Below are 57,671 nucleotides of genomic sequence, written 5' to 3'. Positions count from 1 at the left end.
TGGGTGCGACATATCCGGAGCCCGCCGCCTTCGACGAGGCGGGGACGCCGATGCCGACCTGTGACGGGTCGAGACCGTTTTCCAGCTGGACGCAGGCGAGGCCGGTGAGGAAGTCGACCGAGCCCTGTGAATAGACCTTGCCGTCGCAGCCCACCATGGAGCCGCTGTTGTAGTATTGCGTGTTGACGACGGCCAGGAAGTCCTTGATCGCGAGCGCCGTCTTGAAGTACTCGTTCTGTGGCGACTGCATATCGACCGTTTGCGGTGCCATGGTCACCACGACATCGCTGTGCTTGGCGTGGATGGTCTTCAACGCCTTCGTCATGTACGTGGAGTTGAGCCCGTTCTCCAGGTCGATGTCGACCCCGTCGAAGCCGTACTCGTCCATGAGGCCGGATATCGAGGCGGCGAAGGCGTTGGCGGACGCGTCGTCACTGACGGACACCGCGCCCTTCTCGCCGCCGACCGAGATGATGACGGATTTGCCGGCGGCCTGCTTGGCCTTGATGTCGGCCTTGAAATCCGCCCCGCTGTAGTTCAGGGCGGGGTCGAGCGTGAAGTCGACGGAGCCGGGGGTTCCGGTGGCGTCGGCGAAGGCGACCGCGATGATGTCGTATTCCTCTTGGACATCGCCGAGCTTTTGCACCGTCGCGCCGTTGTCGAAGTTCTGCCAGTAGCCGGTGACGGCGTGCTGGGGTACGGCGGCGGTCCCGGCCGTGGACCGCTGGGTCGCGGACCGCTCCGCCGCCGGCTCCTCGGTGGCGCTCGCGTGACCCGCCGCGGCGAACCCGGCCGTGGCCAGGACGGCGGCGGCCAACCCGCTGAGCAGCTTCCTTCTGGACGTGCCTGATCGTGCTCGTACCACGACTGCCTCCGTGGGGGAGAGAGATGGGGGGAGTGGTGCCGTTGCGCGTTCAGGGGCCCTGAGCTTGCGGTAAAAGGTGGTCCAGACCATTGGGGTTGTCAACCCCGCGTACAGCCTCTTGTGCGATCGGGTCCCGGACGGGTCTCATGATCCGCAACACATCAGGGGGCGAGTGCGGAGGCGACGCATGACGCACACCAGTGAGAACAGCGGTGAGGAAGTCACCGGCACACCGAGAAAGTCGAGTTGGCGCTATATCGGCCCCGGGATCGTGGTCGCCGCGACGGGGGTGGGCGCCGGGGACCTGGTCGCGACGCTGATCGCGGGCAGCAAGTTCGGTTACACGCTCATGTGGGCGGCGGTCATCGGATGCCTCGTGAAGATCTCCCTGGCGGAGGCGGTCGGCCGCTGGCATCTGGCCACGGGCCGCACGTTGTTCGAGGGCTGGCGCACACTCGGTCCGTGGACCACCTTCTACTTCGTCGGCTACGTGGTGATCTGGGGCTTCGTCTACGGGGCGACCGCCATGTCATCGAGCGCGCTGCCGCTGGTGGCCCTCTTCCCGGACTTCCTCAGTCTGCGGACCTGGGGAGTGATCACCGGACTGGTCGGGTTGGCGTTCGTCTGGTTCAACCAGTACGCGGTCTTCGAGAAGGCGATGACGGTGCTGGTCGGCGTGATGTTCGTGGTGGTGGTCTACGTGGCTGTCCGCGTCGGCCCGGACGTCGGCGCGTCGTTCGCCGGGCTCGCCCCCGCCCTGCCGGACGGCTCGCTGCTGTACACCCTCGGGCTGATCGGCGGCGTGGGTGGCACGATCACGATGGCCGCGTACGGCTACTGGGTCAACGCCAAGGGCTGGACCAGCACCCGCTGGATGAAGGTGATGCGGCTCGACAACCGCGTCGCCTACGTCACCACCGGCATCTTCGTCGTGGCGATGCTGATCGTCGGAGCCGAGCTGCTGCACTCGGCCGACGTCGCCCTCACCAAGGGCGACAAGGGGCTGCTCGACCTCGGCGACGTACTGGAGGACCGCTACGGCACCGCTACGGCGAAGCTGTTCCTGATCGGCTTCTTCGCCACGTCCTTCTCGTCCCTCATCGGGGTGTGGCACGGGGTGAGCCTGATGGTCGCCGACTTCGTCGCGAACTACCGCAAGGCCCACGCGGTGGCCGCGCGGCAGCCAGATGGCACCGCACCGGCGGACGCTGTTCCACCGGGAGGCCAGTCCTCCTCCTTGGCGGAGACAGGCTCACCGCCGGACGGGAATCCTTCAGGCGGTGACTCACCGGCGTACGCGGGCTCGCGAGCGGTCGCACGCCATGAACGCTCGCTTCCCTTCCGCCTCTATCTCCTGTGGCTGACGTTTCCCCCGATCAGCCTGCTCTTCTTGGACCAGCCCTTCGGGCTCGTCATCGTCTACGGCGTACTCGGCGCGTTCTTCATGCCGTTCCTCGCTCTCACCCTGGTCTGGCTCCTCAACACCGACCGCACCCCCGCGGAATGGCGCAACGGCCTGCTGAGCAACGTGATGCTGGTGTCGTCGGGGCTGCTGTTCATCGTGCTGTGCGTGCAGCAGGTGCGCGAGCTGCCCTGGTAGCCGGGAAGAGGGGGCGCCGGGAGGAGAAAGTGCGGCCAGGCCCGCCAGGCTCTTCCCGGCCATACGCTGCGGCCGTGCCGCCCGCCGAGTGATCGGCGGGCGGCACGGCCTGTGGGGGCGGGGCCGTCGCACAAGGGGGCGAGATGTGCGGCGGCACCGGGAGCCGCGCCGGTACGGCGCGGGGTTACGGGAGGTTGTGTACGTGCGGGCCGACGCCGTTGGACCAGACGTTGCCGTTGCTGGCGTCCCAGTTCGTCGACCAGGTCATCGCGCCTCGCAGGTCGGGATAGGTCTTGGCGGGCTTGAAGGAGCCGCAGTTCGTGCCTCTGGCGAGACAGTCCAGGGCGTTGTTGACGATGGTCGGCGACACGTAGCCGCTGCCCGCGCCGCGCGTGGACGCGGGAAGGCCGAGCCCGACCTGTGACGGGGACAGGCCGCCCTGCAACTGGATGCAGGCGAGGGCGGTGAGGAAGTCCACCGAGCCCTGCGAGTAGACCTTGCCGTCGCAGCCCAGCATGGAGCCGCTGTTGTAGTACTGCATGTTGACGACGGTCAGGATGTCCTTGATGTTGAGGGCTGTCTGGAAGTACGTGTTCGACGTGGACTGCATGTCGATGGTCTGCGGGGCCATCGTGATGACCAGCTTCGGACCGGCCTTCGCGGAGAGGGAGCGCAGCGCCTGCGTCATGTAGGTGGCGTTGAGCCCGTTCTCCAGATCGATGTCGACGCCGTCGAAGCCGTACTCCTGCATCTGCGCGTAGACCGTGTTGGCGAAGTTCGTCGCCGAGGCCGCGCTGTTGACCGAGACGGTGCCCTTCTCGCCGCCGACCGACAGGATGACGGACTTGCCCGCCGCCTGCTTGGCCTTGATGTCGGCCTTGAACTGGGCTTCGCTGTAGTTCAGCGCCGGGTCCACGCTGAAGTCCACGGCGCCGGGTGTGCCGGTGGCGTCGGCGAAGGCGACCGCGATGATGTCGTACTGGCTCTGCACATCGCTGATCTTCTGGACGGTCGCGCCGTTGTTGAAGTTCTGCCAGTAGCCGGTGACCGCGTGCTTGGGCACGGTGCCGTTGCCGCCTCCCCCGGCCGTTGTCGTGCCGGTGACCGCCGCCGACCTGGGCGACTCACCCGCCGCGTTGGTCGCCGAGACCTGGAACTGGTACGCCGTGGAGGGCGCGAGGCCGGTCACGGTCGCGGACGTGCCGCTGGCCGCCTGCACCTTGGTGCCGTCCTGGTAGACGTGGTAACCGGTCGCGCCGCTGACCGGATTCCAGCTCAGGCTGACGGAAGAGGAGGTGGCCGCCGAGGCGGCCAGGCCGCCGGGGGCGCCGGGGACGGGGTCGCCGGGGTCTCCGCCACCCGGTCCGACGAGGCTGATGTCATCGGCGTAATAGGCGGGCTGCCCGTACCAGCCGTGCGTGTAGACGGTGACCGAGGTGGTGTTCGCGCCGGTCTTGAAGCTGGTGGTCAGCTGCTGCCAGGAGGAGGCCGACGGTGTCCACGTCGAGACGTCCGTCGTTCCCGTGCCGCTCGCGCCGAGGTAGGTGTAACTGCCCTGCACCCAGGAGCTGAGGGTGTACGAGGAGTTCGGCTGGACGCTCACCGTCTGCGAACATTTGGCGTTGTCCGACCCGGCCGGGGTCGCCTTGAGCGCCGCTGTCCCGCCGTGCACGGGGCTGGACGCGGCGGTTCCGCTGCCGCCCGAGCAGGTCCAGCCGCTCAGGCCGGTCTCGAAGCCGGGGTTCTTCACGAGGTTGGGCTCGGCCGCCGCCGCTTGCGAGGCGGTGTCCGGTCTGGCTGCCTGGGCCGGGGCGCCCGCGCCGCCGGCCGCCACGAGTGCCGTGGCGGCGAGGGCTGACGCGGCTGCCATCGCCAGCCCCCGGGTTGCCCGCCGCCGACCGGTGAGCCACCGTCTGCTTCTGGTGTACCTGCTACGTAGTGCGCGGTCCACGACTGCCTCCGTGGGGAAGAGTGGGAGGAGGAGCTTGAAGACGGTGGCCACCGCATGGGCGTAAAGCTGGTCCAGACCAATGGGCTTGTCAAGGGTTGGAGCAATTTCGGCGGCCGTACGCGCCCGATCGCGGCCGGGCCGATCGGGCCGGCCGGGGGGACAGGGGAACGTGCGCCCGCGCGCACCACGGCCGTTGGGTTCCGGCGTACGGACTCGGCGTACGGCTCGGGCGTACGCACTCGGCGTGCGGGCATCGCGTACGGCCTCGGCGTACGCGCTCTGACATACGGACCAGGCGTACGGCTGCGGCGCGGGGAGGCCGCCGCGCGCTCCGCACAGCTTCGGTGAACTCCCGGTGCCCGCACACCCGATAACTACGATGAACTGTTCTCAGCCGCACCATTCGTGGATAAAGTGCTGAGGCACCCGTACGGGGCAGTAGTACTACGCGGCGGAACTGCCGTGCTCGGATGGGGATGACCCGGAGTGAATGGGCCCGGAGTGGACGGGGACCAGACGTGACCACCGCGATAGCCGTCACCAGCCCCGAGTTGGTGCTTCCTCCTGACGGGCAGACGCCCTCAGCGGTGGTGTTCCGGCAGCCCGGCAGCCAGCCGCTCGAAGCCGCCGTCAGCGACACCGCCGCCCTCCTCGACCAGCAGGGCTACCTGGTCACGCTCTACCCGGCCGTGACCCCACTCCCGATGATCCGCAGGCTGCACACCGTGCGTACCCTCCTGGAAAGTGAGCGGATCGCCCTCCTGCCCCTGGACCTGCCACCGCTGGCCGTCGCCGTCCTGGCGCGCCAGCTGCGCCAGTTATCCGTATCCGACTTCAGCCCCGGCGTCCTCGGCTGTGCGGCCCGGCTGCTCGCGCACTACATCCACGCGGGCGCCCAGCTCGGCAGCGTCACCAAGCTCGAACGGGTTCCCGTCAGCCTGGCCGCGCATCTCAAGTCATGGGTGCCGGGCTCGCAGTTCGGCGTCCTGACCCACCCCGCGCCACACCTGTACGCCGTGGGCGGCATCGAGGACGAGCCGCCGGGGCCCGGGTTCACCACCCACCTCACCGTCGCCCGCGGCCAGCCGCACGCCGAGTGGATCACCGACACCATCGCCAGCACGTGGGGGGTGTGCGGCGTCCAGGAGGTGCCGCTCCCCGCCGAGTCGGCCGACTGGTGGGGAACGGCCAGAGTGACCGAGTTCGCGGCGGCCATCCCCGACCCCACGGTGCTCTACCAGCTCGTCGCGTCTGTACGGAGAGAGGAATGCCACTGGTGCGGGCTCGAACTCATCGGTGACCGCTGCGCCTTCTGCGCCGCGCCGGTGCTGCGCACGGACGACGTCCGCGCCGCCCTGGCGGCCCCCGCACGCCCCGCGTTGGCCCCCCGTTGAGGCCCGTTGAGGCCCGTGGAGCCCCGGAGCCGCCGGGTCGTCTCCCGTCGTACGGCCCTTCAAGCGCCCCGCGTACGGCGCCCTGTCCCCGCGGCTCCCGGCGCGCACTTTCCGGCCCCTCCACCCGGTGTCGCCTGCCCGTCCGTCCCCGTCTTCGTCTCCGGCCCCGCACCCAGCCCCCGTCTCCGTCCCTGAACGAGGTACCAGGTCTTCATGAATGCACGCCAGCGCCGCGGAGTGATCCTCCTGGTCCTGTCGGTCTTGTGCGCCGTCGGAGCGTTCGTCGGAGTGCTGTCCGTCATCAACGACGTGGAGTCCAAAGTCGGCCCTGAGACCACGGCGTACCGCCTGAAGTCGGATGTCTCCGCGTACAAGGCGCTGGACGCGAGCTCGTTCGAGAAGGTGTCGATGCCGGAGCGCTGGCTTCCGTCCACCGCCGTCACCGACCTGGGCGACGTGCGCGGGAAGATAGCCGTCACCCCGCTGCGCAAGGGGTCGCTGCTGCAGTCCGACATGATCGTGAAGCGCCCCGCACTGAAGCCGGGGCAGCAGGAGATCGCCATCATGATCGACGCTTCCACCGGCGTCGCCGGAAAGATCAATCCGGGGGCGAAGGTCAACATCTACGCCACCTTCGACGGCGAGGGGGAGGGCGAGAAGCCCGTATCCAAGGTGATCGTCTCCGGCGCCCAGGTCATCGATGTCGGCAAACTCACCGCGCTGGAGCCTGACGACGACGACAATGACCGGCGTCGGCGTAACAGCGAGGCCGTGCCGATCACCTTCGCTCTCGGGACGGAGAACGCCCAGCGCGTCGCTTACGCGGAGTCGTTCGCCTCTCACGTGCGGCTCGCCCTCATCGCGCCAGGCAGTGAACCGGACATCGCGCCGGACGACCGCACCTACACCCTCGACGGCGACAAGTAGGAGTTGGAGGCGGTGTCAGGATGACGATCAGAATCCTCCCGGCTGTCGGCGACCCGGACCTGGCCCGGTCCCTGGGCGGGCTGCTCAGCCAGCTCCCCGGCGTCGAGCCGCAGACCGCGCTCGGCGACTCGACGTCCCTGCTCGACACCCTCACCGCCCTCGCGGGCACCTCCCTTGAGGAGCTGCCCGAGGTCGTTCTCGTCCACGAGCGCATCGGCCCCGTGCCCGCGCTGGAGACGATCAGGGAAGTCGCGCTGCGCTTCCCCGCCGTCGGTGTCGTGCTGGTCACGACGGACGCCGGACCCGCGCTGTACTCGGCCGCCATGGACGCGGGCGCCCGTGGCATCTGCGGACTGCCGCCGACGTACGAGGAGTTGGCGGCCCGTACACAGGCGGCGGCCCAGTGGGCGACCGGTGTACGGCGCCACCTCGGCGGGGGCGGCGAGGCGCTGGCGGCGGGGCCCGGCGGCGAGCTCGTGACCGTATGCGGCGCCAAGGGCGGCGTGGGTACGACCGTCACCGCCGTACAGCTCGCCCTCGCGGCACAGGCCGCGGGGCGCGGCGTCGTCCTGGTCGATATGGATCTCCAGTCGGGCGATGTGGCCTCGTACCTGGATGTGCAGTTCCGGCGCTCCATCGCCGACCTGGCGACGATCAGCGACATCTCGCCGCGCGTGCTCCAGGAGGCGGTGTTCAACCACCCGACGGGGCTCGGGCTGCTGCTCGCCCCCGGTGACGGGGAGCGCGGCGAGGAGGTCACCGACCTGGTCGCACGGCAGGCCGTCAGCGCGCTGCGGTCCCGGTTCGACCTGGTCATCGTCGACTGCGGCAGCCATATGACCTCGGCGGGCGCGGCGGCCATCGAAATAGCCGGGACAGCCCTGCTGGTGACCACCCCGGACGTGGTGGCCGTGCGCGCCGCCAAGCGGATGGTGCGGCTGTGGGACCGGCTGCAGATCCGTAAGGCGGAGGAGACGACGACCGTCGTCAACCGGTATACGCGCGGCGGCGAGATCCAGCCGTCGCTGATCGAACGCGCGACGGGCACCCGAGCCGCCCGTACGGCCGTGCCCGCCGGGTTCAAGGAGCTCCAGCCCGCCGTCGACTCCGGGCGCATGCAGGACCTCGACGGGAAGTCGCCGGTGCGGCAGGCGTTATGGGCACTCGCCGCCGAGCTGGGCCTGGTGGACGGCGCGGCCACGGCCGCGGGGCGCCACCAGCGGGGCGGCGGCCTCGGCGGCGGGCGCGGGACGCACGCGGACCGCTCGGTCTCGGGGCTGCGGCGCCGCCGTGCCATAGGCGGCGGCGCGGGCGCGGCCGGTGACGCGGGCGCGAACGGCGACGGCACGCGGCGGCCGCAGGGCGGCGGTGCGGAACCCGGGGCGGGCGCAGGCGGAGCCGGGCGTGGCTCCGGGGCCGGATTCGGTACGGGGCCTGCCGGCGGGAACGGCACCGGACCCGAGTCGCTCACGGAGGTCTCGACCAGCAGGTTCCGCAAGCGCGGCGGTGGCGACCGGGGCCAGGTGACGGTGGAGTTCCTGGGCATGGTGCCGCTGATCCTGATCGTCCTTGTCGTCCTCTGGCAGTGCGTCCTGATCGGCTACACCTACTCCCTCGCCGGCAACTCCGCCGACAAGGGCGCCCGTGCGGCAGCCGCCACCGACAGCGGAGGCGGCGCGGTGTGCCAGGCCGCCGCGCTGGAGGACCTGCCGGACGCCTGGCAGGGCGACGCCTCCTGCGCCCGGGAGGGCGGGGTGTGGAAGGCCAGGGTCGAGGTGAGGGTTCCGGTGCTCTTCCCAGGCGCCGGAAGCTTCCCCTGGACCGTCACCGGCACGGCGGGCGCGGCGGAGGAGGAGTGAGCGATGACCACCGGGAGACGCGACGCCGCACGGGGGCACGGCGAGCGGGAGCACGGCGGACCGGAGCACGACGGGCAGGGGTACGTACGGAAGCACGCGCGCGTACGCGGGCGTGCGGGGGGACATGGGTGGCGTGGACGGGGACACGGGCGGCGACCCGTGCGGGTGCGGGTGCGGGTAGCGGTACGTGCCTCTGTATGCGGGCGGGTACGGGGCGCGGGCCGGAGCTCGGCCCGGGGCCCGTCGGCGCCGCGGGCGCGACGGGACGCCGGTCAGGTCGCGATCGAGTTCCTCGGCTTCCTGCCGATCCTCCTCGCTGTGGCGCTGGCGGTGATTCAGCTGGGCCTCGCCGCGTACACGGTCCAGCAGGCGGGGACGGCGGCGCGCGCGGCGGCACGGACTGCCACCGTGGATGAACCCAGGACCAGCCCGGAGTCGGCGGGCCACGCCGCGATGAGCGGCTGGCTCGCGGATGACGCCGACATCTCCGTATCAGAAGGGGCCGATGAGGCGCGTGCGACGGCGACCGTCAAGATTCCGTCGGTGATTCCCGGCGTGGACTTCGGCGACGCGCGGCGCAGCGCGACGATGCCGCGCTCGGAGACGAGCGATGACTGAGGCCGCCTCCCGCTGCCACACGCGCCCGCGACGCCTGTCCGGGCCGCCCGTGCCGACGCCCCCCAGTCCGAGGAGCACCCCATGAGCCTGCGGGCACGCATCGCTGCCCCCGAAGGCGGCGGACCCGGTGGGAACCGGGAGAACGGCCACCTGGTCGCCGTCTATCGTACGAAGCTGCTGGAAGAGATCGACCTCGCGGAGATGTCGTCGCTGGCGGCGGCCGAACGGCGGTCGCGTCTCGAACGCGTCCTTGGCCACATCATCAGCCGCGAAGGCCCCGTGCTGTCCACCGCCGAGCGCGCGCGGCTGATCCGCCGGGTGGTGGACGAGGCGCTCGGCCTCGGTGTCCTCGAACCGCTCCTGGAGGACGCGTCGATCACCGAGATCATGGTCAACGGGCCCGACCAGGTCTTCGTCGAGCGGGCGGGCCGGGTCGAGCTGGTGCCCGTGCGGTTCGCGTCCAGCGAGCAGCTGATGCAGACCATCGAGCGCATCGTGTCCACCGTCAACCGCCGCGTGGACGAGTCCAATCCGATGGTCGACGCCCGGCTGCCGTCCGGGGAGCGGGTCAACGTCATCATCCCGCCGCTCGCGCTGGACGGCGCCACGCTCACCATCCGCCGCTTCCCGCGCGCGTACACGCTGCACGAGCTGATCGGCATGGGAACGCTGGACGAGCAGATGCTCCTGCTGCTCGCCGCACTCGTCCGGGCCAAGTTCAACGTGGTCGTCTCCGGGCCGACCGGTTCGGGAAAGACCACTCTGCTCAACGCGTTGTCCGGGCTGATCCCCGACGGCGAGCGGATCATCACTGTCGAGGACGCCGCCGAGCTCCAGCTTCAGCAGACCCACGTGATCCGGCTGGAATCGCGACCGCCGAACGTCGAGGGCAACGGCCGGATCACCATTCGCGACCTCGTACGCAACTCGCTGCGCATGCGGCCCGACCGCATCATCGTCGGCGAGGTGCGCGGCGGGGAGACCCTGGACATGCTGCAGGCCATGTCCACAGGTCACGATGGATCGCTCGCCACCGTGCACGCCAACAGCGCGGAGGACGCGCTGATGAGGTTGCAGACGCTGGCGTCGATGTCGGAGGTGGCGATTCCGTACGAGGCGCTGCACGACCAGATCAACAGTGCCGTGGACTGCGTCGTGCAGCTGGTCCGCAACGCGGACGGCTCCCGCCGGGTCAGCGAGATCGCCCTGCTGGACTCGCACGGCCACGAGGACTACCGCATCACCACCGTCTGCCGGTTCGAGGCGCAGCCGCTGGACGCCGACCGGGTGGTGCGCGGGCGGTTCAGCCATCTGCCGGTGCCCGAGCGGGTCGCGGAGCGGCTGCGGCTGGCGAACGAGGCGGTGCCGCCGGCCTTCGGTGTCGCGGCCTTCCCTGCCCAGCTGATCACCCGGGACGCGCGGCGGAGGTGACCGTGACGATGACGGCGGAAGCCATGCCAGGCGTACGGAACGCGGACGGCGGTAACCAGACACCGGTGTCAGGCGTGAGAGATACGAGGGCACGGCAGGCAACGGCGGATGGGAGAGGGGAGGCCGGGTGCCGATGGACAACCTCGCCACGTTGACGATCGGCGCGACGCTGGTCTGCGGGCTGCTGGGCGTCGCGGGAGCCCAGGTGTACGCGACGGGCCGGGCCAGGCACCAGTCGCTCGTCGAGCGGCTCGCCGAAACGGAGGGGCCGCTCCCACCGACCGGGCGGCAGCGCCGCTTCGCGGGGCTCGACCGCCGGCTGCGGGGGACCCGCGTGGGCCGCAAGCTTGAGCTCCGTCTTGTCGCCACCGGCCTCGACATCACCCCGGGCGAATTCCTCGTCTGCACAGCGGGCACGGCCGCCGGACTCTGGCTGATCGCGCAGGCGGCGCTCGCCACCTTCTTCGGGCCGATCGCCGCCGTTGTCGCCGTGTGGTCCGCCTTCGCCTTCCTGAACTGGCAGCGGCAGAAGCGAATCGAGAAATTCATCAACCAGCTTCCCGAGCTCGCGCGCATCCTGGCCAACGCCACCCAGGCCGGGCTCGCCCTGCGCACCGCTCTGGGGCTGGCCGCCGACGAGATGGAGGCCCCGGCGGGCGAGGAGCTGGCGAAGGTGGCCGACAAGCTCGCGGTGGGCCACTCCATCGACGACGCCCTCGGCGAGCTCGCCGACCGGCTGCCATCCCGGGAGCTCGTCGTCCTGGTCACCACGCTGGTGCTGTCCAACCGGGCGGGCGGCGCCGTCGTCAGCTCGCTGCGCAACCTCACGCAGACCTTGGAAGAGCGCAAGGAGACCCGCCGCGAGGTCCGCACACAGCTCTCACAGGTCACCATCACGGCGTACGTCGTACCGCTGATGGGCATAGGCACGCTGCTGCTGATGGACAACGTCGCCGCCGGTTCGATCGAGCGGATGACCTCGTCGTTCTGGGGCCAGGCGGCGGTCGTGGCCGCCTTCGGTCTGTACGGGATCGGGTTCTTCCTGATCCGCCGCATGTCGAAGATCGCCATCTGAGGCCGGCAGGCCGTCAGGGAGCGGAGGGGAGGGACACGGGAATGGGAATCGGCCTGCTGCTGGCACTGGCCATCGGCCTCTCCACGGCCGGGGCCTGCTACGGCATCGCGCTCTACCGCAGGGAGGCCAAGCTCCCCAGCGACCTGGTGCTGGCGCTTGAGGTCGGAGCCACACGTACGACGGTCGTCGGCTCCGCGGTGGACCGGCTCGGCATGCGCTACGCCCCGCTCGTGCTCCGGATGATGGGCGACAAGCGGGTCGCCAAGGTCCGCCGCCGCATCGACCTCGCGGGCAACCCGGGCGGCCTGACGGTCGACCGCTACGCCGCCCGTCGCGCGGTGTACGGCGCGCTGGGCTTCGGCGGCGCGCTGGTGATGCTGCTCAGGGGCGAACTGCTGCTCTCCGTCCTGCTGGTGAGCTTCGGCCTGTTCTGGATCGAGGTCGGCATATGGGCGGCCGTCAGGGAACGCAAGGACGCCATCGAACGCACCTTGCCGGACTTTCTCGACGTGCTGGCCGTCGTCGTCAGCGCGGGCCTCAGCTTCCGGCAGGCACTGGACCGGGTATCCGACAAGTACGAGGGGCCATGGGCGGACGAACTGCGCATCACGCTACGGCAGATGGATATGGGCGTCAGCCGCCGCCAGGCCTTTGAGGAACTACGCAAACGCAACGACTCCGAGCAGGTCGCCCAGTTCGTCACCGCGCTCCAGCAGGGCGAGGAGCTGGGCTCGCCGATCGTGGAAACGCTGATAGCCATCGCGAACGACATGCGCCGTACGGACGCGCAGAACGCCCGACGTCGCGCGGCGAGGGCCGTCCCGAAGGCCACGCTCGTCATCACGACCTTCATGGTGCCGGGCACGATGGTGCTGCTGGTGGCCGGATTCTTCATCGGCTCCGGCACGGACTTCGGCTCCGTCACCGGTGACTGACCACGACAACTGCCACGTACGCCACGGGAACGAGCGACCACGAGGCGGTCGCCGCGGGAGGGGCAGGCGAAAGGGAGGGGCAAGAGGAGAAGAGCCAGCTCAGCGAAACGTCAGTACGGGGGACGTACCAGTTCAGGAGGGACCCACGATGCCGGACCGCACATGCAGCGAGCGGGCGACTGTCGAGCTGTCCACGGAAGCACCGCTTAAGTGCGTCTCCCCGTACGACACGCAGCGGGCCTCGCACCACGCCACCCCGCATCCGTTCTCGCACGCTTCGCAGCACACGTCCGCCCACCACGACCCGCAGTGCTCGCCGGGGCCATCGGGCAGCGGTAGTCGCGGACTTGGCGCTGTCTCAAATCCGTTTCCTTTACCAGGAAACCCTTTGCGGATGCAATCCGCTGTGGGACAGTCGTCTACCGAGGGCCCCGCGCCCGCAGGCGCGGGGGACCGGGCGGCCAAGCCGGAGCGGGGGTGAGACAGATGGGCCGCGTGGGACGTACAAAACGAGAGCGACCCATGAGGTTTCAACTCCCGTGGCGCGGAAGAGAATGCTGCGGGACGCCCTGTTCCGGAGCCGGTGATTCGGCGTACTTTTCTCGTGTCGCGAGCGGCACCACGGGGACCGACACGCCGGACCAGAGGGGGACGGCTGCCCACGGAGGGGAACACAATGGGAAAGCGCTTAGCGGGAAACGACCGCGGGCAGACCGCGGTCGAGTACCTGGGCATCATCGCCGTGGTGGTGGCGATCGTGATCGCGATCTCGGGAACGGACATCGGCAACGAGATCTTCAGTGCGATCACCGAGAAGATCGGCGAGGTAACCGGCGCCTGAGCAGCCCGACGGCCCGCCGGTACGGCGATGCGGGCCAGGCGTTCCCGATCTACATCACCGCTGTGGCGGGTCTCCTCTTTCTCGGGCTCGCCTTCTTCGCGGTGGGGCAAGCCGGTGCCACCCGTAACGGAGCGCAGACCGCCGCCGACGCGGCCGCTCTCGCCGCCGCCCAGGACTACCGCGACTCCCTGCGCGAGGGACTGCTGGCGTCCCTGGGCGATGACGAGGCATGGGAGGACTTGCTCGCGGGGCGCGGCGTCGGCATGGGCGACGTGTGCGACGAGGCGAGCTGGTTCGCGGGTGAGAACGACGCGAACGTCACCGAGTGCGAGCCGGTCGGAGGTCTCCCGCCGTCGTTCTACGTCAAGGTCATCACCCGCGGCACCGTGGGGGAGTCGATCGTCCCGGGCACGGAGTCCAAGCACGCCGAGGCCGAGGCCACGGCCGAGGTCGAGCCACGGTGCGTGCGCAAGCCGACCGAGCCGGAAGAGAGCCCGCGGCCGCCCGATCCTGACCCGGGTGAGGACGAGGGCGAGGACGGGGATGACGAGGGCGGGGAAGAGAAGCCCGACAAGCCGCCCGCGGAGTTCACCTGCGACGGCAAGGACTGGTCCATCGACCCCGAGGACCCGGATGTTCTCCCCGACGCGGCAGACCTGTTCGCCGTGCATCTCGCCGACTGACCAGTGAAGGGCCGACTCATGAGCATGCGGTACTACGCCATAGCGCGCAGAGTGCTGGCCGCCGGAGCGGCCGCGGTAAGCCTCACGCTGTTCGCCGCCGGATGCGGGGGAGGCGGCGACGACGAGCCGGACGCGAAGCCCTCCACAGGGCAGTCCTCCGAAGCCGGGGATGTGGCGAAGAACGGCGACGGCAACGAGGGCCCGGACGGCGGCACGGACGAGCGGACGAGCTCCGGGGAGCCGATCGCCGAACTCAGGGGCGAGGAGGGTGTCGTGCTGTCGCTCTACTCGGCGAAGCGGGACTCCGGCGGCTTCGTCACGGTCAACGGCCAGGTGGAGAACACTGGAGACAAGCTCTACGCCGGGGCGGCCAAGTGGCGGGGTGACGAGAGCGACGTACTCAAGCACGGGGCGTCCATCGCGGGGGCGGCCCTCATCGACGCCGAGGGCAAGAAGCGGTATTACGTGTTGCGGGACACCGAGGGACGTTGTCTGTGCACGATGTCGCTCGGCACGATCAGGGCAGGGGATACGGTGCCGGTTTTCATGCAGTTCCCCGCGCCGCCGGACGAGGTGGACGAGGTGCAGTTCCAGCTTCCGACGTTCCCCGCCGCCACCATCGAGATCTCCGGGTGACCGGCCCATGACCGCCGCCCGCACCACTCACCCGGTTACGCGAAGCCCTGGCCTCCGCCCGGCTGCCGCCGCCGCCCCTCGTGCGCGCCCGGTCGTCACCGCGCGCCGGGAGGCCGCCGTGCGTGGTGCCCGGATGGCGACCGCCGCGCTCGTCGTGCTCGCCGCGGCCACCTTCGGCCTGCCGTCCGCGCACGCCGCCGGGCCGTCCGACGATCCGCCCGGCGGATCGCGGTCCGCCGCCCCGCCCGTCGAGGTGGACGCCGGTGACCCGGATCTGAAGCTCGCGGACGGCGCCAAGCTCGGCGAGGTCAAGGTCCTCGACATCAAGTCGATCGTCGAGACCGACAACGGCGAGGAGCGGCGCGAGGACACCAACGTGGATGTCACGTTCGCCCTCCAGGCCGAGGTGCTGTTCGGCAAGGACAGCGCCAAGCTCGGCAGCGAGGCCAGCGCCCGCATCTCGGCCATCGCCAAGGAGGTAGAGGCACAGAACGCCCGCGACGTCCGGGTCTTCGGCTTCACCGATGACCTCGGGTCCTCCGCGCATGGCGACACGCTGTCCAAGAAGCGCGCCGACGCCGTGCAGCGGCAGCTGTCACAGGAGCTCGACTCCAGCGTCAACTACCAGATCCGGGGTTACGGCGAGGACTACCCCATCGCCGACAACTCCACCGAGGCGGGCCGCAAGAAGAACCGCCGGGTCGAGGTCAGCTTCCCGCGCACCAGTTCGTAGCCCGACGAGGCCCGAGATGACGGATTAGTGGCGATTTGAAAGCGTAACAAAGGAATGGCCGCGAAAGGCAGTTCATGCGGGCAGAGGTGCCCTACAGTCGCTTACGCACTGCTCACACGCGGCCAGCTGGAAGTGCATCGCGCGAGCCTGCCTGCGTTCTCCTGCCCTGGGAGAGGGAGGCGCGCGTCAGGGAGACGAGCCACCAGCTGACGCACGTGTGCCGCGGGGCGGTGCGTCGACGGTGACGCGTACCCCCCGGCGCAGACCCCACTGCTCCATCGCGCCCGCACTGGCCTCCAGGACGTGGCGCGAGCGCGGTCTCGGCAGGCCGAGTCGGCCGGGGCGCATGGTGCGTACGGCCAGGACAGTCAGTCGGCGGTCGAGATAGGCGACGTCGATGGCGAAGCGCATCCGGAAGGTGTGCACACCGCTCGCGGGGGACAGCAGCAGCGCGCCCTCCACGCCGTGCCGGCCCAGCAGCCCGCGTGAGCGCGCCCGGTAGGACGCCGCGATCTCCAGCGGAATGACCAGCTCCGCCCCCGTGGTCCCGGCTGGCTCCGGTGTGACCGGCACGCACAGCGCGCCCTGTCCGTCCCGCCAACGCCCCATCTGTTCGCCGCCCCTCCCGTCGCCCGGCCCGAGTGGCCCCGTTCAGCGTTGTATCAGCCGGGGCACGTGGCGCGCGGGCGTTCCGTAGGCTCGGCGGTGTGCATCCGCTGCTGATACTTCTCGCCACCGCGTACGGCGCCCTCGCCGGGCTCCTGGTGGTCCGTCCGCTGTTCCGGCTGACCGTCCAGCCCGAGGAGCCGTGGCGCGCCGCGTGCCCGGGCGGGCATCCGCTCACCGGACCGGCGCGCGGCTGGCTCGGCCTGGCCCGCTGCCGTCCCTGCGCCACGGGCGCCGCCGCAGCTGAAGCCCAGGCGGGGGCAGGGGCTGGGGCAGAGGCCGACGCGGACACCGTCCTGACCGCTGACGGCGGCCTCACCGGCGGAGCGGGAGACGCCGGTGACGCCAGGGAAGCCCGAGGCGCGAATAGCGCTGCGGGCGCGGAGGGGATCGGTGGCGCGGGCGCCACGGACTTGGCGGGGGGCGATGACGCGACCGGGACGTACGGAGCACGCGGGACATATGGGGCGAGTGTGCCCCTCATCACCCTTACCTGCGCCCTCGCCTGCGGGGGGCTCGCCGCCGCCGTCGGCGCCAGGCCGGAGCTGGCCGTGTGGCTCCTGCTCGTACCGCTCAGTGTGCTGCTCGCCGGGGTGGACCTGACCGTGCACAGGCTGCCGGATGTGCTGACGCTGCCGATGGCGGTGGGGTCGGCCGCGCTGCTCGGCGCGGCGGCGCTGCTGCCTGGCGCGGCGGGTTCATGGTCACGCGCCGTGTTCGGCGGGCTCGCGCTGGGCGCCGCCTATTTCGTGCTGTTCCTGATCAACCCGAGCGGTATGGGTTTCGGTGACGTCAAGCTCGCGCTGACGTTGGGTGTCGCTCTCGGGTGGTACGGCTGGGATGCGTTGTTCGCGGGCGCGTTCACCGGTCTCCTGCTGGGCGCCTTCTACGGTGTAGCGCTTGTGCTGACGCGCCGGGCGGGGCGGAAGTCGGCGATGGCCTTCGGCCCCTTCATGATCGTCGGAGCCGGTGCGGGGGTGCTGCTCGGAGGTCTGGTCGCCGCCTAAGCCCGCCTGATCGACGACGCGCCGAACGCTGTGTGAGGCGTTGATGCACGGAGCACCCCTCACGAAGGGTTATGGTGGAAACCCCCCCTCGGGCCGGTCCGTATCCCCCCCACGGACCGGCCCGCTTTATGTCCGGGCCCAGCTTCGCCCGGCCCCTGTGGCGGCGGGCCTCACCCGTTGCGGCGGGCCCAGATGTTGACGCCCTCGGTGCTGCGCGCGTACGAGTCGATGTCCGCCAGCTCCTCCTCGGTCAGTGCCGGAGCGCCCAGGGCCGCCACGTTCGCCTCCAGTTGGCGCACGCTTGAGGCGCCGATCAGGGCCGACGTCATGCGGGGGTCCCGCAGCACCCAGCCCAGTGCGAGCTGGGCGAGCGACTGGCCGCGCCGCGTGGCGATCTCGTTGAGACCGCTCAGGCGGCGTACGACCTCGTCGGTCAAGAGTTCCGGGTCCAGCGACTTGCCCTGCGAGGCGCGCGAGCCCTCCGGAACGCCGTGCAGATACTTGTCGGTCAGCAGGCCCTGGGCGAGCGGGGCGAAGGAGACGCATCCCATGCCCTCGTCCTCCAGTGTGTCGAGGAGCGCGTCGTCCTCGGTCCACCGGTTGATCATCGAGTACGACGGCTGGTGGATCAGCGCGGGAATACCCATCTCGCGCAGCAGCCGCGCCGCCTCGGTGGTCTGCTCGGCGTTATAAGAGGACACGCCCGCGTACAGCGCCTTGCCCTGCTGGACGGCGGACGCCAGCGCGCCCATCGTCTCCTCAAGAGGCGTCTCCGGGTCGAAGCGGTGCGAGTAGAAGATGTCGACGTAGTCGACACCCATCCGGCGCAGCGACGCGTCCAGCGAGGACAGCAGGTACTTCCGCGAGCCCCACTCGCCGTACGGGCCCGGGTGCATCCAGTAGCCCGCCTTGGTGGCCAGGATGATTTCGTCCCGGTATGGGCGGAAATCCTGGGCGAAGATCTTGCCGAAGTTCAGCTCGGCGGAGCCGGGCGGCGGGCCGTAGTTGTTGGCGAGGTCGAAGTGGGTCACGCCGAGGTCGAAGGCGCGGCGGAGGATGGCGCGCTGCGAGGAGAGGGACCGGTCGTCACCGAAGTTGTGCCACAGGCCCAGGGAGATGGCGGGGAGCTTCAGGCCACTGCGGCCCGTGCGCCGGTACTCCATCGAGTCATAGCGGTCGTCGGCGGCGCGGTAGGGGGAATTGTCGTTCACGGGACTTCCTGTTCGGCTGCTGGTGTCGCTTCTCGTTCCGGGTGAGCTCTGCGCCGACGCTATACCGCAGCTCACCGGCCCAGCTTCGCTCAACCGACGCCCCGGCAGTAAGGTGGCGCCCTTGAGGCGGCCGCCACGGCACGGAGGCGCCGCGGCATGGAGGGCTGGAGAACGTGAACCTGCGCGACCTGGTGTACAGGCTTTACGCACGCCGGGTGGAAGGGCGCCTCGATCACGACCAGGTGCCGGGGCACATCGGCGTCATCCTCGACGGCAACCGCAGGTGGGCCCGCGCGGCCGGTGGCACCACGGCAGAGGGGCACATCGCCGGGGCCAACAAGATCCGCGAGCTGCTCGGCTGGTGCACCGAGACCGACGTCAAGGTCGTCACGCTGTGGATGCTGTCGACGGACAACCTCGACCGCCCCGAGGACGAGCTCCATCCGCTGCTGCGCATCATCGAGGGCGCCGTCCGTGACCTCGCGGCCGACGGCCGCTGGCAGGTCCACCACGTCGGGACGCTCGACCTGCTTCCGGCACAGACCCAGATGGTGCTGAAGGAGGCCGAGGAGGCCACCCGGTATGTCGACGGAATACTGGTCAACATCGCCGTGGGCTACGGGGGGCGACAGGAGATCGCGGACGCCGTGCGGTCGTTGCTCCTGGACCACGCGTCCCGCGGCACCTCTTTCGAGGAACTGGCCGAGATCATTGACGTCGAGCTGATCTCCGAACACCTGTACACGCGGGGCCAGCCCGACCCCGATCTGGTCATCCGTACGAGCGGTGAACAGCGGCTGTCCGGCTTCATGCTCTGGCAGAGCGCCCACTCGGAGTACTACTTCTGCGAGGTCTTCTGGCCCGCGTTCCGCAAGGTGGACTTCTTGCGTGCGCTCCGTGACTACGCGGCACGCCACCGGCGTTACGGCGGTTAACAGCAGGTATCGCCGGGTAACGGGAGTCGACGAAACGTCGACGGTGTCATATGCCGTGGCATGGGGTGCGGCCTTCGCGGGAATACCCCAGTCACATCGGCGCCCCGACCTTGGGTCGCCGAACTGCCAGCGGGCGGCATGGGGCCGTCCGCCCGGGAGGCCCTTTGCACCAGGACGACCGTGCCGATCGCATGGCGCAGCCCCCACGCTCCCGCCATCGCTTCCCGTACGGCTGTCGTGAGGGGGCGGAATCCGGTCCCCCTGGGGTCGGAGCCCGGTACCTTCCCCCGCGACGCCGTCGCACCCAACCTCTCCCGAGGGGGTTCGTCCACCCGTGGTGACCAGCAAGAAACGCCGCGATCTCGACCGGCGCACGTATGTCCTCGACACCAGCGTCCTGCTGGCCGACCCGAATGCCATGGCCCGCTTCGACGAGCATGAAGTCGTGCTCCCCGTCGTCGTGGTCACGGAGCTGGAGGCCAAGCGGGCCCATCCGGAGCTTGGATATTTCGCCCGGCAGGCGTTGCGCCTGCTTGACGAGTACCGCGTCAGGTTCGGCAGGCTCGATGCCCCCATCCCGATCGGAGAGCTGGGCGGCACGCTGCGCGTCGAGCTCAACCACTCGGACCCGGGCATACTCCCGGCGGGCTTCCGGCTCGGTGACAACGACTCCCGCATCCTGGCGGTCGCCAGAAACCTCCAGGCGGAGGGGCACGACGTCACCGTCGTCTCCAAGGACCTCCCGCTGCGCATCAAGGCGTCGTCGGTGGGCCTGCTCGCCGAGGAGTACCGCGCGGAGCTGGCGATCACGGACTCGGGCTGGACGGGCATGACCGAGCTGGTGGTCCCGCCCGACCAGGTGGACGAGTTGTTCGCCGCCGAGACCGCGTATCTGCCGGAGGCGGCCGAACTGCCCGTGCACACCGGTCTGGTGCTCCAGTCGACACGCGGCAAGGCGCTCGGCCGGGTGATGGCGGACGGCGCTGTGCGGCTGGTCCGCGGGGACAGGGAGGCGTTCGGCATCCACGGCCGCAGTGCGGAGCAGCGCGTCGCGCTGGATCTGCTGCTCGACCCCGAGGTGGGCATCGTCTCGATGGGCGGCCGGGCCGGCACCGGCAAGTCGGCGCTCGCGCTGTGCGCGGGGCTTGAGGCCGTGCTGGAGCGGCAGCAGCACCGGAAGGTGATGATCTTCCGTCCGCTGTACGCGGTGGGTGGCCAGGAGCTCGGCTATCTGCCCGGCAGCGAGGCCGAGAAGATGAGCCCGTGGGCGCAGGCGGTCTTCGACACGCTGTCGGCGGTGACCAGTGCCGACGTCATCGAGGAGATCGTCGGCCGCGGCATGCTGGAGGTGCTGCCGCTGACGCACATCCGGGGCCGCTCGCTGCACGACGCCTTCGTGATCGTCGATGAGGCGCAGTCGCTCGAACGCAACGTGCTGCTGACCGTGTTGTCGCGGATCGGCGCCAACTCCCGGGTGGTTTTGACCCACGATGTCGCCCAGCGGGACAACTTGCGCGTCGGCCGGTACGACGGCGTGGTCGCGGTCGTCGAAAAGCTCAAGGGGCACCCGCTTTTCGCCCACGTGACGCTCACCCGCTCCGAGCGGTCGCCCATCGCGGCCCTCGTGACCGAGATGCTGGAGGAGGGGCGGGTTTAGCCGACTTCGTCACCCGTAGCCGCGCGGCAAAGCTCAGGAGCTTAGCCGTGCGGCTTTGTGCTGCGCTCGCGTTTCCGCGAATCAGATGAGGTAAACGGGGTGTGAGCTTTCACACGCAACGGAGAATTGCTTCCGGGGCTCGGCTTCCGGCAGGGTGTGGGTCCTGTCAGGCCCCGCATACGGCACATCCGCATCAGCGCCCCCTAGGGGTATCCCCGGAGACCATCCGGGGGATGGTGCGGAGCACAACAAGCCAGAACTGAAAAGCGTTCGCCGTATGCCGCCCGAGCACCAAGCGGACCTCCTCCGGGAGGGCCCACCGGGCCAGTCCCTCCCGTGACCAGCCGTTCCCAGTCCCCTGGGGCCGGAACAAGGGGAGGGCCGCGCCAGGGGCACGATTGCGTCCGCGAGGTCACCTAAGCGGGCGATGCTGGAAGGAAACCGTGTGAGCCGGATCTCGGTCCGGGGATTCGCAGTGGCCTCCGCCACCGCGGTCACCACCGTCGGCGCCGTTGTTGGCGTCGCATCGGGCAGCGACAAGGGCTCGACCGAACCGGTCGAGGCCACCGCGGCCGACGCGACCCTCCTTGCGGAAATTCCCGCCGGGCAGCAGGCCCAGGCGCAGACCGCATCCCTGACGCAGCAGGCAGACCTCCAGTCCACCGCGGCTGACGCGGAGGCGAAGAAGTCCGCCGAGGAAGCGGCCCGTAAGCAGGCGGCCCAGGACGCGTCGGCCAAGAAGGAAGCCGCCGCGGCGAAGGCAAAGGCGAAGGAGAAGGAAAAGGCGGCTGAGAAGGCCGCCAAGGCCCGCGAGGAGAAGAAGGAAGAGACCGCGAGCCGTTCCGCGCCGCGCGACTCCGACGCCTTCCCCTCCAAGGGCTCCTACTCGATCGCCGATGTCCAGTCGATGGCACGCCAGATGGTCCCCGGCGACCAGTTCCAGTGCTTCAGCAACATCGTGGACCATGAGAGCGGCTGGAACTACAAGGCGACGAACCCGTCCTCGGGCGCGTACGGCCTCGTGCAGGCGCTTCCCGGCTCCAAGATGTCCTCCGCGGGCGCGGACTGGCAGACGAACCCGGCCACGCAGATCAAGTGGGGCCTGAACTACATGAACGAGCGCTACGACAGCCCTTGTGGCGCTTGGGCGTTCTGGCAGGCCAACAACTGGTACTAGAGGCGACGGGCCCTCATACGAGCCCATCGACTTCGCGAAGCCCCCGACCACATCCGGTCGGGGGCTTTGTGTGTGTAACGTCTTCCCGAACGGCCTTGGGGGAGTGGGGGTAGGGAAAGAGAAATGTCCAGATTGCCACAGTGGGTTGGCGGGCTGGGAGCTAGTCTGACGCGACTCGCTGAACGGCTCGACGCCAAAGGGGACGACGCCGCGACGGCCGGCCCCGAGGTGCCGGGCCACGCGCACGAGTCCGGGGCCGCCCCGTCCGCAGCCACGCAACCCGAGGCGTCCGCCGCCGGTGAGCGGGGAACCGGCGACCCCGGCCCCGAGGCGGCGCGGTCCGCCGCGTCGGCCGCACCCCCGGTCACCTCCGTCGATGAGCCGCTCCCCGATCTCCCCTCCGCCCGGAGCGCCGCCACGGTGTCCGGCTCCGGGGACGACGGCGCCCCTCAAACCGGCGCCGGGGTGGAGGAGCCGTCACAGGTGCCACTACCGCCGCTCTACGCACCGGCCATAGCGCCCCGCCCCGATCCCGTCGCGACCGTCCCCTGGGGGATGCGGGTCGCCGCCGAGGTCGGCTGGCGGTTGCTGGTCCTCGCGGGCACGGTCTGGGTGCTGATGCGTGTCATCAGCGCGGTGCAGCTCGTGGTGCTCGCCTTCGTCGCCGCGCTGCTGATCACCGCGCTGCTTGAGCCGACCGTCGCCCGGCTCCGGCGCCGGGGCGTGCCGCGCGGAGTGGCCACGACCATCGTCTTCATCGGCGGCTTCGTCATCATGGGGCTGGTCGGCTGGTTCGTGGTCTGGCAGGTCATGGAGAACCTGGACTCGCTCTCCGAGCGCGTCCAGGACGGCATCGACGAGCTGCGCCGCTGGCTGCTGAACAGCCCGTTCCATGTGACCGAGGACCAGATCAACGACGTCGCCAAGAACTTGCGGCAGACGGTCGGTGCCAACACCGACGAGATCACCTCGGCCGGACTTGAGGGCGTGACGTTCATCGTCGAGCTGCTCACCGGCCTCATGCTCGCGATGTTCAGCACGCTGTTCCTGCTGTACGACGGCCCCAAGATCTGGAACTGGGTCCTCAAGCTGGTGCCCAGCTCGGCCCGCGAGGGCGTGGCGGGCGCGGGCCCGCGCGCCTGGCAGACCCTCACCGGCTACGTGCGCGGCACGGTCATAGTGGCGCTGATCGACGCGATCTTCATCGGCGTCGGCATCTTCTTCCTCGATGTGCCGATGGCGGTACCGCTCGCGGTCTTCATCTTCCTGTTCGCCTTCATCCCGCTGATCGGCGCGGTCGTCTCAGGCGCGCTCGCCGTCGTCGTCGCGCTGGTCACCCAGGACGTCTTCACGGCGGCGATGGTGCTGCTCGTGGTGCTGGCCGTGCAGCAGATCGAGGGCCATATCCTGCAGCCGTTCATCCTGGGCCGGGCGGTGCGGGTGCACCCGCTCGCCGTGGTGCTCTCGGTCGCCGCCGGTTCGCTGATCGCGGGCATCGGCGGCGCCGTGGTCGCCGTGCCGCTGGTAGCGGTCACCAACACGGTCGTCGGTTACCTGCGCGCGCACGCCAAGGAACACGCACTGCGCGCCGCGGCCACACCGCACGGGGCGACGGTGGCGGAACTGGCTCCCGTACCACCACCGGCTGACACCGAGGAGCGCGAGCGCGAACGGTAGCCCGGGCGGCGGGGCGGGCGCCGGGGCGGCAGACCGGTGCGCCGTCCCGCAGGCTCGTACGGTGCCGGTCGTACGGCCCATACGGGGCCGCTGGTCGTACGACCCGTACGGGCCGCTGGTCGTACGACCCGTACGGGGCCGGGGAGTCGGCCGTACGGGGCATACGCGGCGTACGGGAGACACGGGGTGCGGGACCCCCGGCGAGGCGGCGGAGCACGGAGAGGGCCCCGCGGACGGTGTGTCGTCCGCGGGGCCCTCTCGTGTGGCTTCCGCTCGGTGCGCGCCGCGTTCAGCTGGCGGGCGGCGGCGTTCGTACCGGCGCGCCGCCCGGACGCGTACCGGCTATTCGGCCAGTGCGGCCTCGGCGTCCAGCGTGGCGCCGACCGCCTGCAGGACGGCGGCGATCTTGAACGCTTCCTGGATCGTCTCGCGGTCCACACCGGCCTTGCGCAGCACCTGCTCGTGCGAGTCGAGGCACATGCCGCAGCCGTTGATCGCGGAGACGGCGAGCGACCAGAGCTCGAAGTCGACCTTGTCCACGCCCGGGTTGCCGATGACGTTCATCCGCAGGCCCGCGCGCAGGTTGCCGTACTCGGGGTCCGACAGCAGGTGCCGGGTCCGGTAGTAGACGTTGTTCATCGCCATGATGGCGGCGGCCGACTTGGCCGCGGTGTACGCCTCGGGGGAGAGGTTGGCCTTCGCCTCGGGCTCCAGCTCCTTCAGCACACGCGGCGAGCGGGAGGCGATGGCGCAGGCGAGCACCGTGCCCCACAGCTGCTGCTGCGGAAGGTCGGAGTTGCCGATGACCGACCCGAGGTTGAGCTTCAGGTCCTTGGCGTAGTCCGGGACAGCGGACTTCAGTTCATCGAGTGCCATGGATCAGATCACTCACCCGAGAGCAGCGCGACCGGGTCAAGGGTCTCGTCGCCCTTGCTCCAGTTGCACGGGCAGAGCTCGTCGGTCTGCAGGGCGTCGAGGACCCGCAGGACCTCCTTGGGGTTACGGCCCACGGAACCGGCGGTCACCATGGTGAACTGGATCTCGTTGTTCGGGTCCACGATGAAGACGGCGCGCTGCGCGAAGCCGTCCTCGCCCTCGACGCCACAGGCACGCATGAGGTCGTGCTTGGAGTCGGCGAGCATCGGGAAGGGCAGGTCACGCAGGTCGGCGTGGTCCTTGCGCCAGGCGTGGTGCACGAACTCGGAGTCGCCGGAGGCGCCGAGGATCTGCGCGTCGCGGTCAGCGAACTCGTCGTTCAGCTTGCCGAAGGCGGCGATCTCGGTCGGGCACACGAAGGTGAAGTCCTTGGGCCAGAAGAAGACGACCTTCCACTTGCCCTCGTAAGTCTTGTGGTCGATCTGCGCGAACGCCTTGTCCGCGTCAAGGTCGACGCAGGCGGTCAGGTCGAACTCGGGGAACTTGTCACCGACAGTGAGCACACGCTCTCCTTAAAGCGAAGAAAACCCCTTAAAGGGGTTTCCTGAGGGTTGGACGAGATCCACAGTGCCACAGGAGGCATTGATCGCGGAAATAGCTAAACTGGGAACAGTTGATCGGAGGTGGTTATCAGTGGTGTCGCCCGTCACAGCGGGGAGCAGGCCCAGGCAGCCCAGCCTGGCGCAGCTGCGTGCCTTCGTCGCCGTCGCCGAATATCTGCATTTCCGCGATGCGGCGGCCGCCATCGGGATGAGCCAGCCCGCGCTGTCCGGCGCGGTCGCGGCGCTGGAGGAGTCGCTCGGCGTACAGCTTCTTGAGCGTACGACGCGGAAGGTGCTGCTCTCACCCGCGGGGGAGCGGCTGGCGGTGCGCGCCCGGAAGGTGCTCGACGCGGTCGGGGAGCTGATGGAGGAGGCGGAGGCGGCGCGCGCGCCGTTCACCGGCGTGCTGCGGCTGGGCGTGATCCCCACCGTCGCCCCGTATCTGCTGCCCATCGTGCTCCGGCTCGTGCACGAGCGCTATCCGCTGCTCGACCTCCAGGTGCACGAGGAGCAGACAGGATCGCTGCTGGACGGGCTGGGGCACGGGCGGCTCGACCTGCTGCTCCTCGCGGTCCCGCTCGGTGCTCCGCAGGTCGTCGAACTTCCGCTGTTCGAAGAGGACTTCGTGCTGGTCATGCCCAGGGACCACTGGCTCGGCGGGCGTGGTGACGTACCGCGCGAGGCGCTGAAAGAGCTGGAACTGCTGCTCCTCGATGAGGGGCACTGCCTGCGTGACCAGGCGCTCGACATCTGCCGCGAGGCGGGCCGTACGGAGGGGGCGCCGGTCACCACCAGCGCGGCGGGCCTGTCCACGCTGGTGCAGCTGGTGGCCGGGGGGCTCGGGGTGACGCTGCTGCCGCGTACGGCGGTGCGGGTGGAGACGGCGCGTAACGACCAGCTGACGACGGGGTACTTCGCTGATCCAGCGCCGTCGCGGCGGATCGCGCTGGCCATGCGGGCGGGGGCGGCGCGGCAGGCGGAGTTCGAGGTGTTTGCGGGGGCCTTGCGTGAGGCGATGCGGCCGTTGCCGGTGCGGGTGATGTCGTAACCGCCGGGTCTTTCCTGGGGGCCGGCCCCCAGGCGCCTCGGTCCTCAAGCACCGGACGGGCTCCACACGATGTCCTCAAGCGCCGGACGGGCTGTTGGGTGCTGGGCGGGCTGGTTTGCCCTCAAGCGCCGGGCGGGCTGGTTGGTGCTGGGCGGGCTGGGAAGTCCAGCCCGCCCGGCGCTTGAGGGGCGTGGGTGTCCCGGTGGGGCCGGTCTCTGGGGGTGAGGGTGTCCCCTCCTGGTCCGCGAGGTTCAGCGGGGCCAGGGGAACCAGGCCGGGCCCGGGCCCGTTGTTGGCTGCGCGATCGCCGGGGCTACTCCGTGCGGAGACCTTCCGGGCGCATCATCCGCCACAGAGGCGGCAGACTCACGAGTGTCACCAGGGCGATGACACCCGCGCCGATCCCGACCATCGGCAGGAACGACGTCCAGTCGGCCACCGGGCGATCGGCCAGCCGCAGCAGCACCCAGCCGAGGCCGAGCCCGCCGAGCACCGACAGCGCGAGGCCGAGCACCACGGGCACGGCGGTCTGCCACAGCACCGACCAGGCGAGGGTGGAGCGCCGGGTGCCGAAGGCGACCAGCACGGACAGCAGCCTTTTGCGGTCCCGTAGTTGCTCCAGCATCGTCACGACCATGCTGGCCCCGATCAGGAGCAGCGTCGCACCCGCGCCGACGAACAGCCCGGTCTGGATGCCTTCGAACTGCTCATCGCGCTTGGTCTCGGTGTACGTGATGACCTGCGCGACAGGGTCGATCCGCATCGCCGTGTTGCGGACGCGCTCGACGGCGCCCGGCTGCTTCGGGTCGGTTCGCATCTCCACCAGCACCCACGGATCGCGCAGGGCGCCCGCCGGCACGGCCTTCGGAGTGGCGAGGACGCCCTGGACCACGCCGCCCGACGGGTCGGTCCGCTCGCCGACGGTCTTGGCCGAGGCGGGGATGGTCCACAGCTGCTCCTTCTCACCGGCCAGGTAGTCGGGGGGCGTGAAGGCCACCCGGGCCCCCGGCTTGGCGAACGGGTACGAGCCGACGTACCTGCTGACGAAGACGTCGCCGTCCGAGCAGGAGCCGATCTCCGCCAGCTGGCGCAGGCTCGCGCAGTCGCCGACGGTGAGGGACTCGCTCGGGGCCTTGGGGTCCTCACGGTCCGTGCCCGGCTTGCCCAGCGTGGTCTCGACCCTGCCCACCACGCCGCGTACACCCGGCGTCTCGCGGAACGCGTTGACCATGCCGGTCGCCGCCCTGCCGTCGCGTACGGAGCGGCTTACGCCGATCTGCGCCCTGTCGGTGTCCTGGCCGGTGGAGTCGGTGTACTCGCTCTGCACACCGGCGAAGAGCATCTGGATCGCGATGGCCCCGGCCACCGCGACCGTGACGCCGCTGACCGTACGAGCGGCCGTGCCGCTGCTCAGCTGGAGCCTGCGGGTGGCCAGCTGCCAGGGCAGCGATCCACCCCCGAAGCGGTCCACGGACCACTCGACCAGCCACGGCAGCAGCGCCGTCACACCGAACAGCACCAGCACGGCGCCCGCGGCGACCTGGTAGACGTTGAGTTCACTGCCGGAGGCGTAGCTGACCTCGCCGGCCATGGGCAGCAGCAGGGCGAAGCCGATGGCGGGCAGCAGCAGCCGCCACCAGACCCGGCGCCGCCGGGTGGCCGCGTCGCGTACGACGCCCAGGGGTTCGATCGTGATGCCGCGCAGCGCGAGCAGGGTGACCAGGACGGCACAGGCCGGGACGGCCAGCGCGATCACGGCGGCGAGCGTGGGGTGGGGCGACACGTCGGACGGGAAGACGTTGATGTCCCACACCGTGACCGAGCCGACGAACCGCTGTCCGGTCAGGAAGATCCCGAAGCCGACGGCGAGCCCCAGCAGCGACCCGACAAGGGCTTCACCGGCGGCGATCCGGCCGGTGCTGGAGAGGTCCGCGCCGACCAGTCGCAGCGCGGCCAGCCTGCGGTCGCGCTGTTCGCCGCCGAAGCGTACGGCCGTGCCGATGAAGATGGCGACCGGCATCAGCAGGACCACGCAGGTCATCACGATGAGGAGGACGAGCGCGGCGCTGAGCGGCGGCGACGGGCTGTCGTTACCGAAGTGGTCGATGCGGAGAGCGTTCTTCTCGGTGAGGGTGTCGCTGCCCGCCACGTACACCAGTTCGGCCGGGCCCGTCAGGCCCTCGTCCCCGATGGTGCCCACGACGCGGCTGTTCAGCCGTTCGCGCAGCAGTGCGCTGCCGGGATCGTCGAGGAGATCCTTGAGCGCGGGGGAGACCACCATCTCGCCCGGGCCCGGAAGCTTGGAGACGCCGGGCGGGGCGGGGGCCTTGGGGCCCTCCGCGCGGACGAGCGCACCGGTGATCTCGTCGTCGTGGAACTCGGTGCCCGCTGAGGCGTGGAGCAGGGTGTTCTCGGCGGGCTCGACCGTCGTGCTGTACACCGCGCGGGCCTGGCCGCGGTCGTCCCGGTTGCCGAGGATGCTCGGCACCGAGGCGGCCACCAGCAGCAGTGCCACCCCGAGACCGACGCCGAAGGCGGTCAGCAGGGTGCGGGTCCAGCCCTGCCGTCCGCCGGTGACCGCGAAGCGCGCGCCGAGGAGGAGGTCACGCCCCCAGGAGGCCAGGCCGTCGGCGCCGGGCGCGTCCGGTATCGGGCGGCGGGTGGTGTCATCGCTCTTGAGCAGCGTCATACGACGCCCGCCATGTCCCGTGCCTTGCCGTCCCGTACGACGACCTCGCGGTCGGAGTAGGCGGCGACCCGCGCCTCGTGCGTGACCAGGACGACGGCGGCGCGGGTCTCCCGGGCGGCGTCGGTCAGCAGCTCCATCACGCGCTCGCCGTTGAGCGAGTCCAGCGCGCCGGTCGGCTCGTCGGCGAAGAGCACGCGCGGGGTGGTCACCAGTGAGCGGGCGACGGCGACCCGCTGCCCCTGTCCACCGGAGACCTCGCCGGGGCGCTTGCCGCGGACGTCCGTGACCTCAAGGCGCTCCAGCCACTCGGCGGCGCGCTCCTCGGCCTCCTTGCGCCGGACGCCGTTCAGCCGCAGCGGCAGCGCGATGTTCTCCAGGCAGGTCAGCTCCGGTACGAGCTGGCCGAACTGGAAGACGAAGCCGAACTCGCCACGGCGCAGCGCGCTGCGCTGCCGGTCCGGCATCGACGACAGCTCGCGGCCGTCGTACGTCACGGTGCCCGCGTCGGGCCGCACGATGCCGGCGAGGCAGTGCAGCAGCGTGGACTTTCCGGAGCCGGAGGGACCCATCACCGCGACGATCTCGCCGGGGTGGATGGAGAAGTCGGCGCCGTCCAGTGCGGGGGTCGGCCCGTACGCCTTGTGGAGCGCGTTGGCGACGAGCAGCGAACCTGCGGGGGTCATGCGAGGACCGCCTTGCCGAGCTGGTCGAGGCGGGCGGCGGTGAGTTCCAGCCACCGCAGGTCCGCTTCGAGATGGAACAGCGCGTGGTCGCAGATGAGCTGGTCGGCGAGATCGCCGCCGCGCTTGCGCTGGGTGAGTTCGCGCATCATCCGCAGGTGCTCCGCGCGCTGGGTGTCGAGCACGTCGGCCGCGTCGCGGCCGGTGAGCAGCGCGAGGACGACCTTGGTGTAGAGGGTCGACTGGAGGTAGGGCTCGGGCTTTTCGGGCTGGGCGAGCCACTGGCCGACGTCGGTGATCCCGGCGTCGGTGATGGCGTACCGCTTGCGCTCGGGGCCGCCGCCGGTCTCTATGCCGTCGACCTCCACGAGCCCGTTCTTCAGCAGCCGGGACATGGTCGAGTAGACCTGGCCGTAGTGCAGGGGCCGGTCGTTACCGAAGCGCTCGTCGAAGGCCCGCTTGAGGTCGTAACCGTGGCGCGGACCAGACTCCAGGAGTCCGAGAAGGGTGTGGCCGATTGACATGCGGAGGACTCTACACCATGGGTATACATGCGATGTATACCTACGAGGAATAGTGACTTTGCGCAGGTCAGAAGCGTTGTTAAGGGGTGAGGTCGGGTGGATTCCGGGTTGTCGTCCGGTAAGCGGAGGGAGGGGAGCGGCGTCAGCCGGCGGTGGGCTCCGCTGGGCCGGGGACCCCGCCGCCGGCTGAGCCGTCGGCTGGATCGTCGGTGTGCTCGTCCGCGGGCGCGGTGGCTGGGCCGTCGGGCGCGTCGGCGGCCGGGCCGGACCGGCCGGCGTTCCCCGCGGGCTTCGGGGGGCGGCCGCGGCGCGGTAGCGCGCCGGTGTCCTTCGGCAGACGGCCCGCGTCGGCCAGCGCCTTGCGCAGCAGGAACTCGATCTGCGCGTTCGCGCTGCGCAGTTCGTCGCCCGCCCAGCGGGCCAGTGCGTCGTGCACGGCGGGGTCCAGCCGCAGCAGCATCTGCTTGCGCTGCTGCGGCCGTCGCCTGGGGGTGTCCTCGGTCACTGGTACAGGGTGCCGGTGTTCAGCACGGGTTGCGGGGAGCGGTCGCCGCACAGCACCACCAGCAGGTTGCTGACCATGGCTGCTTTTCGCTCCTCGTCCAGTTCGACGATCTCCCGCTCGGCGATGCGGGCCAGCGCGTCCTCGACCATGCCGACCGCGCCGTCCACGATCTGCCTGCGGGCGGCGACCACGGCGCCCGCCTGCTGCCGCTGGAGCATCGCCGAGGCGATCTCCGGCGCGTAGGCGAGGTGCGTGAAGCGGGACTCGATGATCCGTACGCCCGCGGCCTCGACCCGGGCGTGCAGCTCGATGGCGAGCTTCTCGGTGATCTCCTCGGCGTTGCCGCGCAGCGAGAGGGCGTCCTCGTCGTGCGCGTCGTACGGGTACTCGATGGCGATGTGCCGGACGGCCGCCTCGGTCTGGGTGGAGACGAACTCCAGGAAGTCGTCCACCTCGAACTTCGCCTGTGCGGTGTCCTCGACCTTCCAGACCACGACGGCGGCGAGCTCGATCGGGTTGCCGTACGCGTCGTTGACCTTCAGGACGGCGGTCTCGTGGTTGCGGACCCGGGTGGAGATCTTGTCGCGGCTGGTGAGCGGGTTGACCCAGCGCAGGCCGTCGGTACGGATGGTGCCCCGGTAGCGGCCGAAGAGCTGGACGACCCTGGCCTCGCCGGGGGCGACCATGTTCAGCCCGCACATGGCGAGGAACGAGCAGATCGCGATCAGCACGCCCGCGACGATCAGGGCCGCTCCGCCCCCCGCGGAACCGCCCTTGGCCAGCACGACTCCGAGGGCGAAGACGCCGCCGCCCACGCACAGGCCGAGCAGGCCGAGCGTCAGGGCGAGTCCGCCGCTGACGCTGTGCGCGGGCATCTCGCGGACGTGGGGTTCGGGCATCGCGGGCAGGTCGGCGTCGCCGGTCGTGCGTGGGCTGTGTGGTGAGGTGCCGGACATGGTGTCCCCCGGTTCTGGTGGCAGCGGATCGGTCGGTCCGCGTCTAGCAAAGTGATATCACTTTAACCGGTGGAACAACCCTCCGCACCTCTCGTTCGTCGGTTCCCATGGAACAGGTGCTGATTGTCACGTCCCGAAATAGCTTGATCGATGAGGTTTTGGCGCCAGTTGCGGTGTTAGCTTCATGAGCTGAGCTTTCGGGGGGCGAAGACTGGAGCGGCGGGAGAGATGGGTCGAGCTGAGGAGCGGCGGGCGCGCACAAGGGGCGGCCGCCGTACGAGGACGAAGCCGGCCGCGGCGGCCGGCAAGAAGAGCGGCATACGCCGGTTCTTCACCTGGAAGAAGCTGCTCGCCTATTTCTTCGGCGTGATCGCCCTCGGCATCGGCGCCTTCGCCGCGCTCTACTTCACCGTCGAGGTCCCCACGGGCAACGCGGCGGCCAAGGCCCAGAGCAATGTCTACCGCTACAGCGACGGCACCGTCATGGCCCGCACCGGTGAGATCAACCGCGAGTCCGTCCAGCTGTCGAAGGTCCCCAAGGACGTGCAGCACACCTTCGTCGCCGCCGAGAACAAGAACTTCTACAGCGACTCCGGCGTCGACCTCAAGGGCACCACTCGCGGCATCGTCAACACCCTGCTCGGCAAGGGAAAACAGGGTGGCTCGACCATCACCCAGCAGTACGTCAAGAACTACTACCTCACCCAGGAGCAGACCGTCTCCCGCAAGGTGAGGGAACTGGTCATCTCCCTCAAGGTGGACCAGCGCAAGTCCAAGGACGACATCCTTGAGGGCTACATCAACACCAGCTACTACGGGCGCGGCGCGTACGGCATCCAGGCGGCGGCCCGCGCCTACTACGGCAAGGAAGTAGAGAAGCTGACGGTCGAGGAGGGCGCGTACCTCGCGGCTCTCCTCCAGGCCCCCAGCCAGTACGACTGGCAGGCGGCGGGCCCCAACGGCAAGCGGCTGGTCCAGCAGCGGTGGAACTACGTCCTGGACAACATGGTCGAGCAGGGCTGGCTCGACTCCGGCGACCGCGAGCGCATGAAGTTCGCCAAGCCCGACCCGCCGAAGGCGACACCGGAGCTCGACGGCCAGCGCGGCTACCTGGTCAGGGCCGCCGAGCAGGAGCTGATCCGGGCGGGCGTGAACGAGCAGGACCTCGTCGCCGCCGGAGGGTGGGACATCACCCTCAACATCGACCGGGACAAGCAGCGGGAGCTGGAGAAGTCGGTCAAGAGCGAACTGCTCGACGACCTGGACCCGAAGGCCCGCGCGGTGGACGGGGACGCGCAGGCGGGCGCGGCCTCGGTCGACCCCAAGACCGGCAAGGTCCTCGCCCTCTACGGCGGCGAGGACTACACCAAGCACTTCGTCAACAACGCCACCCGCGAGGACTACCAGCCCGCTTCCACCTTCAAGCCGCTGATCCTCGCCTCCGCGCTGGAGAACGACGCGCGGACGCAGGACGGCACAGCGATCAGGGCGAGCACCGTCTACGACGGCACGAGCGAGCGGCCCGTCGAGAACAGCGACACCGCGTTCGCGCCGCCCAACGAGGACGGCAGGGACTACGGCCCCATCTCCGTGCAGAAGGCCATGAACAAGTCCGTCAACTCCGTCTTCGCGCAGATGGCGGTGGACGTCGGCCTCGACAAGGTCAAGCAGACAGCGGTCGATCTCGGCATGAACGACAAGGCGGGCGGCTTCGACGTACGGCCCGCGATGTCCCTCGGCGTGATGGGTGCCAGCCCGCTCGACATGGCCGGGGTGTACGCGACACTCGACAACCACGGCAAGAAGGTCACGCCGTCGATCGTGAAGTCGGCGGAGAAGCGCGACGACAAGGCCGACCTGCCGGACCCGATCGGTGACGAGGTCATCAGCCGCGGCACGGCCGATTCCCTGACCTCCGTCCTGACCGGCGTCGTGGCCGACGGCACGGGCTCGGTCGTACGCACCGAGGGCCAGGCCATGGCGGGCAAGACCGGCACCTCGGACGACAACAAGTCGGCGTGGTTCGTCGGCTACACCCCGGACCTGGTGACCGCCGTCGGCATGTTCGGCGAGGCCGACAAGACCAAGGGCAAGGTGAAGAAGGGCGACCAGGTCAGCCTGCGCGGCACGGGCGGCGGCGGCCGTGTCAACGGCGGTGAGTACCCGGCGGAGATCTGGGCCGCCTACACGAAGGCGGCGCTGAGCGGCGACTCCGCGTCCGCGTTCGACCTAGACACCGACATGGGCGCGGCCGTCCCGCCGACCCCCCGCCCGACCACCGCCCCGCCCAGGACCACCGCGCCGCCGAAGCCGGACCCGACCACCTCGTCACCGAAGCCGGACCCGACGACGACCAGCCCGACGCCGGACCCGACGACGACGAGCCCCGATCCGGACCCGACGACGACCAGCCCCGACCCGGACCCGACGACAACGAGTCCGGACCCCACCGGCGACCCGACCGTCGATCCGACGCTGCTGCCGCAGCATGATCCGCGGGGCAGGAAACCCAAGTAACGACGACGCCGGCGGCGGTGGCTCGGCCACCGCCGCAAGCGCTGTCACGCGCGGCACGCGCGGCGCGTAGGGCGCGCACCCCAGGACCCAGCCGCCACGGCGGCGGCAGCGGCCTCAGCCGCCGTTGACCGTGGTGGCGATCCGGTCGCCGACCTCCTTGTCGATGCTGCGCCAGTACTGGAGGGCGCGGTCGAGCACCGGGCGGCTGACCCCGCCCAGCAGGTGTCCGGAGACGTTGCGCACCAGGCGGTCGCGGGCCGCGTCGTCAAGGACCTGGCGGACCATGGTGCCGGGCTGGCCCCAGTCGTCGTCCGCGCCGCGCAGCTTGTACGCCTCGCGGACCATCTCGCCCTCCGTCGCCCAGCCCGCGGGCTCGCCGAAGCGCCGCGGGTCGGCGGCGGGGCCGCCGTGGGAGTTCGGGGCGTAGACCGCGCCGACCCGGTTCGGTTCGAAGCGCATCGGGCCGTCCTTGGCGTAGGAGTACACCGGTACGCGCGGCCGGTTGGGCGGGAGCTGCGCGTAGTTGGGGCCGATGCGGTACCGGTGTGTGTCGGGGTACGAGAAGAGGCGTCCGAGCAGCATCTTGTCCGGGGACGGGCCGATGCCGGGCACCAGGTTCGACGGCTCGAACGCGGCCTGCTCGATGTGGACGAAGTAGTCCTCGGGGTTCTTGTCGAGCGTCATCCGGCCGACCTCGATCAGCGGGTAGTCGCCGTGCGGCCACACCTTGGTCAGGTCGAACGGGTTGAAGCGGTAGTCCGGGGCGTCCGCGAACGGCATGACCTGGACGAACATCGTCCACGACGGGGCGTCGCCGGAGGCGATGGACTCGTAGAGGTCGCGCCGGTGCTTGTCGGCGTCCGAGCCCGCCAGCGCGTCGGCCTCGTCCTGCGTCAGGAACTCGATGCCCTGGTCGGTCTTGATGTGGTACTTGATCCAGAACTTCTCGCCGCCACCGTTGACCCACAGGTAGGTGTGCGAGCCGTAGCCGTTCATGTGCCGCCAGGTCTTCGGTACGCCCCGGTCGCCCATCAGCCAGGTGACCATGTGCGCCGACTCGGGCGAGAGCGTCCAGAAGTCCCACTGCATGTCGTTGTCGCGCAGCCCTGTCGCCGGGTGGCGCTTCTGCGAGCGGATGAAGTCCTGGAACTTCATCGGGTCGCGTACGAAGAAGACCGGGGTGTTGTTGCCGACCAGGTCGTAGTTGCCGTGCTCGGTGTAGAACTTCAGCGCGAAGCCGCGCGGGTCGCGCCAGGTGTCCGGGCTGCCCTGCTCACCGGCGACGGTGGAGAAGCGGGCGAGGAGCGCGCAGCTCTTGCCGGGCTGGAAGAGGTCGGCCTTCGTGAACTGGCTGACGTCGTTGGTCACCGTGAAGGTCCCGTACGCGCCACCGCCCTTGGCGTGCACGACGCGCTCGGGGACCCGCTCCCGGTTGAACTGGGCCATCTTCTCGATGAGGTAGTGGTCCTGGAGGAGGATCGGTCCATCGGGACTGACGGTCAGTGAGTGCTCGTCGCTCTCCACCGGGATGCCGGCGTTGTTCGTGGTGTACCGGCTGTGCTGTGCGGAGTCGGTCATCGGGAACGTCTCCCATCGCGAGGTGAGGTGCTGTCCGCAACGTCCACGGACGCAAGTCAACTCCCGCGACGGCGCGTCGGCAACAGCTTGGACGGAGTCCAGAGTTGAACGCGGTCGCGGCGCGGCGCGGTGGGGATGCGGACGTGGTCGGGGGCGGACGGCGAGCCGCCCGCCCCCGCACCCCGGAGTCAGACCCCGGTGCCGTGCCTGCGCCGCGTCGCCTCAGGCGCGCTCGGGCGCCGGGCGCGGCGGCATCGCCAGCTCGAACCACACCACCTTGCCCGTGCTCAGCCGCGTCGCGCCCCAGCGCCTGGCCATCCGGTTCACCAGGTACAGCCCGCGCCCACCCTCGTCGGACGGCCGGGCCTGGCGCAGCCTGGGCAGCTGGGGCACGTCGTCGCCGACCTCGCAGCGCAGCACGTCCGTACGCAGCAGCCGCAGGGTGATGGGGCGCTCGGCGTACCGCACGGCGTTCGTGACCACCTCGGAGACCAGCAGTTCGACCGCGTCGGTCAGCTCCTCCAGGTCCCAGCGGGACAGGGCGCGCCTGGCCAGCCGCCGGGCCTGGCCGGCCGTCTGGGCCTTCGGGTCGAGGAACCAGTACGCCACGTCGCTCGGCGCGATGCCCTCGAAGCGGGCGGCCAGCAGCGCGACGTCGTCGTCACGGTCGCCCGGGCCGAGCATGTCGAGCACCTCGTCGCACAGGGCCTCAAGCGGCGGCGGATTCGGGCCGGTCAGCCGGGCCGTCTCGGACAGCCGCTCGCGCAGCTGGTCGATGCCGGTCCACACATCCCGTATCCGCGACTCGACCAGGCCGTCGGTGTACAGCATGAGCGTCGCGCCCGCCGGGGCGTCCAGCTCGACGGCCTCGAAGTCCACCCCGCCGACCCCGATCGGCGCGCCGGGCGGCACCCGCAGCACCTCGGCCCGGCCGCCGCGGTGCAGCAGCAGCGGTGGCGGATGCCCGGCGTTGGCGATGACGATGCGGTGCGCGACCGGGTCGTAGACCGCGTACAGGCAGGTGGCCATCCGGTCGGTGCCCAGGCGCTGCGCCTGCTCGTCGAGGTGGTGCAGCACCTCCTGCGGGGGCAGGTCGAGCCCGGCGAGGGTCTGCGCCGTCGTCCGCAGCTGGCCCATGATCGCCGCTGACGTCATGGAGTGGCCCATGACGTCGCCGACGACGAGGGCGACCCGGTTGCCCGGCAGGGGGATCGCGTCGTACCAGTCACCGCCGACCCGGGCGGTCTCGGCCGCGGGCAGGTACCGGCTGGCCAGCCGGACCCCGGTGGGCTGGGGGAGCGAGTCGGGCAGCATCGTGCGCTGGAGCTCATCGGCGATGTACACCTCCCGCCCGTACAGCACGGCCTTGTCCACACCGAGCGCGGTATGGGTGGCCAGCTGCGCGGCGACCAGCAGGTCGTCGCGCTCGAAGGAGGGCCGGTCCGGGCGGCGGATGAAGACGGCTGCCCCGGTCACCCGGCGGCGGCCGCGCAGCGGAGCCAGGATCGTCCGGTGCCCCATCGCCACGCTGCGGCCGTCGCCCAGCAGTTCGGGCAGCGCCGCGCGGGCCGCCGCAGAGTCGCCGAACAGCGGCCTGACGCCACGCAGCACCTCCGCCAGCGGGCCGCCCGTCCGCACCTCGCACAGCTCGGCGGCGGGGCCGCCCCCGAGCGCCGGGGACAGATCGGGGCCCGAGGGCAGCAGCGGCAGCCGGGCACCTTCGGTGTCGGGCTCCTCCGGGATGCGGTCGGTGCGCCGCAGCCGCAGTATCACCGGGTCCACGGGGCGCTCGTCGCCGACGGGCAGCGGGTCGCGGAGGTAGACGAGGATCGCGTCGGCGAAGGTGGGCACGGTGGCGCGGCACAGGCCCAGCACGATCTCGTCGAGGTCTATGCCGCGCGCGATGCGACGGGTCGCCGCGCCCACGTAGCGCAGCCGTTCGCCGCCGCGGGCGGCCAGCGCGGTGGCGTCGGCCTCGGCGGCCGTGACCGGTGCCTCGGGCGCCGGCTTGCCGGGTACGGGCCGCTGGCCCGCCGCCGCGTCGGCCGGGCGTCCCAGCGGGGCGGGCAGGCCGCTCGGCGGTATGGCCGGGGGTGGTGCCAGGTGGTGCGGTTCCGCCTCGTGCCCGGCAGGGCGTGGCCGGTGGTCAGGGCCTGGCTCGGGCCCGGCGGCCGGGCCGGGGCCCTGCCCCAGTCCGGTGCGGGGGTCTGGGACCGCGCCGTGGGCGTCCTCGGGCATGGCGGCGCCCGAGGCGGCCGCGGGTGCGGCCGCCTGCCGGTGCTCGTGGGAGGTGGGATGCTCCGTCACGCGTGGGTTTCCATCCGTCCGGGGCCGTACGCCCGTATCGCTTGGGCGCACCGATCAGGCGCGTCGTCGGCAGTGCAGGAAGAGCTGGAGCTCGGGCGGTACGTCCGTACTGGCCGGGGCGTACGCGCGGGAGTCCTCCGCGATGACATCGAAACCCGCGTCGAGCACGATCTGGCGCAATTCATCCCGCAGGTAACCGGTTACCCGGATCGAGTTGCCCAGGAACGGGATCGTGTAGTCGTCGACGTCCGCCTCGACCATCGACAGCGCCAGCAGGCCCTGTGGTGCGAGCAGTCCCCTCAGGGTGCGCAGGGCGTGGGGGATCTCCACGCGCGGCAGCATCAGCAGGGAGAAGAAGGCCGCGATGCCGTCGAACTGCCCGAGGTCGGACTTGCCGCCCGGGCCGTAACGGCCGCCGGGCCGCAGAGCGGCGATGTCGGCCAGCTGGAAGGCCGCGCCCGGCACGTTGTCGCGGGCCAGCTTGAGCATCCCGGGCGATATGTCGATTCCGAGGACGTCGTGCCCGGCGTCCACCAGCTGCCGCGCCGTGGGCAGGCCGGTGCCACAGCCGAGGTCGAGGACGCGTGCTCCCCGCGGCAGCGACTCGGCGAGCCACTGGCCGGAACTGAGCTGCCCCTCCTTGTGGGGAAACGCCTCGTCATACCGGTCACCGATCGCGTCGAACGCTTCCGCTTGTCCGCTGCGATCGATCTCCAACCGGCCGTAGTCCTCGTGTCCCTCATAGCTGTCACCGCTCACGACCTCGCCCTTCTGTGACCGCACGTCAAAATCTGTACTTTGTTCGTGAGTTGCGTTTGATTGTTTCCTGCCGGAGCAGAGTTGCGGAGGACGATCCTACGTTTGGAGCCCAGGTGCACATCAAGAGGCATGTGACCTTGGGTGCGCCAGCGTGCGGTGCCAGTCTGCCGGGAGGGTCGGTACCAGCCATCTCGGGTCCGGCCGCCAGTCCTCCCAGCCCTCCCGGAATGGTGCCCCCCAGGAGTCGATGAGATCAACAGCGTCCTGGCCCGCGGCCCGTACACGTGCCGCCTGGCGTGGGGGCATCAGGCCCGCGCGCTGCGCCTGCGCGAACTCGTCCTCGTCCTTCCATTCCCAGCTGTGGTCCGGGTAGACCGCGATGTCCAGGAAGTGGTCCTCCGAGTCGATGCCCCTGCCCCAGCGGACGCGCGGCTCCTCCAGATTCACGTACCAGTTCTTGAACCGCCAGCCGCGGTCCCAGAACAGCCACACCGACCAGGGGTCGCTGGGCCGGGCGAGTTTCAGCACGCCGGTGCCGAACCAGCGGGAGAAGGCGGTCCTGCGGGGCTTGGTGTAGCGGGTGCCGAGCGGTTCGAGGTGGACGGCGGTGCCGTCGGCGAGCTGCGGCTTGACGCACACGGTACCGGCGGCGAGCCAGACGGCCAGCAGCTCGTCGGTGTCCTGGACAACGGTGACGGGGCGGCAGATGTGGATGCTCTCGGAGGCGTTGGCCCGGTAGCGCCACAGGATGTGCTCTCCCGGCGCCCAGTGGGCGGCGCCTGCCGGGCCCCTCGTCTCCACCGCGTCCGCTGTCATGAGCAGATCTTAGGGGCGCCCGGGCCGCCACGCCGTGACGTATCCCATTTCCTGGTGCCGCCGCGGCCCGTTCCCGCCGGTAAGCGGGCAGCCGCGCCGCAGCCACCGCACCAGGGCGGCGGTCGCGGCGCGGCGGCTCCCGGTCGTCAGGGGTGTGTCATGCGCAGCACGTCCAGCGCCTCGTCGAGCTGCTCCAGGGTGAGCAGGCCGCGGTCGACATAGCCGGATTCCAGGACGACCTGACGGATGGTCTTCAGCTCCGCGAGCGACCGCTTGGCGACCTTCGCGGCCTCCTCGTACCCGATGTACCGGTTGAGCGGGGTCACCACGGACGGCGAGGACTCGGCGTACTCACGGGCCCGCTCGACGTTGGCCGTGATCCCGTCCACCGTGCGGTCGGCCAGCAGCCGGGAGGCGTTCGCCAGCAGCCGGATGGCCTCCAGCAGGTTCTTGGCGATGACGGGGAGCATCACGTTCAGCTCGAAGTTGCCCGCGGCGCCCGCCGCCGCCACCGTCGCGTCGTTGCCGGTGACCTGCGCGGCGACCATCAGCACCGCCTCAGGGATGACCGGGTTGACCTTGCCGGGCATGATCGAGGAACCGGGCTGGAGGTCGGGGAGGTTGATCTCGGCGAGCCCGGTGCGCGGCCCCGACGCCATCCAGCGCAGGTCGTTGCAGATCTTCGTGAGGCCGACCGCGATCGTACGGAGCTGGCCCGAGGTCTCGACCAGGCCGTCCCGCGCGCCCTGCGCCTCGAAGTGGTTCCTGGCCTCGGAGAGCGGCAGCCCGGTCGCACGGACGACCTCGGCGATGACGGCGGCGGCGAAGCCGGGCGGGGTGTTGATGCCGGTGCCCACGGCGGTCCCGCCGAGCGGGAGTTCACCCAGCCGGGGCAGCGAGGCGTGCAGCCGCTCGACACCGTACCGGATCTGCGCCGCGTAACCGCCGAACTCCTGGCCCAGCGTCACCGGCGTCGCGTCCATCAGATGCGTCCGGCCCGACTTCACCACCTCGGCGAACTCCTCCGCCTTGCGCTCCAGCGACTCGGCGAGGTGGCCGAGTGCCGGAATCAGGTCACCGGTGACGGCGGCGGTGGCGGCGATGTGGAGGGAGGACGGGAAGACGTCGTTGGAGGACTGACTGGCGTTGACGTGGTCATTGGGGTGCACCGGGCGGCCCAGGCGCTCGCTCGCGAGAGTCGCGATGACCTCGTTGGCGTTCATGTTGGAAGAGGTGCCTGAGCCGGTCTGGAAGACGTCCACCGGGAAGTGGTCGTCCCACCCGCCGTCGGCGACCTCGGCCGCCGCGTCCGCGATGGCCTCGGCGACGTCCCCGTCGATCACATCGAGCCCGGCGTTGACCGTGGCGGCGGCCGCCTTGATCTGCGCGAGTGCCTGGATGTGTGCCCGCTCAAGGCGCTGCCCCGAGAGGGGGAAGTTCTCCACCGCCCGCTGGGTCTGCGCCCGCCACTTGGCATGCGCCGGGACCCGCACCTCACCCATCGAATCGTGCTCGATCCGGTACTGCTCTTCGGTCATCGTCGACCCACCTCCTGCCAAGCCACAGCGTTTGTCCGGTTCCAGGTGTTCCCAAGCGACCCTACTTGCCCGTAAATACCGCGAGTAACCATGGAATCGGAGAGTCGGAGAGGCAGCGCCATGACACGCAGAAGACGTGGTGTCCGATGTACCGTCGCGGCTGTCGCCGCACTCGCGGCAGCGCTCGGCGGGCTGACGGCCACCCCGGCCGCGGCCGGGGAACCGCCGAAGGCCGGGAGCGGTGCGGCCGGCACCGCCAGGGAGGCGGCTCCGCTGCCGCCCGGCCTGGAGAAGGTCCGCGCGGCGGAAGCCAGGAAGCTGTACGGCGACACCGCGCAGCGCCCGCTGGACGATCGGCGGTCCGCCCTGGTCTCACTCGGCGACAGCGAGATATCCGGCGAGGGCGTCGGCACGTACGAGCCGGGCACCAACGGCCCGGACAACTGGTGCCACCGCTCACCGGACTCCGCCATCCACCGCACCACGATCCCCGCCGACGTCACGTACAACGTCTCCTGCTCGGGCGCCTCCACGGAGAACATCCGCATCGGCGGCACCAAGCAGTACCCGGACGAGCTCGTACAGAGCGACAACCTCGCCATCAAGGCCCGTAACACCAAGGTCAAGATGGTGGTGCTGGTCGCCGGGGCCAACGACGACCTGCAGTTCGGCCCGGTCATCACCGACTGCGTCACCCGCTGGTTCCTCCTCCAGGGCTCCTGCCAGCCGAAGTACGCGCCCACCTGGCAGGAGCGGGTGGACCGGCTGGTGCCCAAGGTCGAGCGGACCGTACGCGACCTGCGCACCGTGATGACCGAAGCGGGCTACGCCGACGGCGACTACCAGCTCGTCGTCATGGGCTACCCGAGCCCCATCGGCCCCGACTTCACCGACAACCCGGACTTCCCCGGCAAGCTCCCCGGTGGCTGCGCCGGTTACACCTCCGACGCGGGCTGGGGCCGCGACGCGGCCGTCCCCCTCTTCGCCAGCGGCATGCGCGAGGCCGCGCGGAACACCGGCGCCGTGTTCCTCGACAACTCCCGTCTCTTCCACGGCCACGAGGTCTGCATGGACCAGAGCTGGGCGCGCGGCCTGTCCGTGGACCTCTCCAACCCCTTCCCGCCCGACTCCAACTCGGTGCGCCAGTCCTTCCACCCCAACGAGCGCGGCCACGGAGCCTTCGCCGCCTGCCTGACCCAGCTCTACGGCACCGCCTGGCGCGAAGCCAGCTGCGCCGACCCGGCCAGCACGAACACACCGGTACTGCGCGAAGGCGCCTGGGACGACGCGTTCCGGCCGCTGCGGAACGCGGCGACCGGCACCTGTGTGGACGCGCTTGAGGCAGCCAGCCGCAACGGCACCGGCGTCGGCGGCTGGGACTGCGGCGAACAGCGCAACCAGCGCTGGTGGTACGACGCGCAACGCGGCTCGGTGCACTCCGCGCTCACCCACGACCGCTGCCTCGACGTACCGGGCGGCCGCTACGAGCCCGGTGCGGCCCTGGTGCTGTGGAACTGCTCCGGCGCCGCCAACCAGCGCTTCGTCAGCGACAGCGGCACGATCCGCCCGGCCGCGGCCGCGGGACTGTGCCTGACACTGGCCTCGGCGAAGGACCGGGTACGACTTCAGAAGTGCGACGGGTCGGCTGGGCAGCGGTTCGCGTAGGCATGTCAACTGTGCCCCTATGTCCGTCCTTCGGGCGGATATAGGGGTTCACTTACAGGCGGCCTGAATACTTCTGAGGGTGAAGCCGAACCACCTCAGGCGTTCGAGGAATCTCGTACATCGATCACTGAGGCGGACCGGGCACCTCACGGCTGATCATGGAAGGGCAGCGGCGGCCGCCGAGACGCCGCCGGGAAAGCACCGAGCCCCCGGCGCGCGCCGGGGGCTCAGTCGTGCCGTGTCGCCGGGCCGGTCAGCTGCCCTGGCGGACCGGGATGCTGGTCACGAACGGCTGGGACGGGGACGGGTCGACGAAGAAGTCGTTGCCCTTGTCGTCCACGACGATGAACGCCGGGAAGTCCTCGACCTCGATCCGCCACACCGCTTCCATGCCCAGCTCCTCGTATTCGAGGACCTCGACCTTCTTGATGCAGTCCTGGGCGAGGCGGGCGGCGGGGCCGCCGATGGAGCCGAGGTAGAAGCCGCCGTGCGTGCCGCAGGCGTCGGTGACCTGCTGGGAGCGGTTGCCCTTGGCGAGCATCACCTTCGAGCCGCCCGCGGCCTGGAACTGCTCGACGTAGGCGTCCATCCGCCCCGCCGTCGTCGGCCCGAACGACCCGGACGCGTACCCCTCGGGGGTCTTGGCCGGGCCCGCGTAGTAGACCGGGTGGTCCTTGAGGTACTGCGGCATGCCCTCGCCCGCGTCCAGTCGCTCCTTGATCTTCGCGTGCGCGATGTCACGGGCGACGACCAGCGTGCCGGTCAGCGAAAGCCGGGTCTTGACCGGGTGCTTGGTCAGCTCGGCGAGGATGTCGTCCATCGGCTGGTTGAGGTCGATGGCCACCGCGCTGAGGTCCGGGCCCGCGCCCTTGGTCAGCTCTTCCTCGGTGGTCTCGGGCAGGAAGCGCGCCGGGTCGGTCTCCAGCTGCTCAAGGAAGACGCCCTCGGCGGTGATCTTCGCGACCGCCTGCCGGTCGGCGGAGCAGGAGACGGCGATGGCGACGGGGCAGGAAGCACCGTGCCGGGGCAGCCGCACCACGCGCACGTCGTGGCAGAAGTACTTGCCGCCGAACTGCGCGCCGATGCCGATCTTCTGGGTCAGCTCGAAGACCTTCTCCTCAAGTTCCTTGTCCCGGAAGCCGTGCCCGGTCGGCGAGCCCTCGGCGGGCAGCTCGTCCAGGTAGTGCGCGGAGGCGTACTTGGCGGTCTTCAGCGCGTACTCGGCGCTGGTACCGCCGACGACGATCGCCAGGTGGTACGGCGGGCAGGCGGCCGTCCCCAGCGAACGGATCTTCTCCTCCAGGAACTTCATCATCGATGCCTCGTTCAGCACCGCCTTCGTCTCCTGGTAGAGGAAGGACTTGTTGGCCGAGCCGCCGCCCTTGGCCATGAACAGGAACTTGTACGCGTCGCCGTCCGCCGCGTACAGCTCGATCTGCGCGGGGAGGTTGGTGCCGGTGTTCTGCTCGTCCCACATGGTCAGCGGGGCCATCTGCGAGTAGCGCAGATTGAGCTTGGTGTACGCGTCGAAGATGCCGCCCGAGAGAGCGGCCTCGTCGCCGCCCTCGGTCAGGACGTTCTGGCCGCGCTTGCCCATGACGATGGCGGTGCCGGTGTCCTGGCACATCGGCAGCACGCCCGCCGCCGCGATGTTCGCGTTCTTCAGCAGGTCGAGTGCTACGAACCGGTCGTTGGCGCTGGCCTCCGGGTCGTCCAGGATGCGGCGCAGCTGCGCGAGGTGGGCCGGTCGCAGGTAGTGCGAGATGTCGTGCATCGCCTCGGCGGCCAGCTTGCGCAGCGCCTCCGGCTCGACCTTGAGGAACGTCCGCCCGTCCGCCTCGAAGGTGCTCACACCCTCGGCGGTGACCAGGCGGTACGGCGTGGTGTCCGCGCCCAGGGGCAGCAGGTCCGTGTAGGCGAACTCGGGTTGTGATGGGCGGGGGGCAGCAGGCATCGCGGCCATTCCTCACTCGGCGGACTATCGCTGGCATCGGTGACAGAGGTGCGTCCCGGCCGGAAGCTGGGGCGCCCACCAGAGTAGAACGGCGGCGCGGCCGCACCGCTGTGAGGTCAGGCTCACTTCCCGCCGCGCCCCGGTCCTACGGCTCGTCGGCCGCGCTGCCGGGCTCGTGCGCCGAGCAGTGCCACTCCCTTTGTAGGGCTATCGCGATCTATCGCGTTTCGCTACGCTGAGCCCGTGGACGAACAGCAGCCGGCGCCCCCGGCCTCGTTGACCAAGGCCACGGGCGCGCCAGAGAAGAAGCCCGGATACGACCATGTGCGGGAGTCTGCGGGGGAGCCGTCGGCCACGCACGGGGCGGCGCCCACGGACGGCGCCCGTGCCGACCGCGCCGCCGGTGCCGACGGCGCCTGGGCGGGCGACGGCGGCGCAGACGCGCGCCTTCGCGCCTCCGACGCGGACCGCGACCGCTTCGCCGACATCCTGCGCGAAGCGCTCGCCGAAGGACGGCTGACCGCCGAGGAGCACGCCGACCGGATCAGCGGGGTGTACGAGGCCAAGACGCGCGGCGAGCTGGAGATCTTCGTCCGCGACCTGCCCGTACGGTCCGCGTCGGCCGCCCCTGCCATGGCGGGCACCGCGCACCTCGCGGACACCCGGCGCGCCCCCGCCACCGACAACCTGATCGCGGTCTTCGGCGGCGCGTCCCGCAAGGGGCGGTGGCGGGTGGGCCGCAGGACGAACGCGTTCGCGCTGTTCGGCGGCGTCGAGATCGATCTGACCGAGGCGGTCTTCGAGCAGCAGGAGATCGTCATCAACGTCACCGCGATCTTCGGCGGGGTGGACATCAAGGTCCCCGAGAACGTGTCCCTGCGGACGACCGGCACCGGCGTCTTCGGTGGCTTCGACGTCGCCAGCCAGGAGGCGGCGGACCCGTCGGCGCCCGTGGTCGTCGTCAGCGGCCTGGCGGTCTTCGGCGGGGCCGAGGCCAAGCCCAAGCGGGGCAAACGGCTGAAGAATCTGAACGCGCGAGGGGCATAGCGGGGCTTAAGGGATAGGTGCCGCGAGATAGGGGTAGAACGCCGGGCGGCAAAGGGCAACGGTGTGCATAAGCCCGCGCACAGCGGGTAAAGCTTGGTGCATCGTCTCTCGTACGGCTGCGGGCGCGAATGGTCGTGCGCAGCGAGGCGGGCAAGGGTGTGACCCAACCGGAGCCGTCGTCAGGAGTAGACCGTGCTGCAACCGCATCACCCCCTGCAGGACGCCACCGTGCCCCCGCAGCGTGATCACGCTCGGGATCAGGCCGGTCCCTGGCATTCGGAGGCGGTGTGCCGCCGGGATGAAGCTGGCTTGTTCTTCGCGCCTTCCAAGGAGCCAACTGCCGCCCGGCTGTCCAGGGAAGAGGCCGCGAAGCGGGTATGCGCACGATGCCCGGTCATGATCGAGTGCCGGGAGCACGCCCTGCTTCAGCCCGAGCCGTACGGGGTGTGGGGCGGCCTGACGGCCGCGGAGCGGCGCGTGGTGCTGGCGCGCCGTCGGCGCCGGGAGGCGGAGCTCCAGCGCGCGGTGCGCATCGCGGCGGCCGGCTGACCGCTCACCGGCATCGCGAGTCCGCAGCCCGGCCGACCGCACGGCCGGAGCGGGACGATAGTCGGAAGCTGAGGCGGGCCGAGCCAGAAGCCTGGCCGGACCCGGAGCCCGGCCGACCGCACACCCGAACCGGGCCCGAAGCCGAACCGGGCCCGAAGCCGAACCGGGCCCGAAGCCGAACGGGCCACGACCAGACCCGGGCCGCAGCCCGGCCACCTACCCACCCAGCCTGCCCGAGGGGCGACGCCCAGCCGTGCCTGAGAGCGGTCGGGGCGACGGGCTCAAGGCGAAAACGGGCCGGGCCTCGCCAGTGGTCGGCGAGGCCCGGCCCGTTCGTACGCGGGTGGCTGGGTGAGCCGCACAGGGTCGCCCGGCCTGGGTGTCACAACGGCGGCGCGCTCAGCGCCGGTGACGCATGCGGTGCTGCCCGGAGGTCAGCGGGCGCGCTCGAAGTCCACCGACGCGTAGGCGCGGAGCTTGGACAGCTGGTGGGTCGAGTCGATCTGCCGGATCGTGCCCGACTTGGACCGCATGACCAGCGACTGCGTCGTGGCGGTCTCCGCCCCGTAGCGCACGCCGCGCAGCAGGTCGCCGTCCGTGATGCCGGTCGCGACGAAGAACACGTTGTCGCCGCTGACCAGGTCGTCGGTCTGCAGCACGCGGTCGAGATCGTGGCCCGCGTCCAGGGCGCGCTGCTTCTCCGCCTCGTCCTTGGGCCACAGCCTGGTCTGGATCGTGCCGCCCAGGCACTTGATCGCGCAGGCCGTGATGATCCCCTCCGGGGTGCCGCCGATGCCGAGCAGCAGGTCCACGCCCGTGCCCTCGCGTACGGCCATGATCGCGCCCGCGACATCGCCGTCGGAGATGAACTTGATCCGGGCGCCCGCCTCGCGGACCTCCTTGACGATGCCGTCGTGCCGCGGCCGGTCCAGGATGACGACGGTGACGTCCTCGGGGCTGGACCGCTTCGCCTTGGCGACCCGGCGGATGTTCACCCCGGCCGGGGCCGTGATGTCGACGAACTCGGCGGCCTCCGGTCCTGTGACGAGCTTGTCCATGTAGAAGACGGCCGACGGGTCGAACATCGAGCCGCGCTCGGCGACCGCGAGCACCGACACCGCGTTGGCCATGCCTTTGGCGGTGAGCGTGGTGCCGTCCACGGGGTCCACGGCGACGTCGCACTCGGGGCCGGTCCCATCGCCCACCCGCTCGCCGTTGTAGAGCATCGGCGCCTCGTCCTTCTCGCCCTCGCCGATGACGACGACGCCGTTCATCGAGACGGTGTGGACGAGCGAACGCATGGCCTTCACGGCGGCGCCGTCAGCGCCGTTCTTGTCGCCGCGGCCGACCCAGCGGCCGGATGCCATGGCGCCGGCCTCGGTGACCCGGACCAGCTCCAGAGCGAGGTTGCGGTCGGGTGCCTCGGGGCTGACTTCGAGTTGGGAGGGCAGATGATTCTCGGTCATCGGAGCGCACCTTTCTGTACGGCGACGGCCGTTGGACCCCTCCAGCCCGAAGCGGGGCAAGGAGGGCGAGGGTGCTCATGACTTTATCGGTACGTCGCGAAAATGAGCAGTGGGCCCTACGCATGAGCGCCGTCAAGGCCCGTCAGCGGGCCGACGTCAGGCCCGCCCCGGCCGTGCGGCAGGCCGTGGTCCCGCTGCTGCGGTCGCCGCAGGGCGAGGTGCCCTCGGTCCCGCCGGTCCCCCGGCTCCCCGGTCCCGTCGGGTCCGGTGCGGCCCGGTCGCCTCGGTTCGGCCCCGCCCCTTCGTGCGGGCGCCCGCTCCGCTCGTAGGGCAGGGCCGGGGTCAAGGTCGTCACAGGCATGGGGGACGATAGGGGGGTGGCTGGTACGCGTGGTGAGAATCAGACGGTTCGGAACATGGTGCTCTCGCTCGGTGTCGTCGGCATCGTGGCGGCGGTCATCTATGTCTTCATTCCGCACGACGACAGCAAGGACCCGATCAAGACGGTCGACACCCGCGTCGCCGTGGACACGGCGCGCCGTGCCGCTCCGTACGCGATAGCGGCTCCCGTGGGGCTGCCGGAGGGCTGGCGCGCGACGTCCGTCTCCTACCGCGGTCAGACCAAGGCGGGCGCCGTCTGGCACCTCGGCTACCTGACCCCGGACAAGGAGTACGTCGGCGTCGAGCAGAGCGACACCGAGAACGTGCGCCGCTACGTCGCCGACGTCACCCACAGCGCGAAGAAGACCGGCGGCTCGCGCGAGGTCGAAGGCAAGAAGTGGACCCGGTACGAGGGCGAGAAGTACGACGGGTTGGTACGCACGGAGCCCGGCGTGACGACGATCGTCACCGGCACGGCCCCGGAGCGCGACCTCGTACGGATGGTCGCCGCGCTCAAGGCGAAGAAGGGCAGCGTGCCGCCGCCCGTGCAGAGCGCCACGCCCGCGCCCACGGCTGAGAAGCCGACCAAGCCGGAGAAGCCGGCCAAGCCCGAAGAGAGCACTCCGGCCAAGCCGTAGCGGCAGCGGTCAGTCGCCGCCCTGGATGCTGAACAGCCGGTCGGCCGGACAGCCGGACCGCTGGATGGCTGTCAGCCGAGCACCCGCGCCCCGTGTCCCAGCTCGACTGGGGACACGGGGCGCGGTGATGCGTGCCAGGATGTCGCGGCCCGCGCGCGGGACGGGCGTCAGACGGTGGTGATGACCTCGTCGAAGGCCAGGCGGGGGGAGCGGTCGCGGAACGCGTCCGGGCCCGGCTTGCCCAGGTTCACCACGGCCAGCACGGTGTGGTCGCCGTCGCCGAAGAACTCCTTGCCCAGGCCCTCGGCGTCGAAGCCGGTCATCGGCCCGGCGGCGAGGCCCGCGGCGCGGACGCCGACGATGAAGTAGCCGATCTGGAGCGCGGCGTTGAACGTGCCGGCCCGCTCGCGCGCCGGGCGCTCGGAGAAGAAGGCGTCCTTGATGCCGGGGGCGTGCGGGAAGAGCTTCGGCAGCTCCTCGTGGAACTCGTGGTCCACGGCGAGGACGGCGACCAGCGGCGCGCTGGCGGTCTTCGGCTGGTTGCCCTCGGCCATGTGGGAGACCAGACGCTCACGAGCCTCCGGGGAGCGGACCAGCAGTACGCGCAGCGGCGACATGTTGAACGCCGTGGGGGCGTACTTGACGAGGTCGTACACGGCCTCGATCTGCTCATCGGTCACCGGCTCGTCGGTGAACGTGTTGGCGGTACGAGCCTCACGGAACAGCAGGTCCTGTGCGGTCGTGTCGAGGGCGAGAGTCATGGCATACCTTCTGCGTTGTCTGTGCCGTTCAGGGGCACGCGTTCGGGCTGGCACGTTCCACTGTACGCGATTTAGATTAACCTTCAACTAAAACGGGAAGAGGGTGCTCCACTTCACGTACGGCATCATGTGGACCCCTTGGCTCGCCTGGGCCGCGACGGGGCCCGGGTCCCCGCCGGGCCCGCTCCGGGAGGGGGACGGCCTGGCCCGTTCTGGCCCGACCTGCCACAGAGCCGGAGCGGGAGTCCGAACCGGAGCCGGAACCCGGAGCAGGAGCCGGAGCCGGGATCGGAGCCGATCCAGCTGGCGGGCCCGGTCCCGAGGTCGGGCTCAGTCCTCGGTGGCGGCAGCGTCCTCGTCGGGCTCCGAGTCCTCGGCCAGTGCCGCGTCGAGCCGCAGCCGCGCGCCGTCCAGCCAGCGACGGCACACCTTCGCCAGCTCCTCGCCGCGCTCCCACAGGGCGAGCGATTCCTCCAGCGTGGTGCCGCCCGCCTCCAGCCGCCGCACCACCTCGACCAACTCGTCCCGCGCCTGCTCGTACCCGAGCGCGGTCTCGGCGGTCTTCTCGCCTGTCTTCACCATGCCTCCAGCCTAGGGTCGCGGTACGACAATGACGTCACGCCGGTATGGCGCGTCAGCCCGCCCGGGGCGGGACCTTCACCGGTTCCAGTTCCAGTTCCAGTTCCAGTTCGGGTCGGTCTCAGCTCGGGTCAGCTCCAGCCGGGCTCCGCACCTCCGGCCCGCGCGCCTCACCGCGCCCGCTGTCACTCCTCGCCGCCACTCCGCCCGGCCGTCTCCGCGATCACGGTGAACTCGCCCTCCGCCACCCGGGCCCGCAGTCGCTCCGCGTCGGCCACCTCGCCCGCGGAGCGTACGACCGAGCCGTTCGCGTGCTGGAGCACCGCGTAGCCGCGCCGCAGGGTCGCGGCAGGGGAGAGCGCCACAACCCGGGCGCGGGTGTGCGACAGCTCCGAGTCGGCGCGGTCCAGCAGATGCCCGATCGTGCGGCGACTGCGGTGGAGCAGCGCGCTCACTTGCTCCGCGCGCTCATCGACCATGCGATGCGGCCGCTGTATGCACGGTCTGGCCAGAGCCGCCGCGAGGCCGCGCTCCTCCCGGTCGAGCTGCCCGTTGACCGCGCGCAGCGCACGCTCCCGCAGATGCTGGACCCGGGTCAGCTCCTCGCCGACGTCCGGCACGACCTTCTTCGCCGCGTCGGTGGGAGTGGAGGCACGGACATCGGCGACCAGGTCCAGAAGCGGCGAGTCCGGTTCGTGGCCGATCGCTGAGACCACCGGGGTCCGGCAGGCGGCCACGGCTCGTATCAGCTGCTCGTCCGAGAACGGCAGCAGATCCTCCACACTGCCGCCGCCGCGCGCCACCACGATCACATCGATCTCGGGCAGCGCGTCCAGCTCCTTCACCGCCTCGATCACCTGCGGCACCGCGTGCACTCCCTGCACCGGAACGTTGCGGACCTCGAACCGGACGGCGGGCCAGCGCAGCCGCGCGTTCTCCAGCACGTCACGCTCGGCGGCCGAGGCCCGGCCGCAGACCAGGCCGATCAGCTGGGGGAGGAAGGGCAGCGGGCGCTTGCGGTCGGCGGCGAACAGGCCCTCGGCGGCGAGCGACTTCTTCAGCCGCTCCAGCCTCGCGAGCAGTTCGCCGACGCCCACCGGCCGGATCTCGGCGGCACGCAGCGAGAGCTGCCCGCGCGGCGCGTACCACTCCGGCTTGGCGTGCACGATGACGCGGGCGCCCTCGGTGACGCTGTCGGCGACCTGCTCGAAGACGGAACGGAAGCACGTCACACTCAGGGAGATGTCGTACGACGGGTCGCGCAGCGTCAGGAACACCACCCCCGCGCCCGGCCGCCGCGAGAGCTGCGTGATCTGGCCCTCGACCCAGACCGCGCCCAGCCGGTCGATCCAGCCCCCGATCAGCCGGGACACTTCGCCGACTGCGATCGGCGTCTCGGGCGATGTGTTCACAGCCATGCCGATGAGCGTAGCGGCGCCCACCGACAGCGGCGCCCACCGACAGCGGGGGCCCGTTCGCCCTCCAGGTCTCCGCGAGCGCGGGGCGCGCAGTGATGGCCGGGCGGGGAGCGGCCGCGTCGTGTCTCCGGCGGATCATGCGTACCCGGCATCGAGGCCGTGTATGGGCTTCGCAAGCAGCCACGCCCCGGGGAAGCAGCTCTCGCCCAGCGAAGGGACGTGCCCGTCAGGGGCATGGGGGAACTGCGCGACCAGCCACGACGCACCCGCAGTCCGCGAAGCACGGACAGGGGCACGCACAGACGCCCGCACAGACGCCCGGACAGGGGCTCCCAGCACGGTCCGCCGGGCAGGGCCTAGCCCGGGGACTTGCCCGCCCGGCCCCGCCACTGCGCGGCCAGCACCACCAGACCCACCGCCAGCCAGATCGCGCCGATCCGCTGCGCCGTGTCCGACGCCTCGACGATCACGGCGACGACGATGCCCATGCCGACCAGCGGCACCAGCACATGCCGGAGCACGCTCGGCACCTCGGCCCGCTTCCGTACCCAGAACCAGCCGATGACCGACGCGTGCAGCAGCGCGAACGCCGTCAGCGCGCCGACGTCGACCACCGACACCAGGCGGTCGAGGCCGTCGTCGCGGCGGGCCGCCCACACCGCGGCGATCAGGGTGATGACGGCGGCGCTGAGCAGCGCCCGCCGCGGCACCCCGCTGTGCGTGTCCACCTTCGCCACCGCGCCGGGCAGCCGCCGGTCGCGCGCCATGGCGAACAGCAGCCGTCCCGCCGCCGCCTGTCCGGCGAGCGCGGCGAAGGCCGCGCCGATCGCCTTGCTCACCGCGACCAGGTCATGCAGCCAGGTGCCGATCGAGTGGTCGACCGTGTCGTAGAAGGCGGAACCCTGGCCCGCGGGCTTGTCGGCCAGCTCGGCCGAGGACATCGGGGCGAGCAGGGCTGCCAGATACGTCTGGACGACGAAGAGGACACCGGCCACCGCCAGGCAGGTCAGCACGGCGTGCGCGACGCGCGCCGGACCGGCCGCACTTCGCCAGCCGCTGCCCTTGCCCGGCGGCGTGCCGCGTGGGTCGTCGAGCGCCTCCTCGGCGAACGAGGCGATGGCGTCGAAGCCGAGGTAGGAGAGCACGGCGACGGACACCGCGCTGAACACGGCCGTGATCGTGAACCCGCTCTGCCCGGTCAGTGGCGACAGCCAGTCGCGCTGCGCGCCGTTCGCCACCAGCTCGGCGACGGCCGCGACAACGAAGATCAGCAGCACCACGATCTCCATCGCCAGCACGAGGAAGCCGACCAGTGCCGCCGCCCGCACACCCCACAGGTTCAGCCCGGTGGTCACCACCACGGCGATGGTCGTCCACACTCACCGGTCGACGGACGGCACCAGCTCCTCCATGGCAATGCCGGAGAAGAGGTAGGCGACGGCGGGGATCAGCAGGTAGTCGAGCATGGCCATCCACCCGGCGATGAAGCCGGGCCCCTCGCCGAGCCCCACGCGCGCGTACGTGAAGACCGAGCCGGCCCGGGGGGCGACGCGGACCATCTGCGCGTACGAGTACGCCGTGAAGGCCATCGCCACCGTCGCGACGAGATAGACCAGCGCGACGGCGCCGTGCGACTTCGCGTCGAGCGCCCCGAAGACGCCAACGGGAGCCATCGGCGCGATGAACAAGAGACCGTATACGACCAGGTCACGGAAGGTGAGTGTGCGTCGCAGCGTGGCATCCGCGCTCGTCGGGCCGGTGGCCGTCATGCCTGCTCATGCCTCCTCTTTGAGCCTCGCCTCAGTGTCGTCCACCAGAGGGACCTTTCCGCGTTGCGCCACGGCCGTACCATGGTCGGCATGACTGCAACGCCCAGCCCGTCGCCCGCCACCGCCCCGAGCGGAGACGCTTCGCGTGACACCCGCCGGGTCCTGCTCGCAGCGCCACGCGGATACTGCGCGGGTGTGGATCGAGCCGTGATCGCCGTCGAAAAGGCCCTGGAGCAGTACGGCGCACCGATCTATGTGCGCAAGGAAATCGTCCACAACAAGTACGTCGTGCGGACACTGGAGAAGAAGGGCGCGATCTTCGTCGAGGAGACGGAGGAAGTGCCCGAGGGCTCCATCGTGATCTTCTCCGCGCACGGCGTCGCGCCGGTCGTCCACGAGGAGGCCGCACGGCGGCAACTCGCGACGATCGACGCGACCTGCCCGCTGGTCACCAAGGTCCACAAGGAAGCCGTCCGTTTCGCGAACGACGACTACGACATCCTCCTCATCGGCCACGAGGGCCACGAGGAGGTCATCGGCACGAGTGGCGAGGCGCCCGACCACGTCACGCTGGTCGACGGCCCTGACGACGTGAAGAACGTCGAGGTCCGCGACGAGTCCAAGGTCGTCTGGCTCTCCCAGACGACGCTGTCCGTCGACGAGACGATGGAGACGGTCGACGCGCTCAAGGAGAAGTTCCCGCAGCTCATCAGCCCGCCGAGCGATGACATCTGCTACGCCACGCAGAACCGGCAGATCGCGGTGAAGGAAATCGCGGCCGATTCCGACCTCGTGATCGTCGTCGGCTCGAAGAACTCCTCCAACTCGGTGCGGCTGGTCGAGGTCGCCCTGGGCGCCGGAGCCAAGGCCGGGCACCTGGTCGACTACGCGAGCGAGATCGACGAGGCGTGGCTTGAGGGCGTGCGCACCGTCGGTGTCACCTCGGGTGCGTCCGTGCCGGACGTGCTGGTCGAGGGCGTCGTGGAGTGGCTGGCCGAGCGCGGGTTCGCCGACGTCGAGGTCGTACAGCCGATGAAGGAGAGCATCACGTTCTCCCTGCCCAAGGAGCTGCGCCGGGACCTGCGCGCCGAGGCGGCGGCCGCTGCCTCGCAGCCGCCCGCCGAGTAGCGCTCCGAGTGGTCCGCCGGCCGGCCGCCGGCCCCTGACGGGGTTCGGCGGGAAGCGCCGGTGCCGGCGGCGGCCGGTGGCGGCCGGTGGCGCGGGCCCGACCGGGAACGAGCCCTTGGAGTTCCTCAAGCGAAGTCTCTTTCGACTCCTCCGCCGTTCACGGCCCTTCTCCGTCCTTCGCCGTCCGAGGGGTGTACGGTCCCGCCCGGCTCTAGCGTGGTGTCCATGAACGTATTCGGTGTGGACATCGGCGGGTCGGGGATCAAGGGCGCCCCGGTGGACCTGGAGCGCGGCGAGCTGGCGGCGGAGCGGCACAAGATGCTGACCCCGCGCCCGGCGACGCCCGAAGCCGTGATGGCCAGTGTGTGCGAGGTGGTCGGGCACTTCGGCTGGCACGGGCCGGTCGGAGTGACCTACCCGGGAGTGGTGGTCGGCGGTACGACCCGTACGGCCGCGAACGTGGACACGGGCTGGATCGGTCTTGACGCGGCCGGGCTGCTCGCGAAACGGCTGAGCGCGCCGGTCACGCTGGTCAACGACGCGGACGCGGCGGGCATCGCGGAGATGCGGTTCGGCGCCGGCCGTGGGCGCACCGGCACGGTGATCGTGCTCACCCTCGGCACGGGGATCGGCAGCGCGATCTTCACCGGCGGGCGGCTCGTACCCAACACCGAGCTCGGTCACCTGGAACTGCACGGGTACGAAGCGGAGAAGCGCGCCTCGACGCGGACCAAGGACGACGAGGGCCTGAGCTGGCAGCACTGGGCGCACCGGGTCCAGAAGTACCTCGCGCATCTGGAGATGCTGTTCTCACCCGAGCTGTTCGTCATCGGCGGCGGCGTCAGCCGCAAAGCGGAGAAGTTCCTGCCGCTGATCAAGGACGTCAGGGCCGAGATCTTGCCTGCTCAGCTGCAGAACAACGCGGGGATTGTGGGCGCGGCGATGGCGGCGACTGTGGCAGGCGCGGCCGTTCCGTAGCCGGCCGGCCCGGGCCCGCGTCCTGCTCGGGGGGCCGCGCTTGAGCCGGGCCCCGGCCCTGGCCCAGCTCCCGCTGCCTCTCCTTGGTCCGCTGGCGCCGACCCACCAGCACGACGCGCCGCACGAGGACGACCGCGCCGGTCAGCAGGGTCCCGGCGTACAGCCAGCCCGGGTGCAGCGACAGCGCGGTCACCAGGCCCATGGCCTGCCCGCCGAGCCCCTCGCCGTCGCTGATCGGCACCAGGCCGACGGCGTACGCGATGGGCATGCTCACCGGCGCGGTGATCAGGTCGGCGGGCCGCACCCACAGCCCGCACGCGACGCACGCGAGGAAGAAGAGGACACCGTACGCGGCCGGTGAACCGGACAGCAGCAGCGCGTCCAGGCAGCCCGTGACGAGCATGGCGACCGTGGCCAGCAGCCCCGTGCCGAGGCCGGTCAGCTTCGGCTCGGGCAGCCTGCGCAGCGCGGCGGCCAGCGGCGGAGGCAGGGCCTTCGCGGGCCGCGCTCGGTAGACAGTGGCTTTCTCGCCCGCGTCAACGCCGCCCGGAGCACTGCGGGGGGCGCTGCCACCGGGGCGGTCCGCCGAGGGGCGGGGCGGCGGCGCCGTGCGTCGGGGCGTACGCGTACTGGGTTGTTCCACGACACCAACGTAGGTCGCCACCTGGCCGTGTACAGACCATGGACACGCCCTTTGGCTCACCTTGGCTGTGTGTTCGACCGATTGTCCGCCCGGTTGGCGTCGGGTTGCGCCCATTCGGGCGGCAGGGCGCGACCTGTCGCCGGGCGGCAGGGTGCGACCTCTCGCGCGCGGAAGCGAGAACCGAGCGCGGGGAGAGGGGAAGGGAGCGGGCCCGTAGACTGGTGGACCGGTCCGCCCAGGGCCTGGTCCCTTTCACATTCTCGCTACGGGAAGTCGCCACGTGTCGCTCACGATCGGAATCGTCGGCCTGCCGAATGTCGGCAAGTCGACCCTTTTCAACGCCCTGACCAAGAACGACGTGCTGGCGGCCAACTACCCGTTCGCCACCATCGAGCCGAACGTCGGCGTCGTGGGCGTCCCCGACCCCCGTCTCGCCACCCTCGCCGAGATCTTCTCCTCCGCGCGCAAGATCCCCGCCACGGTCGACTTCGTCGACATCGCGGGCATCGTGCGCGGCGCCTCCGAAGGCGAGGGCCTGGGCAACAAGTTCCTGGCGAACATCCGCGAGTCGGACGCGATCTGCCAGGTCATCCGGGCCTTCCAGGACGAGAACGTCGTGCACGTGGACGGCAAGGTCTCGCCCAAGGACGACATCGAGACGATCAACACCGAGCTGATCCTGGCCGACCTCCAGTCGGTCGAGAAGGCCGTCCCGCGCCTGACGAAGGAATCCCGCCTCCAGAAGGAGAAGGTCGCGGTCCTGGCGGCGGTCGAGGAGGCGCAGAAGATCCTCGAAAGCGGCCAGACCCTCTTCTCGGCGGGCATCACCGCGGGCACCGAGCGCGGCAAGCTCCTGCACGAGCTGCACCTGCTCACCACCAAGCCGTTCCTCTACGTCTTCAACGTGGACGAGGACGAGCTGGTGGACGAGGACTTCAAGGACGCGCAGCGCGCCCTCGTCGCCCCGGCCGAGGCCATCTTCCTCAACGCCAAGATCGAGTCCGAACTGATCGAACTCGACGACGACGAGGCCCTCGAACTCCTCCAGTCCATGGGCCAGGAAGAGCCCGGCCTCGCCACCCTCGGCCGCGTCGGCTTCGCCACCCTCGGCCTCCAGACGTACCTGACGGCAGGCCCGAAGGAGGCCCGCGCCTGGACCATCAAGAAGGGCGCGACGGCCCCCGAGGCGGCCGGTGTGATCCACACCGACTTCCAGAAGGGCTTCATCAAGGCGGAGGTCATCTCCTTCGAGGACCTGGTGGCGACCGGCTCGGTCGCCGAGGCCCGCGCGAAGGGCAAGGCCCGTATGGAAGGCAAGGACTACGTCATGCAGGACGGGGACGTGGTGGAGTTCCGGTTCAACGTGTAATCGTCCCGTTACTGTATGTTGGTCGTTTCGTCAAACGTGCCAGTCAGAAGGGG

General features: G+C 70.6%; 47 protein-coding genes and 2 pseudogenes (1 of these 49 running past the window's edge). 26 read left to right on the top strand and 23 right to left on the bottom strand.

The window, feature by feature from the left end:
- Window positions 1-865, bottom strand: partial view of a chitinase gene (locus AC5P1B_RS18010; RefSeq protein WP_493888282.1) — the 5' portion only. The gene continues 176 nt to the left of window position 1, outside the view; 865 of the gene's 1,041 nt are visible here — the first part of the coding sequence; it begins with the start codon at window positions 863-865; its stop codon lies off the left edge, out of view.
- 187 nt (window positions 866-1,052) lie between these two features.
- On the opposite strand from AC5P1B_RS18010, the gene AC5P1B_RS18005 reads away from it, so the two are divergent.
- Complete coding sequence (locus AC5P1B_RS18005; protein WP_493888281.1) at window positions 1,053-2,465, top strand: Nramp family divalent metal transporter; 1,413 nt, start codon at window positions 1,053-1,055, stop codon at window positions 2,463-2,465.
- 184 nt (window positions 2,466-2,649) lie between these two features.
- Here the strand turns inward: AC5P1B_RS18005 and AC5P1B_RS18000 are convergent, their stop codons facing one another.
- A complete protein-coding gene (locus tag AC5P1B_RS18000) occupies window positions 2,650-4,335 on the bottom strand; it encodes a chitinase (RefSeq protein WP_493888280.1) in 1,686 nt (561 codons plus the stop codon).
- 599 nt (window positions 4,336-4,934) lie between these two features.
- Here AC5P1B_RS18000 and AC5P1B_RS17995 point away from each other — a divergent pair.
- The 11 genes from AC5P1B_RS17995 to AC5P1B_RS17945 all read left to right on the top strand — a co-directional run bounded on the left by AC5P1B_RS17995 (window position 4,935) and on the right by AC5P1B_RS17945 (window position 15,548).
- Window positions 4,935-5,810: a hypothetical protein gene (locus AC5P1B_RS17995; protein WP_493888279.1), complete on the top strand. Its 876-nt coding sequence runs from the start codon at window positions 4,935-4,937 to the stop codon at window positions 5,808-5,810.
- 213 nt (window positions 5,811-6,023) lie between these two features.
- Window positions 6,024-6,737, top strand: coding sequence for a Flp pilus assembly protein CpaB (gene cpaB, locus AC5P1B_RS17990; RefSeq protein WP_493888278.1), 714 nt, complete (start codon window positions 6,024-6,026; stop codon window positions 6,735-6,737).
- Between the two features lie 20 nt (window positions 6,738-6,757).
- The gene (locus AC5P1B_RS17985) at window positions 6,758-8,596 is read left to right on the top strand and encodes a CpaE/TadZ family protein (RefSeq protein WP_493888277.1); all 1,839 of its coding nucleotides are present in this window, start codon (window positions 6,758-6,760) and stop codon (window positions 8,594-8,596) included.
- Window positions 8,597-8,599: 3 nt separating this feature from the next.
- Window positions 8,600-9,214, top strand: coding sequence for a TadE family protein (locus AC5P1B_RS17980; RefSeq protein WP_493888275.1), 615 nt, complete (start codon window positions 8,600-8,602; stop codon window positions 9,212-9,214).
- 81 nt (window positions 9,215-9,295) lie between these two features.
- Window positions 9,296-10,645 (top strand): TadA family conjugal transfer-associated ATPase, encoded by a 1,350-nt coding sequence (locus AC5P1B_RS17975; protein WP_493888273.1) that lies wholly within the window; start codon window positions 9,296-9,298, stop codon window positions 10,643-10,645.
- A gap of 133 nt (window positions 10,646-10,778) precedes the next feature.
- Window positions 10,779-11,720, top strand: a complete 942-nt coding sequence (locus AC5P1B_RS17970; protein WP_493888427.1) for a type II secretion system F family protein — start codon at window positions 10,779-10,781, stop codon at window positions 11,718-11,720.
- A gap of 41 nt (window positions 11,721-11,761) precedes the next feature.
- Window positions 11,762-12,655, top strand: a complete 894-nt coding sequence (locus tag AC5P1B_RS17965) for a DUF5936 domain-containing protein (protein ID WP_493888272.1) — start codon at window positions 11,762-11,764, stop codon at window positions 12,653-12,655.
- Between the two features lie 676 nt (window positions 12,656-13,331).
- On the top strand, window positions 13,332-13,496 hold the full coding sequence (locus AC5P1B_RS17960; protein ID WP_493888271.1) for a hypothetical protein: 165 nt from the start codon (window positions 13,332-13,334) through the stop codon (window positions 13,494-13,496).
- Window positions 13,497-13,558: 62 nt separating this feature from the next.
- A complete protein-coding gene (locus AC5P1B_RS17955) occupies window positions 13,559-14,179 on the top strand; it encodes a pilus assembly protein TadG-related protein (protein ID WP_493888269.1) in 621 nt (206 codons plus the stop codon).
- A gap of 18 nt (window positions 14,180-14,197) precedes the next feature.
- Window positions 14,198-14,815: a hypothetical protein gene (locus tag AC5P1B_RS17950; protein WP_493888267.1), complete on the top strand. Its 618-nt coding sequence runs from the start codon at window positions 14,198-14,200 to the stop codon at window positions 14,813-14,815.
- 133 nt (window positions 14,816-14,948) lie between these two features.
- Window positions 14,949-15,548 (top strand): OmpA family protein, encoded by a 600-nt coding sequence (locus AC5P1B_RS17945; protein WP_493888266.1) that lies wholly within the window; start codon window positions 14,949-14,951, stop codon window positions 15,546-15,548.
- A 186-nt stretch (window positions 15,549-15,734) separates the two neighbouring features.
- Here the strand turns inward: AC5P1B_RS17945 and AC5P1B_RS17940 are convergent, their stop codons facing one another.
- Window positions 15,735-16,157 (bottom strand): DUF192 domain-containing protein, encoded by a 423-nt coding sequence (locus tag AC5P1B_RS17940; RefSeq protein ID WP_493888265.1) that lies wholly within the window; start codon window positions 16,155-16,157, stop codon window positions 15,735-15,737.
- A gap of 98 nt (window positions 16,158-16,255) precedes the next feature.
- Here AC5P1B_RS17940 and AC5P1B_RS17935 point away from each other — a divergent pair, with 98 nt between their 5' ends.
- The gene (locus AC5P1B_RS17935; protein WP_493888264.1) at window positions 16,256-17,221 is read left to right on the top strand and encodes a prepilin peptidase; all 966 of its coding nucleotides are present in this window, start codon (window positions 16,256-16,258) and stop codon (window positions 17,219-17,221) included.
- 170 nt (window positions 17,222-17,391) lie between these two features.
- On the opposite strand, the gene mgrA is transcribed toward AC5P1B_RS17935, so the two are convergent.
- Entirely contained in the window at window positions 17,392-18,432 is a 1,041-nt protein-coding gene (mgrA, locus tag AC5P1B_RS17930; protein ID WP_493888263.1) for an L-glyceraldehyde 3-phosphate reductase, read from the bottom strand.
- Window positions 18,433-18,605: 173 nt separating this feature from the next.
- On the opposite strand from mgrA, the gene AC5P1B_RS17925 reads away from it, so the two are divergent.
- The 4 genes from AC5P1B_RS17925 (at window position 18,606) to AC5P1B_RS17910 (ending at window position 23,878) form a co-directional block, all read left to right on the top strand.
- Window positions 18,606-19,367 (top strand): isoprenyl transferase, encoded by a 762-nt coding sequence (locus AC5P1B_RS17925; protein WP_493888262.1) that lies wholly within the window; start codon window positions 18,606-18,608, stop codon window positions 19,365-19,367.
- Between the two features lie 334 nt (window positions 19,368-19,701).
- A complete protein-coding gene (phoH2, locus tag AC5P1B_RS17920) occupies window positions 19,702-21,024 on the top strand; it encodes an RNA 5'-3' helicase PhoH2 (RefSeq protein ID WP_493888260.1) in 1,323 nt (440 codons plus the stop codon).
- Window positions 21,025-21,469: 445 nt separating this feature from the next.
- Complete coding sequence (locus tag AC5P1B_RS17915; protein WP_493888259.1) at window positions 21,470-22,201, top strand: aggregation-promoting factor C-terminal-like domain-containing protein; 732 nt, start codon at window positions 21,470-21,472, stop codon at window positions 22,199-22,201.
- 123 nt (window positions 22,202-22,324) lie between these two features.
- Complete coding sequence (locus AC5P1B_RS17910; protein ID WP_493888257.1) at window positions 22,325-23,878, top strand: AI-2E family transporter; 1,554 nt, start codon at window positions 22,325-22,327, stop codon at window positions 23,876-23,878.
- Between the two features lie 342 nt (window positions 23,879-24,220).
- Here AC5P1B_RS17910 and AC5P1B_RS17905 read toward each other — a convergent pair whose 3' ends face one another.
- Window positions 24,221-24,754 carry an alkyl hydroperoxide reductase gene (locus tag AC5P1B_RS17905; protein WP_493888255.1) on the bottom strand — a complete coding sequence of 178 codons (534 nt, stop codon included), beginning with the start codon at window positions 24,752-24,754 and terminating at the stop codon, window positions 24,221-24,223.
- A gap of 8 nt (window positions 24,755-24,762) precedes the next feature.
- Complete coding sequence (locus tag AC5P1B_RS17900; RefSeq protein ID WP_493888254.1) at window positions 24,763-25,317, bottom strand: peroxiredoxin; 555 nt, start codon at window positions 25,315-25,317, stop codon at window positions 24,763-24,765.
- A 133-nt stretch (window positions 25,318-25,450) separates the two neighbouring features.
- Between AC5P1B_RS17900 and AC5P1B_RS17895 the strand changes: the two genes are divergently transcribed.
- Window positions 25,451-26,404 (top strand): hydrogen peroxide-inducible genes activator, encoded by a 954-nt coding sequence (locus tag AC5P1B_RS17895; protein ID WP_493888252.1) that lies wholly within the window; start codon window positions 25,451-25,453, stop codon window positions 26,402-26,404.
- A 313-nt stretch (window positions 26,405-26,717) separates the two neighbouring features.
- On the opposite strand, the gene AC5P1B_RS17890 is transcribed toward AC5P1B_RS17895, so the two are convergent.
- The 5 genes and pseudogenes from AC5P1B_RS17890 to AC5P1B_RS17870 all read right to left on the bottom strand — a co-directional run bounded on the left by AC5P1B_RS17890 (window position 26,718) and on the right by AC5P1B_RS17870 (window position 31,758).
- Window positions 26,718-29,093, bottom strand: a complete 2,376-nt coding sequence (locus AC5P1B_RS17890) for an FtsX-like permease family protein (protein ID WP_493888251.1) — start codon at window positions 29,091-29,093, stop codon at window positions 26,718-26,720.
- Entirely contained in the window at window positions 29,090-29,776 is a 687-nt protein-coding gene (locus tag AC5P1B_RS17885; protein WP_493888249.1) for an ABC transporter ATP-binding protein, read from the bottom strand. The genes AC5P1B_RS17890 and AC5P1B_RS17885 overlap by 4 nt, the downstream gene beginning before the upstream one ends.
- Window positions 29,773-30,297, bottom strand: coding sequence for a PadR family transcriptional regulator (locus AC5P1B_RS17880; RefSeq protein WP_493888248.1), 525 nt, complete (start codon window positions 30,295-30,297; stop codon window positions 29,773-29,775). Before AC5P1B_RS17880 ends, AC5P1B_RS17885 begins: the two co-directional genes overlap by 4 nt.
- Window positions 30,298-30,577: 280 nt before the next feature.
- Window positions 30,578-30,802, bottom strand: a pseudogene (locus tag AC5P1B_RS17875) (type II toxin-antitoxin system antitoxin); the annotation flags it as partial.
- Window positions 30,799-31,758, bottom strand: a complete 960-nt coding sequence (locus tag AC5P1B_RS17870; protein ID WP_493888247.1) for an SPFH domain-containing protein — start codon at window positions 31,756-31,758, stop codon at window positions 30,799-30,801. The gene AC5P1B_RS17870 and the pseudogene AC5P1B_RS17875, both read right to left, overlap by 4 nt.
- A 228-nt stretch (window positions 31,759-31,986) precedes the next feature.
- Here AC5P1B_RS17870 and AC5P1B_RS17865 point away from each other — a divergent pair, with 228 nt between their 5' ends.
- Window positions 31,987-34,275 (top strand): transglycosylase domain-containing protein, encoded by a 2,289-nt coding sequence (locus tag AC5P1B_RS17865; protein WP_493888246.1) that lies wholly within the window; start codon window positions 31,987-31,989, stop codon window positions 34,273-34,275.
- A 114-nt stretch (window positions 34,276-34,389) separates the two neighbouring features.
- On the opposite strand, the gene AC5P1B_RS17860 is transcribed toward AC5P1B_RS17865, so the two are convergent.
- The 5 genes from AC5P1B_RS17860 to AC5P1B_RS17840 all read right to left on the bottom strand — a co-directional run bounded on the left by AC5P1B_RS17860 (window position 34,390) and on the right by AC5P1B_RS17840 (window position 41,273).
- Window positions 34,390-35,853 (bottom strand): catalase, encoded by a 1,464-nt coding sequence (locus AC5P1B_RS17860; RefSeq protein ID WP_493888245.1) that lies wholly within the window; start codon window positions 35,851-35,853, stop codon window positions 34,390-34,392.
- A 222-nt stretch (window positions 35,854-36,075) separates the two neighbouring features.
- Window positions 36,076-38,160, bottom strand: a complete 2,085-nt coding sequence (locus AC5P1B_RS17855) for a SpoIIE family protein phosphatase (protein WP_493888244.1) — start codon at window positions 38,158-38,160, stop codon at window positions 36,076-36,078.
- A gap of 54 nt (window positions 38,161-38,214) precedes the next feature.
- Window positions 38,215-38,919 carry a class I SAM-dependent DNA methyltransferase gene (locus AC5P1B_RS17850; protein ID WP_493888426.1) on the bottom strand — a complete coding sequence of 235 codons (705 nt, stop codon included), beginning with the start codon at window positions 38,917-38,919 and terminating at the stop codon, window positions 38,215-38,217.
- A 120-nt stretch (window positions 38,920-39,039) separates the two neighbouring features.
- Complete coding sequence (fomD, locus tag AC5P1B_RS17845) at window positions 39,040-39,735, bottom strand: cytidylyl-2-hydroxypropylphosphonate hydrolase (protein ID WP_493888243.1); 696 nt, start codon at window positions 39,733-39,735, stop codon at window positions 39,040-39,042.
- 146 nt (window positions 39,736-39,881) lie between these two features.
- A complete protein-coding gene (locus AC5P1B_RS17840; protein WP_493888242.1) occupies window positions 39,882-41,273 on the bottom strand; it encodes a class II fumarate hydratase in 1,392 nt (463 codons plus the stop codon).
- 120 nt (window positions 41,274-41,393) lie between these two features.
- On the opposite strand from AC5P1B_RS17840, the gene AC5P1B_RS17835 reads away from it, so the two are divergent.
- Complete coding sequence (locus AC5P1B_RS17835) at window positions 41,394-42,938, top strand: ricin-type beta-trefoil lectin domain protein (RefSeq protein ID WP_493888240.1); 1,545 nt, start codon at window positions 41,394-41,396, stop codon at window positions 42,936-42,938.
- Between the two features lie 253 nt (window positions 42,939-43,191).
- Here AC5P1B_RS17835 and AC5P1B_RS17830 read toward each other — a convergent pair whose 3' ends face one another.
- Entirely contained in the window at window positions 43,192-44,892 is a 1,701-nt protein-coding gene (locus AC5P1B_RS17830; RefSeq protein WP_493888239.1) for a fumarate hydratase, read from the bottom strand.
- 243 nt (window positions 44,893-45,135) lie between these two features.
- Here AC5P1B_RS17830 and AC5P1B_RS17825 point away from each other — a divergent pair, with 243 nt between their 5' ends.
- Window positions 45,136-45,939 carry a DUF1707 SHOCT-like domain-containing protein gene (locus AC5P1B_RS17825; RefSeq protein WP_493888238.1) on the top strand — a complete coding sequence of 268 codons (804 nt, stop codon included), beginning with the start codon at window positions 45,136-45,138 and terminating at the stop codon, window positions 45,937-45,939.
- 192 nt (window positions 45,940-46,131) lie between these two features.
- Entirely contained in the window at window positions 46,132-46,488 is a 357-nt protein-coding gene (locus AC5P1B_RS17820; protein ID WP_493888237.1) for a WhiB family transcriptional regulator, read from the top strand.
- Between the two features lie 434 nt (window positions 46,489-46,922).
- Here AC5P1B_RS17820 and glpX read toward each other — a convergent pair whose 3' ends face one another.
- Complete coding sequence (gene glpX / locus AC5P1B_RS17815) at window positions 46,923-47,954, bottom strand: class II fructose-bisphosphatase (RefSeq protein ID WP_493888236.1); 1,032 nt, start codon at window positions 47,952-47,954, stop codon at window positions 46,923-46,925.
- Between the two features lie 359 nt (window positions 47,955-48,313).
- On the opposite strand from glpX, the gene AC5P1B_RS17810 reads away from it, so the two are divergent.
- Complete coding sequence (locus AC5P1B_RS17810; protein ID WP_493888235.1) at window positions 48,314-48,973, top strand: DUF4245 domain-containing protein; 660 nt, start codon at window positions 48,314-48,316, stop codon at window positions 48,971-48,973.
- 167 nt (window positions 48,974-49,140) lie between these two features.
- Here AC5P1B_RS17810 and AC5P1B_RS17805 read toward each other — a convergent pair whose 3' ends face one another.
- The 4 genes and pseudogenes from AC5P1B_RS17805 to AC5P1B_RS17790 all read right to left on the bottom strand — a co-directional run bounded on the left by AC5P1B_RS17805 (window position 49,141) and on the right by AC5P1B_RS17790 (window position 53,500).
- Window positions 49,141-49,734, bottom strand: coding sequence for a malonic semialdehyde reductase (locus AC5P1B_RS17805; protein WP_493888234.1), 594 nt, complete (start codon window positions 49,732-49,734; stop codon window positions 49,141-49,143).
- 330 nt (window positions 49,735-50,064) lie between these two features.
- Entirely contained in the window at window positions 50,065-50,316 is a 252-nt protein-coding gene (locus AC5P1B_RS17800) for an exodeoxyribonuclease VII small subunit (RefSeq protein ID WP_493888233.1), read from the bottom strand.
- Window positions 50,317-50,498: 182 nt separating this feature from the next.
- The gene (gene xseA, locus AC5P1B_RS17795; protein ID WP_493888232.1) at window positions 50,499-51,731 is read right to left on the bottom strand and encodes an exodeoxyribonuclease VII large subunit; all 1,233 of its coding nucleotides are present in this window, start codon (window positions 51,729-51,731) and stop codon (window positions 50,499-50,501) included.
- A gap of 356 nt (window positions 51,732-52,087) precedes the next feature.
- Window positions 52,088-53,500 (bottom strand): annotated as a pseudogene (locus AC5P1B_RS17790) (APC family permease).
- Window positions 53,501-53,590: 90 nt separating this feature from the next.
- Here AC5P1B_RS17790 and AC5P1B_RS17785 point away from each other — a divergent pair.
- Window positions 53,591-54,628, top strand: a complete 1,038-nt coding sequence (locus AC5P1B_RS17785) for a 4-hydroxy-3-methylbut-2-enyl diphosphate reductase (protein WP_493888231.1) — start codon at window positions 53,591-53,593, stop codon at window positions 54,626-54,628.
- Window positions 54,629-54,853: 225 nt separating this feature from the next.
- Entirely contained in the window at window positions 54,854-55,606 is a 753-nt protein-coding gene (ppgK, locus tag AC5P1B_RS17780) for a polyphosphate--glucose phosphotransferase (protein ID WP_493888230.1), read from the top strand.
- Here the strand turns inward: ppgK and AC5P1B_RS17775 are convergent.
- Entirely contained in the window at window positions 55,512-56,249 is a 738-nt protein-coding gene (locus tag AC5P1B_RS17775) for a DUF6542 domain-containing protein (RefSeq protein WP_493888229.1), read from the bottom strand. The two genes, ppgK and AC5P1B_RS17775, sit on opposite strands and share 95 nt — an antisense overlap.
- Before the next feature lie 280 nt (window positions 56,250-56,529).
- On the opposite strand from AC5P1B_RS17775, the gene ychF reads away from it, so the two are divergent.
- Complete coding sequence (ychF, locus tag AC5P1B_RS17770) at window positions 56,530-57,618, top strand: redox-regulated ATPase YchF (protein ID WP_493888228.1); 1,089 nt, start codon at window positions 56,530-56,532, stop codon at window positions 57,616-57,618.
- Window positions 57,619-57,671 lie beyond the last annotated feature (53 nt).

The sequence above is a fragment of the Streptomyces sp. A01 genome, assembly GCF_059026195.1.
This window is presented reverse-complemented; position numbering and strand designations above follow the sequence as displayed.

Excerpts from the sequence above, each read along its gene's own strand:
- AC5P1B_RS18000 (WP_493888280.1), bottom strand. The coding sequence starts at position 4,335 with ATGGCAGCCGCGTCAGCCCTCGCCGCCACGGCACTCGTGGCGGCCGGC.
- AC5P1B_RS17880 (WP_493888248.1), bottom strand. The coding sequence starts at position 30,297 with ATGTCAATCGGCCACACCCTTCTCGGACTCCTGGAGTCTGGTCCGCGC.
- AC5P1B_RS17870 (WP_493888247.1), bottom strand. The coding sequence starts at position 31,758 with ATGTCCGGCACCTCACCACACAGCCCACGCACGACCGGCGACGCCGAC.
- AC5P1B_RS17965 (WP_493888272.1), top strand. The coding sequence starts at position 11,762 with ATGGGAATCGGCCTGCTGCTGGCACTGGCCATCGGCCTCTCCACGGCC.
- AC5P1B_RS17985 (WP_493888277.1), top strand. The coding sequence starts at position 6,758 with ATGACGATCAGAATCCTCCCGGCTGTCGGCGACCCGGACCTGGCCCGG.
- AC5P1B_RS17980 (WP_493888275.1), top strand. The coding sequence starts at position 8,600 with ATGACCACCGGGAGACGCGACGCCGCACGGGGGCACGGCGAGCGGGAG.
- xseA (WP_493888232.1), bottom strand. The coding sequence starts at position 51,731 with ATGGCTGTGAACACATCGCCCGAGACGCCGATCGCAGTCGGCGAAGTG.
- AC5P1B_RS17785 (WP_493888231.1), top strand. The coding sequence starts at position 53,591 with ATGACTGCAACGCCCAGCCCGTCGCCCGCCACCGCCCCGAGCGGAGAC.
- AC5P1B_RS17890 (WP_493888251.1), bottom strand. The coding sequence starts at position 29,093 with ATGACGCTGCTCAAGAGCGATGACACCACCCGCCGCCCGATACCGGAC.
- AC5P1B_RS17830 (WP_493888239.1), bottom strand. The coding sequence starts at position 44,892 with ATGCCTGCTGCCCCCCGCCCATCACAACCCGAGTTCGCCTACACGGAC.
- AC5P1B_RS18005 (WP_493888281.1), top strand. The coding sequence starts at position 1,053 with ATGACGCACACCAGTGAGAACAGCGGTGAGGAAGTCACCGGCACACCG.
- AC5P1B_RS17970 (WP_493888427.1), top strand. The coding sequence starts at position 10,779 with ATGGACAACCTCGCCACGTTGACGATCGGCGCGACGCTGGTCTGCGGG.
- AC5P1B_RS17940 (WP_493888265.1), bottom strand. The coding sequence starts at position 16,157 with ATGGGGCGTTGGCGGGACGGACAGGGCGCGCTGTGCGTGCCGGTCACA.
- AC5P1B_RS17840 (WP_493888242.1), bottom strand. The coding sequence starts at position 41,273 with ATGACCGAAGAGCAGTACCGGATCGAGCACGATTCGATGGGTGAGGTG.
- cpaB (WP_493888278.1), top strand. The coding sequence starts at position 6,024 with ATGAATGCACGCCAGCGCCGCGGAGTGATCCTCCTGGTCCTGTCGGTC.
- AC5P1B_RS17835 (WP_493888240.1), top strand. The coding sequence starts at position 41,394 with ATGACACGCAGAAGACGTGGTGTCCGATGTACCGTCGCGGCTGTCGCC.
- AC5P1B_RS17860 (WP_493888245.1), bottom strand. The coding sequence starts at position 35,853 with ATGACCGACTCCGCACAGCACAGCCGGTACACCACGAACAACGCCGGC.
- fomD (WP_493888243.1), bottom strand. The coding sequence starts at position 39,735 with ATGACAGCGGACGCGGTGGAGACGAGGGGCCCGGCAGGCGCCGCCCAC.
- AC5P1B_RS17975 (WP_493888273.1), top strand. The coding sequence starts at position 9,296 with ATGAGCCTGCGGGCACGCATCGCTGCCCCCGAAGGCGGCGGACCCGGT.
- AC5P1B_RS17865 (WP_493888246.1), top strand. The coding sequence starts at position 31,987 with ATGGGTCGAGCTGAGGAGCGGCGGGCGCGCACAAGGGGCGGCCGCCGT.
- glpX (WP_493888236.1), bottom strand. The coding sequence starts at position 47,954 with ATGACCGAGAATCATCTGCCCTCCCAACTCGAAGTCAGCCCCGAGGCA.
- AC5P1B_RS17885 (WP_493888249.1), bottom strand. The coding sequence starts at position 29,776 with ATGACCCCCGCAGGTTCGCTGCTCGTCGCCAACGCGCTCCACAAGGCG.
- AC5P1B_RS17910 (WP_493888257.1), top strand. The coding sequence starts at position 22,325 with ATGTCCAGATTGCCACAGTGGGTTGGCGGGCTGGGAGCTAGTCTGACG.
- ppgK (WP_493888230.1), top strand. The coding sequence starts at position 54,854 with ATGAACGTATTCGGTGTGGACATCGGCGGGTCGGGGATCAAGGGCGCC.
- AC5P1B_RS17810 (WP_493888235.1), top strand. The coding sequence starts at position 48,314 with ATGGGGGACGATAGGGGGGTGGCTGGTACGCGTGGTGAGAATCAGACG.
- AC5P1B_RS17945 (WP_493888266.1), top strand. The coding sequence starts at position 14,949 with ATGGCGACCGCCGCGCTCGTCGTGCTCGCCGCGGCCACCTTCGGCCTG.
- AC5P1B_RS17950 (WP_493888267.1), top strand. The coding sequence starts at position 14,198 with ATGAGCATGCGGTACTACGCCATAGCGCGCAGAGTGCTGGCCGCCGGA.
- AC5P1B_RS17960 (WP_493888271.1), top strand. The coding sequence starts at position 13,332 with ATGGGAAAGCGCTTAGCGGGAAACGACCGCGGGCAGACCGCGGTCGAG.
- AC5P1B_RS17905 (WP_493888255.1), bottom strand. The coding sequence starts at position 24,754 with ATGGCACTCGATGAACTGAAGTCCGCTGTCCCGGACTACGCCAAGGAC.
- AC5P1B_RS17800 (WP_493888233.1), bottom strand. The coding sequence starts at position 50,316 with ATGGTGAAGACAGGCGAGAAGACCGCCGAGACCGCGCTCGGGTACGAG.
- AC5P1B_RS17805 (WP_493888234.1), bottom strand. The coding sequence starts at position 49,734 with ATGACTCTCGCCCTCGACACGACCGCACAGGACCTGCTGTTCCGTGAG.